We start from the raw sequence: 57671 nt of genomic DNA, 5'->3' as shown, positions 1-57671 counted from the left end.
TGATCTCGGCCAGCGAAGCGTCGCAGGCGTCAAAGGCCTGATACAGGTTCTGCACCAGCGTGCGCACCTGCAAGAGCGACTTGCCCGAAAATCCGATGTCGCGCGCAATGCCGTCTGCCTCCGCCGCCTTCACGCCGGTGGCCGGATCGATAAAGAGCTTGCGGATTTTTTCGGGCGTGCGCGCGGCAACGTCCTCGATGTCGATGCCGCCTTCGCTCGAGGCCATCAGGGCCACGCGCCGCGAATCGCGGTCGATCGACATGCCGAGGTAGAACTCTTTTTCGATCTCCACGCTTTCCTCGACCAGCAGCCGCTTCACCAGGCGGCCGTCGGGGCCGGTCTGGTGGGTTCGAAGGGTCATGCCCAACAGTTCGCCGGCATGGCGCCGCACTTCGGCCCCCGACCATGCGAGCCGCACACCGCTGCCCTTGCCGCGGCCGCCGGCGTGGATCTGCGCCTTGACCACCCATGCCCGGCCGCCGAGCCGCGCGGCGGCATCGGCCGCTTCGTCGGGCGAAAAGCACGCATATCCACGAGGCGTGGGCACGCCGTATTTGCGCAATACGTCCTTGCCCTGGTATTCGTGGATATTCATGGCAATTCAGGCGCCGAGTTCCGCGCCGCGGCTTTCGGCCCAATTGAAATAGCGCTTCTTCATGGTCCCGTTGCCCAATTCGCGTTTTTGGTGCTCTTCCTTCTTCTGCTCGATCACCTCGGCCAGGGATTTGGCGTCGTAGGCACGCAGAAGATGCGGCTGGTGGTTACTGAGGTAGTGGCAGACACGCTCGATACCGTCCTGGCTCTGGCGAAGCAGCTGGCAATAGATTTCACGGTCCCAGTGCCAGCGAAAGCCCAGTTCGTAGAACGCCGCGTTGTACGCATTGCGCTCGGTTTCGCTGCTCCAGTATTGAATCGGCAATTCATCGATCATGAAATTTCTCCTAGAAATTGAACGCCGTTCGGCAAATTGTTTGCGGGTCGGCATGATCAAAATGTAGATCCTATGATCGATAAATAATAGTTAAACTATTTTATTGAATGCATTCACGATAAGTTATACATAAATGGCCGTGAATTACCGCTGCGGATGCATTCACCACCCGCGGTTCCTTGAGCCCTCAATGGCGCTTCAGCTCAGATCACGCCTTCGGCGCGCAGCGATTCCACGTCGCCAGCGGTGTAGCCCAACTGCATCAGCACTTCTTCGGTGTGCTCGCCGAGCAGCGGCGAGCGCGTGACCTCGGTCGGGCTGTCGGACATCTTGATCGGGTTGCCCACCGTCAGGTATTTGCCCCGCGTCGGGTGGTCGACTTCGACGATGGTGCCGGTCTCTCGCAGCGACTCGTCGGCGGCGATTTCCTTCATCGAAAGAATCGGCCCGCACGGAATGTCGTACTGGTTGAGGATGTCCATGGCTTCGAACTTGGTCTTGGTCATGGTCCATTGCTCGATGCGCGCGAAGATCGGCTTCAGGTGCAAGAGGCGCGCCGCCGGCGTGGCGTAGGCCTCGTCGGTGATCCAGCCTTCTTCGCCGATGACCTTGCACACCGCCGGCCACACCGCCCCCTGCGTGATGAAGTAGATGTAGGCGTTGGGGTCGGTCTCCCAGCCCTTGCACTTGAGAATGGAGCCCGGCTGGCCGCCGCCCGAGGCATTGCCCGCGCGCGGCACCGCGTCGCCGAACTTGCCGTCGGGGTACTGCGGGTATTCGTGCATGGTGCCGGTGCGCTCGAGCCGCTGCTGATCGCGCATCTTCACGCGGCACAGGTTCAGCACCGCGTCCTGCATGGGCGCGAGCACCTGCTGGCCGCGGCCCGTGCTGTTGCGCTGGTAGAGCGCCGCCACGATGCCCAGCGCCAAGTGAAGGCCGGTGCCGCTGTCGCCGATCTGCGCGCCCGTGACGACCGGCGGGCCGTCCTCGAAGCCGGTGGTCGAGGCCGCGCCGCCCGCGCACTGCGCCACGTTCTCGTACACCTTGCAATGCTCGTACTTGCCGGGACCGAAGCCCTTGACCGACGCCACGATCATGCGCGGATTGAGCTCCTGGATATGGGCCCAGGTAATGCCCATGCGGTCGAGCGCGCCGGGCGCGAAGTTCTCGACCAGCACGTCGCAGGTCTTGATCAGCGTGTCGAGCACCTTCTTGCCCTTGGGCTTCTTGGTGTCGAGCGTGATCGAGCGCTTGTTGTGGTTCAGCATCGTGAAGTAGAGGCTGTCCACACCGGGAATGTCGCGCAGCTGGCCGCGCGTGGCGTCGCCCTCTCCGGCGCGCTCCACCTTGATCACGTCGGCGCCGAACCACGCCAGCAGCTGGGTGCAGGTGGGGCCGGACTGAACATGGGTGAAATCGAGAATGCGAACACCCGCTAGTGCCTTGCTCATCAGCTGTCTCCTTTGATCGTGGCCTCTGCTTCTTGCAGACGAGCGCGCAATTTACGCTCTTCGGCGAAACGGGCGGTTTCGTCTCGCACGATGGCGACGATGCCCGTGACTTCACGACTCTCGGAGAACAGCATCGACACCGTGAAGGCGATCGACAGCGTGTGTCCGTCCTTGTGCAGCGCCGGTACGCGCAGCAGATCGGCACCGTACTTGGTGATGCCGGTTTCCATGGTCTTTTGGTAGCCGTCCCAGTGGCGCTGGCGCTGCCGCTGGGGAATGATCATGTCGAGCGACTGGCCCAGCGCCTCGGCTTCGGTGAAGCCGAAGATGCGCTCGGCGGCGCGGTTCCAGAACGTGATCGCCCCTTTCGCGTCGCACACCATGATCGCGTCGCCGGCGCCTTCGACGAGCTGCTTGAAATCAACGTTCGCTTGCATGTTTACCTCTGGCGCTTCATGTCGATTTCCCGGCTTCGCCCGCCTTTTTCAAGCGGGCAAAGCCGGGGGAGCCGCTACACGGCTTTTGCTTCCTTGAGATTGTCGATCTCTTGCTTGCTGTAGCCCAGTTCCGCCAGCACCTCGTCGGTGTGCTCGCCCAGCAGCGGCGAAGCGGTGACCTCGGGCTTGAGGTCAGAGAACTTGATCGGGCTGCCGATGGTCCAGTAGCTGCCGCGCTCCTTGTGCGGGACTTCGACGATGGAGCCGCTCTTGCGCAGCGACTCGTCGTGCAGCAGTTCCTTCATCGACAGCACCGGGGCGCAGGGAATGTCATGCTTGCGGAAGATGTCCACGGCCTCGAACTTGGTCTTGTCCTTGATGAAGTCCTCGATGGTCGCGAAGATCTGGTCGATGTGCGGCTGGCGGGCCTTCGGGGTCATGTAGTCGGGATCGGTCTTCCACTCGGGCTTGCCGAGCGCGTCGCAGATCGGGTCCCAGGCATGGCCCTGCACGGTGAAGTAGATGTAGGCATTGGGGTCGGTCTGCCAGCCCTTGCACTTCAGGATCCAGCCCGGCTGGCCGCCGCCGCCGGCATTGCCGCCGCGCGGCACCACCTTGTCCTTGAAGGCGTCCATGTCGTGCGGATACTGCGGGTATTCCTCCAAGTAGCCGACGTTGTCCAGGCGCTGCTGGTCGCGCATCTTCACGCGGCACAGGTTGAGGACGGCGTCCTGCATCGAGCAGGCCACCTTCTGGCCCTTGCCGGTCTGCTGGCGGCCGATGATGGCCGTGAGAATGCCGATCGCCAGGTGCATGCCGGTGTTGGAGTCGCCCAGCGCGGCCGCCGAGATTGTCGGAACCGAGTTTTCACCCTTCCACCAGCCGGTGGTGGAAGCAGCGCCGCCGGCGCACTGCGCCACGTTCTCGTACACCTTCAGGTCTTCGTAGTGATGGCCGTCGCTGAAGCCCTTGACCGAGGCGACGATCATCTTGGGGTTCAGTTCCTGGATGCGTGCCCAGGTAAAGCCCATGCGGTCGAGTGCGCCGGGGCCGAAGTTTTCCACCAGCACGTCGGATTCGCGGATCAGCTTTTCCAGCACCGCCTTGCCCTCGGGCTTCTTGGTGTCCAGCGTGATCGAGCGCTTGTTGCTGTTGAGCATGGTGAAGTACAGCGCGTCGACGTTCGGAATGTCGCGCAGTTGGCTGCGCGTGACGTCGCCGGCACCCGGACGCTCGACCTTGATGACGTCGGCGCCGAACCAGGCCAGCATCTGCGTGCAGGCCGGACCGGCTTGCACGTGCGTGAAGTCGATGATCTTGATGCCGTTGAGGGGTTTGTTGTTGCTGCTCATGCTGCGTTCTCCTGATTGAATGGACAGATTTACTTCTTCTTCGCCGTGCTCGGATTGAGGCTGGTGATCCGGCCGCTTTCCGTTCCGGCGGTCTCGTCGATGACGGCATTGATGAGGGTCGGCCGGCGCGAAGCCACGGCTTCGGCCAGTGCCGCCTGCAATTCATCCGCGGTGGTCGCGTTGACGCCCACGCCGCCGAAGGCCTCCATCAGCTTGTCGTAGCGCGCGTTCTTCACGAACACGGTGGGCGCCACGTCGGGCGTGCCGCTCGCGTTCACGTCGGTGCCGCGGTAGACGCCGTTGTTGTTGAACACGATGATGCAGATCGGCAGGTTGTAGCGGCAGATGGTTTCCACCTCCATGCCGCTGAAGCCGAAGGCGCTGTCGCCCTCGATGGCGATCACCGGCTTGTCGGTGACCACCGCGGCCGCCACGGCAAAGCCCATGCCGATGCCCATGATTCCCCAGGTGCCCACGTCGAGGCGCTTGCGCGGCTCGTACATGTCGACGATGCTGCGCGCGAAGTCGAGCGTGTTGGCGCCTTCGTTCACCACGATGGCGTCGGGCCGTGCCTTCACCTGGTCGCGGATCACGCTCAGCGCGCTGTGAAAGTTCATCGGCGACGGGCGTGCGGCCAGCGTCACGGCCATCTTCGAGAGGTTCTTGTCCTTGCGCTCGGCAATGGCGCCGGTCCATTCGGCCGGCGGCTTGACCCACTTGGCATCGACGCCCGCGAGCAGCGCCGCCACGCAGGAGCCGATGTCGCCGATCACCGGCGCGGCAATGGCCACGTTGCTGTCGATCTCGGTCGGCGCGATGTCGATCTGGATGAACTGCTTGGCGCCCTTCTCCTGGCCCCAGGTCTTGCCCTTGCCGTGCGAGAGCAGCCAGTTCAGGCGCGCGCCGACCAGCATCACCACGTCGGCTTCCTGCAGCACGTACGAGCGCGCGGCCGCGGCCGATTGCGCATGCGTGTCGGGCAACAGGCCCTTCGCCATCGACATCGGCAGGTAGGGAATGCCGGTCTTCTCGATCAATGCGCGAATGTCGGCGTCGGCCTGCGCGTAGGCTGCGCCCTTGCCGAGCAGGATCAGCGGCTTCTTCGCGCCCTTAAGCAGGTCGAGTGCGCGATTGACTGCGTCAGGCGCCGGAATCTGGCGCGGTGCCGGATCGACCACCTTGATCAGCGACCGGCGGCCGGCTTCGGCGTCCATCGTCTGCGCGAACAGCTTGGCCGGCAGGTCGAGGTACACGCCGCCCGGGCGGCCCGACAGCGCCGAGCGAATGGCACGTGCAATGCCCACGCCGATGTCTTCGGCATGCAGCACGCGGAAGGCGGCCTTGCACAGCGGCTTGGCGATCGCGAGCTGGTCCATCTCTTCGTAGTCGCCCTGCTGCAGGTCGACGATCTCGCGCTCGCTCGAGCCGCTGATGAGAATCATCGGGAAGCAGTTGGTGGTGGCATTGGCCAGCGCGGTGAGGCCGTTCAGGAAGCCTGGCGCCGACACCGTGAGGCAGATGCCCGGCTTCTGCGTGAGAAAGCCGGCGGCGGCCGCGGCGTTGCCCGCATGCTGCTCGTGGCGGAACGAGATGACGCGCAGGCCCTCTGCCTGGGCCATGCGCGTCAGGTCGGTGATGGGGATGCCCGGCAGGCCGAAGATCGTGTCGATGTCGTTCAGCTTCAGCGCATCGATGACCAGGTGGAAACCGTCGATCGTCGCGTCCTGCGCCGATGCCGCCTCCTCCGTGGGTTGCTTGAGTGCGAGCACGACCGCGTCGCCGTCTGCAGCCCTGTTCTTGGGCTTGAGGGCGTCGTCCAGGGTGGTGGATGCCTCTTTGTCCGTTCTTACTGAAGACATGTCTCTCCTTCTTGCTTGGGTGAATGGCCGAGGCCCGAGCCGGGACTATGATTCGGGGGCATGCTTTCAGGCGTTGACCTCGGTCAACTTTCCGGAAAACGGCACCGGCCAGACGAACCAGATGTTGTTGTTGCGAATTCGAGCAAGACGGGACCCATGACGTTGTTGGAAAACCACCCGGAGAAAAACATCATTCGCGCGCAGCTCCGGCAGAACATCCTTCTCAAGGACCTGAGCGAGAGCGAACGCGCCGAACTGGAAACCCATCTCGTCATCGTGGACGGCAACAAGGGCGACTTTCTGCTGCACCAGGGCGTGCGCGAGATGGAGCAGTACTTCATCCTCGACGGCATCCTCAAGCGGGTGGTGAGCAACCCCGAGGGCAAGGAAATGATCCTTCGCTTCGCCGATGCGCACGACATGGAAACCAGCTACGCGGCGCTGCGGCTGGGCACGCCCACGCCCTACGGCATCGTGTGCGTCACCAAGGCCCGGGTGGCCAGCCTGCCGCTGAAGGAGTGGATCGCGTTCTTGAACCGCCACCCCGACACCAAGGAGCTGTTCGAGTACTGCGTGATGCGCGGCATGAGCGAAATCATGGCGCACACGATCACGCTGCACTTGCTCGACGCGCCGGGCCGCGTGCACCGGTTCATGCGCAAGCACCCCGAGCTGGAAGACCGCATCCCCAGCAAGGAGCTCGCGTCGTACCTCAATCTCTCCGCGGAAACCCTGAGCCGGCTCCGAAAACGCGGAAAGATCTAGGCAGGCGCCGTACTCAAGTTTGCTTCGACGAGGCGAAGCGGCGCGGTACGCTCATCAGGCGCAGCGCGTTGTCGACGCCGCTCACGCCGTCGACCCTGGAGGCTACGGCCTCCGTGAGAGCGCGCTCCTCCGCGTTCAGCACGATGCCGCGCAGCGTGACCTTGCCCTGGTCGGCCTCGACGGTCACGCGGATGTCGCCGGTTGCCTCGTTGTCCTTCAGCGCCGACTTCACCCGCGCCGCGAGCGCCATGTTGGCCAGGAGCGCGCGAGAGGCGGGTGTCTCCGCGAACTCCGGACGTTCCACCAGCGCGCGGATCTGCGCCACGCAGCTGTCCACCGAGAGGCGGTCGGTGTTGAGCACCAGGTCGTAGAGCACCGGGTCGCCCCAGGTCACGCCGAACTGCGCATGCATGCGCGCCGCGTGCGCGTCGTCGCTGCGCCGGATCTCGGCTTCGGCGAACTCGGCATCGTCGGTCTCCAGGTGCGTCATCAGCCATTCGACGCGCTTTTTCATCGAGCGCGTGATGCGCACGCACACCACGTGCGGCACCGGCCGCAGCAGGCAGGTCGCGCCCCAGCCGCGCAGCACCACGTTGCCGCGGTCGGCCAGCGCGAAGAGCTCCTCGGCCGTGTAGAGCGCAAGGCTGCGCTTGTCGGCCGTGAGCCGCTCGACGAAACCGGCCTTGCCGTCGCGCAGGCGGCCGATGAAACTGGTCGGCACCTGCATGCGGTCGGCCACGCGCTCGATCGTCTCGTGCCGCATGAGCTCGAGGCCGAGCTGCTCGGCGAGGCGCTGCGACACGTCCTTCGCAAGGGAACCCATCTCCTGGGTGAGTGCAATCACTGGCATGTTGTCGTTCTCCGCTCAGTCCACCGGCCGTTCGACGGCAAACTCGTCGTGCTTCTTCGGCTTGACGAGCGCCAGCGCCTTGGAAATCAGCGGCCAGAACAGCAGCACCAGCGCCAGCGTGGTGATGCCGCCGACCAGCGGGTTCGAGAACATGATCATCACGTCGCCCTGCGAGACCAGCATGGCCTGGCGGAACGAGTCTTCGGCCTTGTCCCCGAGCACCAGCGCCAGCACCAGCGGCGCGAGCGGAAAGTCGAGCTTCTTGAACAGGTAGCCCACCACGCCGAAGCCGAGCATGAACCAGATGTCGAGCATCGCGTTGTGCACCGTGTAGGCGCCGATGGCGCAGATCACGATGATCACCGGCGCGATGATCGAGAACGGGATGCGCAGGATCGAAGCGAACAGCGGCACCGTGCTCAGCACGACGATGAGGCCGACGATGTTGCCCAGGTACATGCTGGCGATCAGGCCCCAGACGAAGTCCTTCTGCTCGACGAACAGCAGCGGTCCGGGCTGCAGGCCCCAGATCAGCAGGCCGCCCAGCAGCACCGCGGCGGTGGGAGAACCCGGAATGCCGAGCGCCAGCATCGGCAGCAGCGCGCTGGTGCCGGCCGCGTGCGCCGCGGTTTCGGGCGCCACGACGCCTTCCATCTGGCCGGTGCCGAACTTGGAACCGCGCTTCGACATCTTCTTGGCGAGGCCGTAGGCCATGAACGAAGCCGGCGTGGCGCCGCCGGGCGTGATGCCCATCCAGATACCGATCAGCGAACTGCGCAGCGAGGTCACCCAGTACTGCGGCAGTTGCTTCCAGGTCTGCAGCACCACCTTGGGATCGATCTTCGCTGTCTTGCCCGAGAACTTCAGGCCCTCTTCCATCGACAGCAGGATTTCGCCGATGCCGAACAGGCCGATGACCGCGATCAGGAAGTCGAAGCCGCGCATCAGTTCGGACTGGCCGAACGTGAGCCGCAACTGGCCGGTGACCGTGTCCATGCCCACGCTGGCCAATGCGAAGCCGAGCGCCATCGAGGCCAGGATCTTGAACGGAGACCCCTTGCCCATGCCCACGAAGCTGCAGAAGGTCAGCAGGTACACCGCAAAGAATTCGGGAGAGCCGAATTTCAGCGCGAACTTGGCCACCAGCGGCGCAAGGAAGGTGATCATGATCACCGCCAGCAGCGCGCCGACGAACGACGAGGTGAAGGCCGTGGTCAGCGCGGCGCCCGCGTTGCCCTGCTGCGCCATCGGGTAGCCGTCGAAGGTGGTGGCCACCGACCAGGGCTCGCCCGGGATGTTGAACAGAATGGAGGTGATGGCCCCGCCGAACAGCGCCCCCCAGTAGATGCACGACAGCATGATGATCGCCGAGGTGGGCGACATCGTGAACGTGAGGGGCAGCAGAATGGCCACGCCATTGGCGCCGCCCAAACCGGGGAGCACGCCAATCAGTACCCCCAGGATGATGCCGACGAACATCAAACCGATGTTCATGGGCGTGAGGATCACCGAGAAGCCCTGCATCAGGGCACTGATTTCTTCCATTTCGCGTTTGCTCCGTGAGATTCAGTAGCCGAGAAAACGAAGGGGGTCGAGTGCGCCTTTGAACAGCGGCACCTTGAACCACACCTCGAACATGAAGAAGAAAACCGTGTTCACCGCCAGCGCCGCGATGACGCTCTTCACCCACGAGTACTTGCCCAGGAACACCATGAACAGCGCGATGTAGATCGCCGAAGCCACGTACAGGCCGAGCAAGGAAATTGCGAGCACATACACGCTGGCCGGCAGCAGAACCGACAGCACGCGTTTCAGCTGCACCGAGTCGACGAAGACCTCGGTCTTCTTGTCCTTGCCCAGCAAAGCCTGGTACAGGATGCCGGCACCTGAAATTGTGATGATCACGCCGATGTAGAAGGGGAAGTACCCCGCACCGGGGCCGTCGCTGGTCCAGCCGGAGCCCAGCCTCTGGCTCTCGTAGATCACCACCAGCCCTATCACCACCAGGACCAGCGCAACCACCGCTTCGACCAGGTTGGTCGCTACGCCCCTGCGCGGCGCGCCATCGGAAATCTCGTCGTGCTCCATGGAGTCCTCATCGTTCGTGTCTATGTGCCGTGAAAGAAAACGAGAGCGCAGCGCTCCGCCCGCCCGCCGCCCATCCGGGCCGCAGCCTGTTCAGGCATGAAGCAGCGCTGCAGGGCGCTCGATGGCTATTTGCTGCTCGCCAGGAAACCCGCTTCGCTCATCAGCGTGCGGTGCGTGGCTTCCGCTTCGGTAAGCCACTTGGTGAAGGGGTCGCCCGTCATGAACGTCGGGTTGAACGCGCCCTTCTCCATGTATTCCTTCCAGTCCGGCGTGGCCGCGATCTTGGTCAGCAGGTCGACGTAGAACGCACGCTGTTCGGGCGTGACGCCGGGGGGCATGAAGATGCCGCGCAGCATGGTGTACTTGGTCGGGACGCCGGCTTCCTTGCAGGTGGGAATGTCGTTCCACGACTGCGTCTCGGTGACCTTGGCCTTGAACGGCATGCGCTCGTCGTCGAACACGCACAGCGCGCGCAGCTTGCCCGCGCGCCACTGGGCCACGGCCTCGATCGGGTTGTTGACGGTGGAATTCACATGGCCGCCCACCAGCTGCACCGCCACCTCGCCGCCGCCCTTGAACGGTACGTAGATGAACTTGGTGCCGGTGGCTTTTTCGAGCGCCACCGTGATGATCTGATCTTCCTGCTTGGAGCCGGTGCCAGCCATCTTGAACTTGTTCGGGCCGGCTGCCTTGGCCGCTGCGACGTACTCCGAAGCGTTCTTGTACGGCTGCTCGGCGTTGGTCCACAGCACGAACTGGTCGAGCGCCAGCATCGCAACAGGCGTCATGTCTTTCCAGTTGAAAGGCACGCCCGTGGCCATCGGCGTGGTGAACAGGTTGGAGAGCGAGATGACGATCTTGTGCGGATCGCCCTTGGCTTCCTTGATCGCCAGGAAGCCCTCGGCGCCCGCGCCGCCCGACTTGTTGACCACGATCAGCGGCTCCTTCATCAGCTTGTACTTGATGACGATGCCCTGCAGCAGCCGGCCCATCTGGTCGGCGCCTCCGCCGGTCCCCGCGGGAATCACGAACTCCACCGGTTTGGTGGGCTCCCATGCGAAGGCTGGTGTCGCAACCGCGAGTGCCAACATGGCCGCGGTGAAGACTTTTGCCCGACAAGCGCGGGTGCGCGAAAAGAAGTTCTTCATCATGTTGTCTCCTGTGTAAGGTGCGCTCTTTTTTTAGTGGATCTGAGCCGAGATGCGAACAGGGCCGATGGTGCGCGCGGGAAGAACTTCGCTTGCTTGACCATGGTCAACTTTTCAAAGATTTTGTCTTGGGGTTAGCCCGCGCCGTGTGGTTGGACGAGCTGCGCGAGCAGGACGCGAGCGGCCCACTCCTGGTGCCTGCGGTGCCCATTTCTTGCGCTCCAGGGTGCATTCGGGTAAACCCTAGAATAGCGGGGTCATCCCACTCACCAGATCCAGGAGTTCCCTTATGTCCACCCTTGACCGGTCGTCCGGCGCGAGCACATTCGGCAGTGGCTTGGCTGGCGCGCTCAAGGCGCTTGCAGAAGAAGCAAGCGTGCTCGTTCAGGCGTTGCTGAGCCCAGGCAAGATCATCAGCGAGGTCGAAGAAATGCGTGCGCTGCAGACGCGCGCCAACCGCATCGAAGCGTCCGATCCGGCGCGTGCCGCGGTGCTGCGCTGGCACGCCTCGCGCATCGGCCTGCGCTGAGCACGGCCGCGCCACAGGGTCGTTAGAAGTGCGGTCGAACTGGTAAAGTGCGGGCCGTCCACCGTCTTCGTAGTTCAATGGATAGAACGGGGTCCTCCTAAGACTCAGATACAGGTTCGATTCCTGTCGAAGGCACCAAGGACCCGAATCACGGCGTCTCACCAAACATCAAAAACCCGCACGCTCCAAGGCGTAGCGGGTTTTTCTTTGCCTCGCGACGAGGCACCGCGTAGCATCCCATCGCACGGAAATACCGTTACTTTTGCCGGTATCCCGGAAATCCCCGTGACGAGATACCGTTAAGGAGTGGAGATGGCGCTGACAGACACGTTTGTTCGGCAGGTGAAGCCCACCGGGAAGGCCAACGGCGACAAATATGCCGACGGCGCCGGCATGTACCTTTTGGTGAAGACTGCCGGGAAATACTGGCGAATGGATTACACCTTCGCCGGCAAGCGGAAAACGCTAGCGCTGGGAACCTACCCAGAGGTCTCGCTGGCCAAAGCTCGGGATCGCCGCGCCGCCGCCCGCGAGCTGCTGGCAGACGGGACTGACCCGAGCGCGGCCAAGCGCGAAGAAAAGAGAGCTCGAGCCGACGCAGCGGCGAATACGTTCGAGGCGGTTGCGCGCGAGTGGCTAGGAAAGACTGCGGCCAAACGAGCCAGTGGAACGCAGCTCAAGGTCAAGACATGGCTCGAGAAGGACGTGTTCCCCTTCATTGGCAAGATGCCCATGTCCACCATCGGTCCGCGCGACATTCTGGAGCGAGTGGTCCGCAAGCTGGAAGCACGCGGCGCTATCGATACCGCCCACCGCGTCAAGCAGCTTTGCGGGCAGGTGTTTCGCTTCGCAGTGGTGTCAGGACTGGCAGAGAGGGACGTAACTGCCGATCTGAGCGAAGCCCTGGCCTCGAAAGCGACCAAGCACTTCGCCGCCATTACCGAACCCAAGCGAGTCGGAGACCTGATGCGCTCGATCCATGCCTATAGCGGCCACCCCACTACCGTTGCCGCGCTGAAGCTTTCCCCTCTGCTGTTTGTTCGGCCTGGCGAGTTGCGCACCGCGGAATGGGCTGAGATCGACCTGGACGCGGCCGAGTGGCGCATCGCCGGCCCGAAGATGAAAATGAAAGTCGATCACGTCGTGCCGCTGGCAACCCAAGCGGTGGAGATCCTGTGCAACCTCCACCCGATCACAGGGCATGGACGGTTTGTGTTTCCCAGCATACGGACAGGTGAACGCCCCATGAGCGAGAACACCATCAATGCCGCTCTGCGTGGGATGGGCTACAGCGCTGAAGTCCACACGGCCCACGGCTTTAGGGCAACCGCGCGGACGATCATGGATGAGGTGCTTGGCGAGCGCGTGGACTTCATCGAGCACCAGCTCGCCCACACAGTCAAGGATGCCAACGGTCGTGCGTACAACCGCACCGCACATCTCCCCGCGCGCCGAGAAATGATGCAGCGCTGGGCGGACTATCTGGACAAGCTGCGCATCGGTGCCGACGTGATTCCCTTGAAGCCGCGCCCGATGACATAACCCCAAGGCCGCGCGCTCCTGCCAAGCCAGCTAGATGAGTGCCACGACATCGCGCAGGTGCGCCGCAGTCTGGGGCAACCCGCGCTTTTCGAGCAGGGCGACCAACGCGATCGCGTCGTACCGCGGCCGGCCCAGCTCGCGCATTCGCTAAAGCCCGCGAGGCGCGCAGATTGTCTAGTGTTGGGCCACTTTGCGGGTAATCTCTCTACCACCAAGTAACTACACCGAGGTTCACCATCGACGTTCCATGGCCGGGCCCGCAATGCATTGTCTGCCTGGCGACCTCTGATCTCACGGTGGAGCACCTGATCCCCGAAGCCCTCGGCGGACGCCTGACTTCGCGCCTGCTGTGTCGCGCGTGCAATTCGCGGATCGGTCATCAGGCTGAGAGCCAAGCAGAGGCCGATCCGACGATTCGATCACTGGTTGCGAAACTGGCCCGTGCCATACCGAGGCTCGCTGGTCAGTTCGCCGAAGGGCAACGCTACGTGTCGACCGGGCCAGGCGGGGCATCGCCGGGGTATGTCAAAGGCGGTGAGTTCTTCGTCAGCTCAACAAAGCTCGATGACGGCTCATTGATCCAATCGACACCACAGGCCGTAAAGACCCTCCAGAAGTTGCTCGCCCGTGACAATCACGCTGCCGTCGACGTTGCGCAGGCATTGCGGCGGTTCGCGGACGCGCCAGAGAACACACGGCTCGAGATCACACCGGCGATCGAAGTCATCAAGTGGCGTATCGACGGGATTCAACCGGCGCTTGATGGACCGCTGCTCAACCTCCTCGTTCCCATCAAGTCAGCCTATGAGTTCCTGGCGCTGCACCTGAACACCGCAATTTGCGTGAACGCGCCGGGGCTGCGCGCGATCCGCGCCGCGCTCATGGGAGCGCCGATCGATCCTGTCCACGTCGTCGTTGACCGCCTGCAAGCGCCCGAGGCCAAGCCATTTCATGGCCTTCTCTTTGAAGGCAATCATCCCTACGCTACGGTCCAGGTACGCTACTTTGGGCAACTCGCGTTTAGAGTTCATTTCCGAACTCTGTCGGTTGACGGCCCGCAGTTCGTCTACACGCACGACTTGGCGACCAATTGCGAGGAAATTGCCACGTCGACTAACACGCTCGTGCCCACGTAGGGTTCGCGCCTCCAACTGTTTTTCCCGGCCTTGGAACCTCTGAAATGGCACTCTCGAAAGATGCGCGCGAGCGCCTCATCTTCGAACACTTCGCAAGGACTGCGGGCCTTCTGCCCGGAGGTACGTTCACCAGCCGGCCGGAACCGGAGCCGGACATCCTCTACTTGGCGGCGGACGGAACCAGTCAGGCATTCGAACTCGTCGAGATCATCGATCAGGACTACTCGGCTTCACTGGGCCAATCCTTCAACACGAAGGATGCCTGCAACGCGTATCTCGGCAGCCTGCAGGCGCCTGAAGCTGCCGCCTTGCGCTCGGCGTTCGGGGACGCCGACATCGCGCTGTCCTTTCGCGACAACATGAGCGGGCAACGCCGCAAGAATGCGCTTCCTGCCATCTTCAGACATCTGGCCGGCTTGCCAGATGGATTCACGGGTGATGTATTCCTAGGCGGCACCCTCCTGGAAACCGTCCTGAGCCACGTGCACGTTGGGCGTGGAGCCTTCGTCGGTCCGCTCTTCGATGCCACCTCCGTGACTTGGGTGGGCGACCCGTCTGTGGATGCCCTCAAAGGCAAGATGGGGAAGAGCTATATGCCGCAGGGACAGCCAAACCTTCTGGCCTACATCGACGGCAACCCAATGTTCCCCGACGATGTCTGGCTCGCCGATCTAGATGACTACCTTGCGACGCTTGATGATGGCTGTCAGTTTGCGAAGATCTTTGTCTACGACTGCGGAACGAGCATCGTCAAGCGAACCTGGCAGCGCTTACGATAACGCCCGAGCAAAACACGGCGCCATGAAAGAACAACGGACAATCGCAGTCACCGCTACGTAAGCCGTCAATAAACCACGCCCTTGCGCGTAGTGTCGGAACCGACGTGCGCGGGGTGGTCTACGGCGAGCCGATCTCGATGTTCCAGGGCAGCAGCGCCTCGTAGTCGTCGACCGTCTGTGCCAGTGGCAGCTTCTTGAACAAGGCGACGAGGTACCGATAGGGCTCGACCTTGTTGGCCTTGGCCGTTTCGATCAGCGAGTAGAGATTGGCGCTTGCATTGGCACCGCCGACGGTGTCGGCGAACAGCCAGCTGCGTCGCCCGACGACGAAGGGTCGGATCGCGTTCTCCACCGGATTGGAGTCCAGCGGCCAGGCTGCGTTGTCTAGGAACCGCACGAGCTTGGGCCACTGCCCATGCAGGTAGTGCAGCGCTTCGCCCAGCCAGCTCGACGGCGCAACGCTGTGCAGGTGCGTGAGCAGCAGTCGCTCGATCTCGCGCACAACCGCGGCGCTGTAGCGCGAGCGCATCCGCAGCCGGCGCGCGGGCGTCCAGTCCCTGGCCAAGGACTCGGCACGGTACAGCTTGCCAATCAGCCGCACGAACCGGGTCGCGAGCTGATCCGGCGAGCGAGCCGCCTTCGGGGTGGCTTCCTCGGCCTTGATGAACGGTCGGCGCGCGTGGACCCAGCACCCAAGGTGCGTGAGACCACCGGCCTTCGCGATGCCGTTGTAGACCTCGTAGCCATCAGTGATGAGCGTGGTGCCGGGGCGGATGCCGGCATACAGCTTCTCGGCGTGCACAGCGCCGCGTCCCGGCGCATAGGCGAACAATCGCACCGGTGGACCCGTGCCATTCATCTGCGCCCACATGAAGCTCTTCGTCTGTGCCTTGCGCCCAGGCTCCTTCAGTACCTGGACGTGGGTCTCGTCGCCGTAGATCAGGTCCGAGTCCAGCAAGTGGTCGCGCAGCAAGTTGATGACCGGCTGCACAGCCTGGCCGATGCGCACGATGCCCGACGCCAGCGTGTTGCTCGCGATGTCGCCACCGAAGCGGCGCAGCAAGACGGCCGTGCGGTACAGCGGCATGCCGAACTGGTACTTGCCGGTGATGACCCAGGCCTGGGCCTCTTCGGTGAGGAGGCCTCGCGGGATGATGCGCGCCGGCACCGGCGCGACCTTCAGGCTCTGATCGCAGCAGGGACAGGCGTACTTGATGCGGTGATGCTGCAGCACACGCACCTGCTCGGGGATGACGTCCATCTGCTCGCTGACCTCGGCGCCGATCTCGACCAATGCGTGGCCATCGTGAGCGCACACACGCTCGGACTCGGGCAGCTCGTGGCGCACGATGTCGCGCGGCAGCGCCGGATCCAGCGGCTTGCGTCCACGCTTCTTGCGCTGGTGACCGGCGACCGGCGTCGACTCCTCTTCGTCGATGTCTTCGACCTCGGCCTGCGGCGTCTGATCGGTGGGCGCGAGTGCTTCGGCCTCGTTGAGGAACAGGTCCTTCTGATCCGTGCCACGGGCTTCGCTCTTGGCGGCGAAGAGCTGGCGCTGCAGCGCCTTCAACCGCTCCAGTGCGAGGTCCCGCTCGGTGGTCGCTACCCGCAACGCGCCGGCCAGCGCGTCGCGCTCGGCGATGAGCGCGGCGAGTTCTTCAGCGGTGATGGTGGCAGGCGGCGGCACGCCAGCTTGGATCGACATGCCCCATCATTGTTCCGTCTAACCTCAAGCCACGCTGGAATAGCGCAGACGGGAGTGGCGTTGCACCACCGCGATGTCGATGCCCTCGAGCAACCAGTGCAGTTGCTCGGGGGTCAGCGTGGGAACCGCCTCGGCCGAGGGCCAGATGAACCTGTCCTTCTCCAGGCGCTTGAGCAACAGCCAGAAGCCGTTGCGTTCCCAGCCCAGGATCTTGACCCGGTCGCGCCGGCGGTTGCTGAACACGTAGGCGCACGAGGCGAACGGGTCCAGGCCCAGGGCCTGCTCCACCAGCACCGCCAAGCCGTTGATGCTCAGCCGGAAGTCCACCGGCTCGCGGTGCAGGTAGACCTTCAGCCTTTCGTCGAAGCGGAACACCGCAGCCTCCCGAGCGCCTCGATCACTTCGCCGACGTTGCGCAGCTCGACGCCGCGAATGTCGATCGCCACGCCATTGGGCAAGCGTGCCTGCACGTCCATCACGGCGACGATGTCGCCGCCGCTTCGGACCGCGATCGGCGACGCCGGCGGCACCGAGACCGCCACGAACGCCGCGGGCGCCGGCACCACGCTGGCAACGGCCTTGCGCGCACGAGCACCGTGGCCATGCTCGCGAAGCCAGCGTCCCACCTGGTTGGCATTGACGCCGCACTCGCGCGCCAGGCGCGACACCGAGGCGCCTGGCTGCAGGCACAGTGCCACCAGTTCGGACTTCGCCGCTTCGTCGTACACGCTGCGTCCATCGCTCTTGTGCCCCACCACCAGCCGGCGCTTGAGGTCTTCGAAATCGTCTGTCATCTACGTTCCCGCGTTCATCTACGTGGGAACGTAGGCTGTCAGGTCTCAGCCTGCTGCTCAAGGACGGGGTTCATTGACCGCATACGACAGATCGGCATGGCGGTAACTGGTGTGGGGTTCGAATTGCATGACAACTCCTTGAAGTTAGGTCGAGCCTTCAAGTAGCGGCTTGCGTACCGACGGTGAGTTTCTGACTTGAAGACCCCGGACAAAAGCAGAACCGGCACCGAAACCAGGGCAGCACTGCCATCCGGACTCACCCCGGCATAGCAGCCCAATCCAGCGGTCCTCCAAAAAGATCGTCCTCCGCGTGGATTTGCGCCGAGCGTGCAACGAAGCTCGACTTCGGACAACTGACAAATCTGCTAGACCCCGGGAAGTCGCACATCAACAACACCCCTCAGCGAATTGCGTACTTTCCAATTCAACTCATCGACCAAATCCTCTGCGCTATCGAGCTGTCGTTTGTCCGCGTGCGACCTTTCGGCTAATCTGAAACAAGTTGTACGGAATACGCTGCGCAGTGCGCACACCACCTGATTGGGTGATCGTCCGCTCAAGAAATGCTTGCCTCATGGCCCACGAAGAGATGGTCATCGAGGTTGAGATACACAAACGAGAAAGCATGAGGGAGAGTGCGATGAGGGAGGAGAAAAGGCTGCGATGTCCGATTCGGTCCGCTCTACTTTGGCCGCGGATTTCGGCGCATCAGGATCAGTGGCTGAGAGGTCCGACTGGCAGAAGGTCGGACAATTTTCTGGGTTGGCCGTTCTTCGATACTGAGCTCACAGCCCTCTTCCGTCTGGGTCTTGCGTTGCTGTTGTTGTGCCTAGCCCATGCAGCCGGTGCGACGATTTGGTCAACCCCCGTTAAGAAATGGGCAGGGACTTCACCCATAAGTCACTACGCGAGCGATGTGTTTCGGTACACCAGAGAGGAAGCCTGCGCGGACACTCTTGTGCTCTATCAACAGTTTTACAGCACATACCCCGCAACCGTTACCAGTTCCGGCCCTCCGGTTGATTCCAATTGCCCCTTCCATTACGTTTGGAAAGATGGCTCGACTTCGGACGCCCTTGCTGCCTTGCGTGTCGCCTATGACAAGGTGTGCCCGGCCGACAGTACGCTGACCGGTAGCGGCAATTGTCTGTGCAGCCGAAGTTTTCAGGAAGATTCGACACAGTCTTTTTGCCTTCGGCCCGAGCAACCACCCATGTGTCAGCGTCCGCCGGACGGTGTCCTCAATGGCGCTCCTATTCTTCCTGCTACCGCAGAGAAATACCGCACCGAAACTGATTGGTCCGACGCTGGTCCCGATGCTCTGTCCTTCACGCGCACCTACCGAAGCAGTTGGGCGAGTGATTTGACCCGGGCCAGTAACCCGCTCGGTCAGGTCTGGTGGCACAACTTCAGTGCCAAGCTGGTCGCCGTGCCCAGCACAGCCCCCTCAGTCGTAGCCATCACCACCGGCGAAGGCTATGTGCGGACCTTTGGCAAGTCTGTTGGTGCCACCTTCTGGAGTGCCAGCAATGGTGCCGACACCCTGGCGCAACTCTCCTCTGGCAGCTGGACCTACCACCGCGTCGATGACGACGCCACGCTCAGCTTCGACGCCTCCGGCAAACTGCAGACCGAAGTGGATCGCAACGGCTGGGTCACTGCGTACACCTACAACGGTGCTGGCCAACTGGCCTCCGTCACGAACGGTTTCGGACGCACCCTCGCGCTCACATACAACGGCGCAGGCCAGCTGACCGCCATCACGACCCCGGATGCGCGGGTCATCGCCTACGCCTACGATGGGTCCGGCCGCTTGGCCTCAGTCCTGTACCCCGACGGCAAGGGCCGCAATTTCGTCTACGAGAACACCTCGTTTCCTCAGGCACTGACCGGCATCTTCGATGAAGCCTCCGTTCGCTGGGGGACGTTCGCATACGACAGTACGGGCCGCGCGATCAGCACTCAGCTCGCGGGCTCCGTTGACAGCTATCAAGTCAGCTATCCGTCTTCAAACTCGGCTGCGGTGGTCGATCCCCTGGGCACGAGCCGTAGCTACAACTACGGCACCACGCTGGGCAAGCTCGCGGTTACCGGAGGCTCTCTGCCCTCGGGTGGAGGTAAGAGCGATGCCGCCAGTCGTGTACAGGATGCCAACGGCCTGATCACTTCGGAGACCGACTTCAAGGGCGTGGTCACCACAACGACCTGGGACGTTGCCCGCCGCCTGCCCACATCAGTCACACGCGCCTCCGGCACCCCCGAAGCCCAGACCGTGACCACCCAGTGGCACCCGACCTTCTCACTGCCATCGTTGGTGACTGAGACAGGCCGCACCACCGTCTACACCTACGGCGCCCTCGGCAATGTCCTGACCCGCACGGTCACCGACACGGCGACCAACCAAGCTCAGCTCTGGCAATGGACCTACAACGCCCAGCAGCTCGTGGCCACCGCCACCGAGCCCAACGGCGCGGTCACCAGCTACACCTACGACCCCCGCGGCAACGTCCTGACCTCGATCAACGCCCTGAGCCACGTCACCAGCTACACCTACGACAACGCCAACCGCGTCGCGAGCTCGACGGCCCCCAATGGCCTCGTCATCACCTACACCTACGACTCGCGCGACCGCCTCTTGACCCAGACCGTCGGCGGCCAGACCACCACGCTCACCTACAAGCCCTACAGCACGGTCGAGACGGTGTCCTTGCCCACGGGCCTGGTCCTCACCTACAGCTACGACGCCGCCCACCGCCTCATCGGCTGGAGCAACAACCGCGGCGAGAGCGGCAGCTACACCCTGGACGGCATGGGCAACCGCACCGCCGAGCAGATCAAGGACAGCGCCGGCAACGTCGCCTGGAACGCCGCGCGCACCATCAACGCCATCAACCGCCTCAGCGCCCAGACCGAAGGCCCCAACCAGGCCAGTTCCTTCGGCTACGACGCCAACGGCGAGCTGACCCGCAGCACCAACGGCCTGAACCAGAGCACCCAGTACGGCCTGGACGGCCTGCGCCGCGTCAAGGCCGTGATCGATGCGGCCAACGCCACCGCCACCCTCAAGTACAACGCCCTGGACGCCGTCACCGAAGCCAAGGACTTCAAGGGCGTGGCCACCACCTACGCGCGCGATGCCCAAGGCAACGCCACGGCCGAGAGCAGCGCCGACACCGGCGGCGCCAGCACCCAGTACGACGCCCTGGGCCTGCCCAACCAGATCACCGACGCCCTCGGCCAGGCCACCACCATCACCCGCGATGCCCTGGGCCGTCCCACCAACTTGGTCTTCGCCGACGGCAAGACCACCACCCTGCGCTACGACCTGAGCGCGAACAGCAAGGGCTACCTCTCCGAGATCGTCGATCGCAGCGGCACCACCGAGTACACGCGAGACGGCTTCGGCCGCGTGACCCTCAAGAAGCAGACCCTCGCGAACGGCAGCGTGCAGCAGGTCAGCTACAGCTACAACCCGAACGGCACCCTGGCGAGCATCGGCTACCCGAACAACGGCGGCCTGCTCACCCACAGCTACGACGCCACCGGCCGCCTCACGGCCCTGAGCCTGAACGGCAACCCGCTGGTCACCGGCATCGCCTGGAACCCGCTGGGCCAGCCCACCGCCTGGACCTGGGCCTTCGCGAGCCCGAGCCTGGCGGCCAGCCGCAGCTACGACACCGCGGGCCGGATGACCGCCACCGAGTTCAGCAGCTATGTCTACGACGCCGCAGGCCGCATCACCAGCCTGACGCAGACCCTCTACGCACCCGGCGACACCGACCCCACCCACAGCACCATCGGCGCCAGCGACATCACCTGGACCGTGGGCTACAACGCCGTGGGCCGCATCACCGGCTTCAACGCCACCGGCAGCACCGCCGGCTTCGGCTACGACGCCAACGGCAACCGAAGCAGTAGCACGCGGGTGCTCAACGGCCAGAGCACCAGCCGTACCTACACCGTGGGCGCTGCGAGCAACCGGCTCACGGGCTTCTCCCAGATCATGAGCGGCTCTAGCAGCACCAGCGTCACCTACGGCTACAACGCCAACGGCGACCTCGTGAGCGACGGCCTCAGGAGCTACACCTACGACGCCGAGGGCCGCCTGGTGGCTTCCACCACCGGCGCCACCGACGTGAGCCCGACCACGCGCTACGCGCACAACGCACTGGGCCAGCGCGTCTTCAAGACCGAGCCGCTGTACCCACCGGGCCCCGGCGATGAAGCCGACCCGGGCTTCATGCAGAGCCTGATCGCGTTCTTCACCAGATTGTGGAGCCCGGCAACCAACCAAGCCGAGCAGCTGGGCTATGCCTACGTCTACGACGAGAACGGCACGCTGATCTCGGAGGCCGGCAGCGGCGGGGCCAACAGTGCGGGCCAGGCCAGCTACATCTACCTGCCGACGGCGAACGGGCCGATGCCGATTGCAGCGGTGATCAATGGCGCGACCTATGCGGTGCACAGCGACCACCTGAACACGCCGCGCAAACTCAGCAACGTGGACGGCCAGCCCGTCTGGCAGTGGAGCTACAGCGCGTTCGGGGAGGACAAGCCGACCACCGCGAAGAACCGGTTCGCGAACCTCGACACGACACCCAACCCGGGCACCACCAGCGTCTCCGAGGTGAAGTTCAATCTGCGGTATCCAGGGCAGTACGCGGATGAGGAGAGTGGGCTGTTCTACAACTACTTCAGGAGCTACGACGCGAGGACCGGGCGCTACAGCCAGCCGGATCCCATCGGGCTTCGAGGAGGTTGGAACAGGTTTGCGTATGTCAGTGGCGACCCCCTTGGCTTTAGCGATCCGTCCGGTCTGGACCGCTGGGGCAGCTATGGCTATGGGCGATACCTTCCTGCAACAAACCCGGCACCCTCCTTCTGGGAAAGGCTCAATTTCCCCGAGACACCAGAGCAGCGGGCGCTCGGGGAAAAAATCGCAATGGGATTTTGTGGCAGTACGCTTGGTGCTGCAAAGGCCGGAAACTTGATCTATCGATCGGCATCCGGTACTCCCGCCAGCATGACTCCTCGCCCAGTGGACCTGAAGGGGCTGTCTGCGGCTAACAGTGTTGAGAATGCCCTCGCAGGAAAGAACCAGATCATTGACGCCTCCAAGCTGCAAAATCTTTGTGCAGTCTGTGACAACGCGGCCACGGGCCACGTTTCCATTGCTCCCAAGGACATGAGCCAGATGCCGGGTTGGGTCAATAGCCGAGGTGGAGCGGACATACATCCGTTAACCCAAGAGCTGATGGACGCCGTGACTGGCGTCTTCAAGAAATAAGGAATTGCATGAAGACGCTTATGGTTGAGACCTTGTGGCTCCGTGTACACGCCGCTCTGTCAGCGTTCTCGGGGAAGGTTGCGATGATCGACCCCTCGTTGATCTCTGATATTGGGCGCACCAAGAACGATGCGTTTGCGCTTAGAGCGTATTTGGCCCTTCGGCGAAGTGCCGGTAACGAAGAGGTCGCCATCACGGTGGACGTCCAAAGCGATAAAAAGCGGATGACGATTGAATCGGATGCTTGCAAAGATGACGGTACGGTGTTGGCCGTAGGGCCTTCCGCAGAGATTCAACTGTCCGGGGACGATCAAATTGCTCAGCATGCCCTTGACCGTTGGGCACGCGAATTCGATCAGTTCCTATCGGCTACCGAGACAGAGATCGTCACCGCCGCCGCTCGATTGGAAAATTGAGGTGCCGGCCTACCCAGGTCCACATGTCTTCGTCCTGCGCGTGCGTCGGATTGTGCAGAGCTTCAAGGAAGTCCATGCAGCCCGGCGGGCCGCTGACGTCCTCGGACGGACATGCGTTCTCGCCATCGATGCACATCGGCCACGTATTCTTTCCTTCGACGCCGACCAGACGCTGCTCGACCGCGATCGTGTGATCCCAGCCGCCTCCGAAGTCATAGCTGTAGCTGAACTGCTGCAGGGTCTGCCCGAGCACGTCGCCCACGGTGTAGCGGCGCTCGTTGAGCATGTCTGCCTCGGGCCATCGCGGGTCTGGCGTGCCGTAGCGTTTGGTCTTTGCGACCTTCAACGCCATCGTGCTCTACAACCCAGAAGCTGGCTCGGTCCGACGCGTGTCTACCGACGGCGCTAGCGTCGAGGTTATCGATACGCTCTGACACAGCAGCGACGGTTGCGTGTGGCTCGTGACGGCAGGAAACGGCTGCAGCGGTCGTTCGACTGCCGAAGCTGGCCAGCTGCAACCCGTCTAGCCCGGACGTAGCCACTGGATCTCCGACCGCCCGGTAGAAGTCAACCAGCCAAGACGTGGCCAGGTTCCAATACTTAAATCAGCTGGTTCGGGAAGCGTCCGAGTACCCCTCCGGATCATCGATCCAGTGCTGAAGTGCCCCACGCGGCCATCCACAGGCGCGTCCGCCTAAATGCACAGGAGGAGGAAACTTGCCTCCAGCAATCCTGCGATACAAGGTGGCGCGGCTCAGTGCGGTGATGCGTATCACGTCGGCCATGCGAAAAAACGCGGGGCCCGTCGCGGTCGGCAGATCAACATGGCGGTGATTGGCATGGGGTTCAAATTGCATGACAACTCCTTGAAGTTGGGTCGGGCCCTCAAGTAGCGGCTTGCGTACCGACGGTGAATTTCTGACTTGAAGACCCCCGACAAAAGCAGAACGGCACCGGAACCAGAGCAGCGCTGCCATCGGACTGGCCCCGGCAATTGCGGCCTAACCCAGCGCCCCCTAGACCCTTCTTTCGCATGGATTTTTTTGCGCCGAGCGTGCGACGACTCACAGCTTCTGACAACTGGCAGTTTTGACAGGAGGCAACGCCCTGGCCCGGGCACATTCACTACCAGGCTCAGACGACCACACCATCACGGTATCAATGCGGGCAACCCTGCAGAAGGTCACTGAAACGAGGACGATTCCACCATCATCGGACACGTGGCCCAGACGAGTTGGCATGGGCGCGCTCCGGCGCCCGACTTCTCTCTGTGTCCTTCCACCGATCCGCCATTCGCTGCGCATCTGTCTGCACAGCCGGCATGCGCGCGAGGAAGCGCTCCACCCGGTCGGCCAACTCGGCCTGGCCCTGACTTCGAAGCGCATCCGCAATTGCGTGCCAGCCCGCTACCACCTCCTGCCGCGTGCGCTGCATGGTCTCTTTGCCGGCATCCAGGGTGCCTCGCTTTGTCTGTAAGGCCTGGAGCACGCTCTCCAGCTTGGCTCGCATGAAGGTCGAGGTCTTCGGCGGCCGATGCCCGGTCCGGTCGCTCAGGGGCAGCTGGTCGAATGCCCGAAGCGCGCGCAGCCGATGATGGATCGCGTCCCTGTAGGGCTTGCGGGTCTGCCCTCGCACTTGGCGCGGTGTGGCATTGGCCGCCACGCCCTGCTCTCGCATCAGTGCGGCGAACTGCTCACGCCACTGCCGCAGCGTGTCCTTGCGGATGTAGAGGCGCTTGTCAGGCTCGAACTCGTGCTCGCACTTGACCACCAGATGCACATGCGGGTGCGGCTGATCGGTGTGCAGCACCATGGCGTAGCGATATTGCAGCGCGAAGTTCTCGCGTGCAAAGACGCGCGCAGCAGCCAGTACCTTTTCCGGTGGCGTGCTGGCGGGCATGGACAAGACGATGTTGTGGACCAACTTCGCACGCGTATCTTTCTGCCCCTGAGCGGGTCTCGGCTTGTACTGGCTTCTACAAAGCTCAAGCTGCCAGTCGGCCGTGATCTCCTTGGCTGCACCCCGGCCCTGCTGCGCCAACCCCTCGTCGGTTTCCAACTCCAGCTTGCCATGCCGGCCGATGTAGCGCAGATGGGCCTCCACGCCGCCGATGTCCCGTGCTCCGCCGGAGACCTTCACCATCACCTCGGGCGTGCGGCCCACCGTGCGCTGGATTTGCGCGATCTGGTCGGCGCCGAAGCGGAGCTGACCGCCCGGTCCTCGCCGGCCGTAGCTCACGATGTCCAGCGTCATGTCGCGCGGCGCATCGGTAAAGCCGCGGCTGCTTCGGCCCCAGCGCACCGTCTGTTCAGGCATGGCGGCTCCCTTTGCCGGTCTCCCAACTGATGAGGTTGCGGCGCACGATGGCGGCCGTGACTTCGCGTGCCTCCTCGACTTCACGCCGGACCAGCGCGACCGCTTCGCCGAGGTCCGGTGCCACCGGCTCCGGCAGAGTGTTCGGCATGCCGAACATTCGAAGCTGCCGTCCCAGCGCGGCCAATCGAGCTCCGGTCGCTTTGATCTGGTCCAGTTCGTTCGGCGGCAGCACGGCCGCGTCACGCACATGGTTGTGGATCAGCAGGGCCAGGTAGCTGCCTGTCTTCATTCCACGGGCACGGGCTCGTCCGGTCGCCAGCGCTCGATCGCCCTTGCGAAGCCGCAGCGTGATCCGATCCGCCTCGCGAATGCCGCTTTCCGTTTCGCGCAGGGAGCGCCGTCCATCCGAGCCCAGCGAGATCTCACCGTTGGTCCTGAGGACCTCGTCGACCATCTTCGCAAGCAGAGTCGACGCATTGAGATGATGCCGCGCCGCCAGCGCGGCGAAGTGCGCCTTCGTATCGGACGGCACCCGAGTAGCTATCACGCGGCTCGATCGAAAGGTCTTGGTCATTGCAACGCCGTTGCAGTAAACAATGTCTGACGTCAGTCTATCCTGCCCTCATAGCCACACAAGGACTTTGCCCTCGGAATTTCAGCGTCGAACCCCCTCCCCGTTTCGCCGCTCCCGAAGCGTTGCGGTCGATCGACTGCTCGACGGCCACCATCAATGTTCGGCATGCCGAACATTGCGGAGGTGGACGGAACGATCCCGCCCTCGTAGCCGCACAAAAACTTTGCCCCGAAGTTTCGATGTCGTCCTGCAATCGCCGCGCCCAAGCTACCGAAACCGAAAATTCATTCCGATCGCAGAGCAAGCCCACCCGGCCGCTGCATGAATTTCCTCACGGCTCCATCAAGCAGAAGACCTCCGCTGTTGCTGCCGTTCGAGACCTTCTCCGTGTTCGGCATGCCGAACACCGAGAGAAAGCTACGGACGGAGAGGTGAATTCGGCACGCAGCGAAATCGCGGGGGAACCATCGAATGGGCATCCGCATCGCCCGCGCTGCGCGGCAAGGCCCCCAAGAACGGCCTACTCTCGCAGCGTGAACACCACTGACAGGTAAGAGACCGGCTGGGTCTGGATGGCCTCAATCCCATGCAGTGCGATCGCATCGAACAGCAGCGAGTCCCCTGCCCTCACCTCCACAGTCCTGCCGCCATAGCGGTAGCTGACCTCCCCGGACAGGAAGTACAGGAACTTGAGGCCCGGATGCTGGAAGGTCACGTAGGGATCGGCGCCGGGCAGCAGCGTGACCAGATAGGGCTCGACGAACAGATTGCCCGACAGCAGGTGACCCAGCAGCTCGTAGCGGTAGTCCGCCACGGCGCCGATCCGATCGACCAAGACACCATGTCCTGCACGCACATGGCAAAAGTCAGTGCGCCGCGCCTGATCACTGAAGAAGCGTGAGGTCGGCACATGCAGGCCCTGCGCGAGTCGCTCCAAGGTCTCCACCGAAGGCGAGACCAACCCGCGCTCAATGCGAGAAAGCATCGAGGCAGAAATCCCCGAGATCTTGGCCAGTTCGCCGCCAGACACCTCGGCCGCCATGCGCAGCGCCCTCACCTGCGCGCCGATGCGAGCCGCAGACAGGCTGCGCACGACAGGTGCGGGCTGCCGCGGCTGGACACGCGTCACCGAAACCGGCAGCCGCAGAGGTCGAGCCGTTGGTAGAGGCGATGCGACGTGTCTGCGAGTCATACGGCCACGAAGCTGCGCTTGAGCTCGAAAACCCGTCTGGAGGCGGCGCAGTACATATGGAGAGAAGGCCTGTATGTGGAAGATCGTCCGTGGTGCGATCGTACACGAGGCGAGAACATTTTGTCTATGCCAATTGCCTCGCCCAAACACGCGCTCGACCCAGCGCTGTTGGCGCTGGGTACTGCCATCAAGGCATTACGCAAAGCGCACGGAATCTCGCAAGAAGAGCTCGCGCATCGCAGTCACATCGATCGCTCTTACATGAGCAGCATCGAAAGAGGGATGCAAAACCCTGGCGTGATGACCGTTGTTCAGATTGCCGCAGGCATTGGCGTTTCCGTGACCGAGTTAGCGACCAAGGCGCGGCTCTAGACACGAGGGCTGTTGGATTCCCTGGACTTCTGACCCTCGGCGGTGCGGATAAAACTTGGACCGGTTTTATTCGCGAGCCCGAGACTTTGTCGATAGCGTTTCGCGCCTTGCAGGGCGGACGAGCGTTCCATGGAGGCTCTACCGGCCAGCCCTAAGGTCGAGGCTGTCGATATCAGCGAGGACCCGCAGCACCGTTTCGACGTGCGAACGTCGAAGTCGTCGCGATCAGGCCCTTCGTGCGTGCGATCCAGTCGGCGAAGCTCAACGGACACGAGCCACACGCGTATCTCACTTCATGCGAGGGGAGGCCGACGAAGATACCCCCTTGCCTTCAACCAGACCCGCCACATAACGTAAAGGGCCATGACGGCTTCTCCTATTTGGACGCGGGCGAGTTTCCACTCGCTTGGCTCGGAGCTGAGGCATCGCTTGCGGGCACGTTGCCTGGCCCCTTCGATGGATCGCTGATGCCAAAGAAGAAAAGCACCCCAACAACAATGACCGCGATGACGACCAGCAAGGTCCACATCAGGCGGCGCCCGATGTCGCCTTGCTTATGCTCTTGCTTGGGTGCCATGGTGTTCCTCTCTCTTAGCCGACTGGGTCGACAGCTTCATCGTTGCCATTGGCGCGAGCGCCGATGCGTACGTCGGTTGCGTAGCTTTCGAGCGCTCGCACACCTGCGTACAGTGCGTCTAGCCACATGTCAAAAGACTCGTCGATCGACTCGAGCTCGTTCCATTGACTGGCGTCGTCTTCCTCCAACAGCACCCAGAAGAAATGCCCCGGGTCTGGGTCGTCCCATGCGCGGGCCGCGGACCGTGCTTCAAATCAGAAGACGCCGAATACCTTCAGCAGGATGATTACGCCAATCGGTACGCCACACAGCCAGAGAATGATGCTTTTCATGGAATTCTCCTGTTCATTGGAATGGCCACCTTAGCGAGCGCTATGCTGGCGCCGAGACGGAGAAGGACGAACGCCGGGGTAGGGCAAGGGCCCACCGGGCCGCGCAGCGGGGCTGGGATATATCGCCCAGATACCCGGCGGCACGCTGTGCGTCTGCCGGAGCTCGACAGGCCGGCACGAGAGCACCAGCCGAAAGCCTGATATGCGCAAACCCGACAAGGGCGGCGTGCGGGTCGCTGCCTCCATCGGGGACCGGCCCAGAACACTCGTAAAGCCCCTGTTGGGCAGGAGCGCCATTCCGCCTCACTTGCCCCGATGCCTTCATGTCGCACTTCGCCTTGCAGATGCCTGCGGTCATCGAGCGATTCACGGGAACCCTCGTCAAGTGGTGCTGGACACCATTCACCCGCTCGAAGACGCTCGAGGCGCCCTCGAGCGTCTCGCCAGCGGGCATGCACGCGGGATGCTGGTCCTGCGGGCCTAAATTGCAACGCAGCCGTGTATCGGACCTGAAGTCGCAGTCCGACGCTCAGAGAAGCGCCTTTCATCGAATGATCACCCCTTCTTTTTCCTGAACCCAAGCACCTTCATCGGCCCGCCCCTGCCGAGCGTCTGCCTGGCTTTCCAGTAGGTTTCCCACGGGTCACTGGTCTGAAATGACAGATGCTCGCGCGCAGTGGCGATCGTCCATTGCGCACCGCGTTTCAGCGCGGCAACGTCGTCCCAGCTGACAGGCGGAAACGCCGAGGCCCGGCCGGGCGCGCGCAGAGAACGGAGCCGCGGTGGTCGCGCCGTGCCCGTTGCGCAGGTAGTCCACAAACAGCTTGCCGAGCCGATTAGCCGGACCGCTCTTGGCGACGAACCGCGAAGGTATGGCCCGCGCGAGATGCTGAGCCGCAACTTCAGATGAGATCGAACGGCATCTGGAGACGATCCACCGTTGATAGCTGGAATCAGTTCGCATCTCGGCCGGATGAATGCATCAACGCGAAATTTTCACACCTAAGTGCATGCCGAAGGCAGTTTATGATTTGGAGGACCACCCGGCTTTTTTGTTAATGCAGCTTTCGCTTTGTCCGATTTTGTTGACCCAAAGCCAAATTCCCGTTCTGACACATACGCCGCCGAAGTCCCCTCAATCGGAATCGAGAATCCAAGCAACCCATGTGAATCTGAGAAAAAGAACTGAACCTCCCTGTCATTTTGAAGGCTAACTATTTTGCTTGCCTCCAGGCATACGCCAAGCGCTCTAATTGGCGAAGCATCTACGAGCCTATAAACAAATCCGCCGTAATTCCATTCAGCTTGATTTGCAGATCGATGCTTGGGAATTGAGAAATTAAACCAATCGCTTCTGACACAGTGAAATTGTTGTTCATTGCAGAATCTCGCCTCAACAGCACGGTCTCCAGAAGCGACAAGAGGCGGATCTGTTTGAATGGTGATGATAGGTCTTTGTGTTAAGAGGCTGCTGTATTCGAACGATTCAGCCCAAGCAGACTGAGCTAACAACCCAAGAATAAAAAAAACATATCTGCGAGTTTTCAACATTCACATTCCCCTCTCCAAAATTGTTCAGCCCACTTATCCGCATCGATCTCGGCCGGCACTGTGGACGATGGTCGAACTTCATCGCCCCGGCGAGATAGTCGGAAATTTTGACCCATCATGTGACGGAACTCATGTGCAAAGACATTGCCTTGAGAAGGATTGATGTCACGGCCGATGTTGAAGAAGCTCTTGTTGAATTGCGTTGATTGGGTGCCATGAGTTCCAAGGGCATACGTGCCCCTGGAGCGCCGCAGTGGATCCTCTATGTTGGGATCGATGTAGACGCGCCAGCGATCAAACTTTTCCAGTAAATTGGGGCAAGTCTTCGCGAGTTTTTCCCTCATTGCGTTATTCGCATCGATGAGGTCTTTGTACTTGCGGACTGATGCCATCTTCTCAGCGAACGTCTCTCCTGGCAGCGAAATCACTGCCAGACCGAACGGATCAAAGTTATTGAGGGCATTGCCTTCAACATACCCGAACCGATTCCACCCTCCACCGAGCCCGATCGGATCCGGCTGGCTGTACCGCCCCGTCCTCGCGTCATAGCTCCTGAAGTAGTTGTAGAACAGCCCACTCTCCTCGTCCGCATACTGCCCCGGATAGCGCAGGTTGAACTTCACCTCCGAGAGGCTCGTGGTGCCCGGGTTGGGTGTGATGTCGAGGTTGGCAAACCGGTTCTTCGCAATCGTCGGCTTGTCCTCTCCGAACGCGCTGTAGCTCCACTGCCAGACCGCCTGCCCGTCTGAGTTCGTGAGCTTGCGTGGCGTGTTCAGGTGATCGCTGTGCACCGCATAGGTGGCGCCGTTGATCACCGCCGCCACCGGCATCGGCCCGTTCGCCGTGGGCAGGTAGATGTAGCTGGCCTGGCCCGCGCTGTTCGCGCCCCCGCTGCCCGCCTCCGAGATCAGGGTGCCGTTCTCGTCGTAGACATAGGCATAGCCCAGCTGCTCGGCCTGGTTGGCTGTCGGGTTCCACAGCTTCGTGAAGAACGCGATCAGGCTCTGCATGAAGCCCGGGTCGGCTTCATCTCCTTGGCCCGGCGGGTACAGCGGCTCGGTCTTGAACACCCGCTGCCCCAGCGCGTTGTGCGCGTAGCGCGTGGTCGGGCTCACGTCGGTGGCGCCGGTGGTGGCCGCGGCCAGGCGCCCCTCGGCGTCGTAGGTGTAGCTCCTGAGGCCGTCGCTCACGAGGTCGCCGTTGGCGTTGTAGCCGTAGGTGACGCTGGTGCTGCTGGCGCCGTTGATGCTCTGGGTGAAGCCGGTGAGCTGGTTGCTGGTGGCGCCCACGGTGTAGCTGCGGCTGGTGCTTTGGGTTCCGAGCACCCGGGTGCTGCTCGATCGGTTGCCGTTGGCGTCGTAGCCGAAGCCGGCGGTGCTGCCGGTGGCGTTGAAGCCGGTGATGCGGCCCACGGCGTTGTAGCCCACGGTCCAGGTGATGTCGCTGGCGCCGATGGTGCTGTGGGTGGGGTCGGTGTCGCCGGGTGCGTAGAGGGTCTGCGTCAGGCTGGTGATGCGGCCTGCGGCGTCGTAGACATAGCTGCTGAACTCGGTGGCGGTCATCCGGCCCGCGGTGTCGTAGCTGCGGCTGGCCGCCAGGCTCGGGCTCGCGAAGGCCCAGGTCCAGGCGGTGGGCTGGCCCAGCGGGTTCCAGGCGATGCCGGTGACCAGCGGGTTGCCGTTCAGGCTCAGGGCCGTGAGGCGGCCGGTGGCGTCGTAGCTGTGGGTGAGCAGGCCGCCGTTGTTCGGGTAGCCGATGCTCGCCAGGGTGCCGTTCGGGTTGTAGCTGTAGCTGACCTGCTGCACGCTGCCGTTCGCGAGGGTCTGCTTCTTGAGGGTCACGCGGCCGAAGCCGTCTCGCGTGTACTCGGTGGTGCCGCTGCGATCGACGATCTCGGAGAGGTAGCCCTTGCTGTTCGCGCTCAGGTCGTAGCGCAGGGTGGTGGTCTTGCCGTCGGCGAAGACCAAGTTGGTGGGACGGCCCAGGGCATCGCGGGTGATGGTGGTGGCCTGGCCGAGGGCGTCGGTGATCTGGTTGGGCAGGCCCAGGGCGTCGTACTGGGTGCTGGCGCCGCCGGTGTCGGCGCTGCTCTCGGCCGTGGCGTTGCCTTGGGCATCGCGCGCGTAGGTGGTGGCCACGCCCTTGAAGTCCTTGGCTTCGGTGACGGCGTCCAGGGCGTTGTACTTGAGGGTGGCGAAGACGTTGGAGTTTGGATTGAGGACACTCACAAGCCGGCCCAGGCCGTCTCGACCATAGTTGGTGTCTTGGTTCAAACCATTTCGTCTACGCGTGAGGTTCCCGTTGGCGTCGTACATCAAATTGACGCTTTGATTCGCCCCCACCGTCTCAGTGTCGAGGCGGTTGATGCTGTTGATCGTGCGCACAACCTGCCATGCCACGGTGCTGCCCCCCCTGCTGATTTGTTCGCTTGTGCGATTGCCCATGCCGTCAAGGGTGTAACTGGCACTTTCGCCGCGATTGTTGTTCCAGCCAGTAAGCCGATGTGCCGCGTCGTAGGTGTAGGTCAGGGCAAAGCCATTGGGGAACGAGGCCGTTTCGAGGAGACCTGTCGGCTTGTAGGTCATGGTCGTGGTCTGGCCGCCCACGGTCTGCGTCAGGAGTCGGTCACGAGCGTCATAGGTGTAAGCCGTGACCACGCCGTTGGGCGCGGTGGCGCTCACCAAGCGGCTGGCACTGTCGTAGCCGTACTGAGTGACGTGGCCCAGCGCGTTGGTCGACTGAATGACGTTGCCAAGGGTGTCATAGCTATAGCTCGTGACAGCGCCATTGGGCTCGGTTTCGGAGGCGACCAAGCTCTGCGGCGTGTACGTCCATTGCCACGTTTTCACCGTATTGGGTGAGGCGCTGGTGTCGGTGACGACGCGTGAGAGGACGTTGCCCAAGGTGTCATAGGTGTAGGCCGTGGTGCGCCCGGCCTCCGACACGAGCATTGGCAATGCAAAAGTTGCGTGCCACTGCGTGGTGACCGTTTGGGCATTCGGCGTGTCCGCAATACGTGTGACAGAAGTTGGCAGGCGCCGGACCACGTCCCAAGTCGTGGTCGTGTTCACATAGTTGAAGTCGGTTTCTTTGGTGATCAGACCATTGGCATCCTGTGTGCGCGAGCGCGCATCGGAACCGCTTTCACCCGAAAGCGCTGAGCTGCTGATTACGGCCAGCCTGCCCTGCGTGGCGCTGTAGCCGTAGTTGCGGCTGATACCGAGGGGGTCGACAACTGTGGCGTAGCCCGGTGACGAATAACTCACCTGATACTGATCAGCCCCTCCCGCGAGTTGCGTATTGACGGCGCGTCCGCTGCTGTCATACGCGATGGTTGCATATCGCTGCCCGGCTTCATCCAAGATACCGGTCAGCGCCCAAGGGAAGGCGGCATCTTCATAGAGATACGTCCTGTTCCTACCATCCGGGTAGATGGCAGTGAACAAGCGTCCCAATCCGTCGTAGGTGTAAGCCACCGCGCGACCCTCAGAGGTGGTGACCGTCGCGAGTTTGCCCTCGCTATAAGCGAACGCCAGACTGCGACCGAACGTGTTGGAGACGGTGGCAACTTGACCGGATCCGTTGTAGGTATAGCTGATAGTCCGACCGTTACGCTGCACCAAGGTTTGTAGGGCGCCGGTACCGTCGAAGTTGTAAGTGCTGTCATCGTCAGCCCGATGCCAACTCCAGCCGCCGCCCGTTTGAGTCAAGGTGTCGGCACTGTTGCCCGGAGACCAGTTCGACGTTCCGCTGATCAAGGAGAAACTGCGGACGTACCCTTCTGGCAGGGCGATATCCACGCCGAGCGGACCGGTCGTCGGTGATGCCTTGAGTACAGTGTTGTAGTTGTGGGTCCAGGCCTGCCCCATGCTGCTGGAAACTCGTGAAGCGTCGCCGGCCCAGCTACTTCGATAAATACGAGTAAATGAAAGCGACGCGGGGCCGTTGATCGTCAAGTCGGCCTCAGTCAAGGATTCCTCACCGGTCGCGGGAAAGATGGGCTTGCCTGCCGCTACACCTGCCATGCACATGTTGGCAGGCGGTTGCGGGGTAGCTGCTTTGCAGGAGGTGTTGGTTCCGTCTTGCTGGAAGGGAAAGGTGCACTGGCAACTATCTCCGGCCGACGTGCTTGTGCTATTCCCGGGACAGTAGTTCGCGTGCCAAGCGACGTAGTCGGGGTATATGTTCAATCCTACAACATGCGTTCGGCATAGCACGGCCGTTTTGGCTTCGGGGTCAGCGCCGTAGAAAATGATTTGAAGTTCTACCGGTCCCCAGGATGCATAGGTTGACCGCGCCAACTCAAGGGCGCCATCGCAAGCTTCCTGATAGGTCGCCTCCATTTTGCGAGGCCGAACGTCCTCCGCGTACCAGCCTGAAAGCATCGGCACCGCTGCATACGATTGCGCAGCAACCGTCAGCAGTGCGCATGCGATCAGACGCAAAGCATGCCTCGCCGCGGTCTGACATCTCCGAGCAAGCGCACACACTGACCACTCAGCCATAGCTTCCCCCCACCGCGCGAAGGCGTGTTGATTTGGGAGTGAATCTACCTGTTACAACGGTGTTGGGTCAACACAAACCGGCCTGAGGCCGAATCGTTCGCATCCTCCTCCCGTGCAAGTCCAGCTCACCGGCAAATGAACGCTAATATTTTGATCGGTCTTGGCGTCGCTTAAAAAAACTACGTAATCGCTAAACGGTTCGGCTGCTTACGCATGCAGTCGACACATTCGCGATGTTGTATCGCGTTCCTGTACGTCGAAGTGATCCGAGTTGAACTTCTGGAACTCAGAGCATGGAGCTAACAGCGGCCTTCGAAACGGGGGGATCCACAGCCAGCCAAGACATGTCTGCATCGTCGCCAAGATGAGCCAAATCGCGCCGCGCTAGCTCTCTATTACCAACGTGGGCCGCGCAATACGCTCTCAAGAGATACGCGGAATCGAGGTACCAGTGCTCATGCGAAGACTCGCAAATCTCCACGCATCGGGTTAAGTGCTGGATTGCCTGCTGGTGAAGGCCTAGTTCCAGCATGTACTGGCCTGCAAAAAAATGCACGCTATCAATGCCATCATTATGGACAGCCGTGCGTCGCAACACCTGCGCCGCCTCATCGATTTGCCCCGCTTCATACAAGAGCCGGGCTTTTTCCACCTCGAAATGAGGCACGTATTCAGGGGCGGCCTGAGCAATCTCGTTTTCGATGATTGCAATGGCTTGCACTACATCGAGCTTTCGGACGCTACGCTCCAGCTGTTCCAGTGCTTTGTGTAGTCCTACGTCTTTAGTCATCCAAAACCTCCACATCGAGCGGGCATACAACTGCGCATACAGGTCCCGAAAGATCCACCGAAAACTGTCGGGAGATTCGGGTCAGTTCGTGCTCTCGTGCACATGGCTGTGCAGCCGGCACGCTCAGCAGTGCAGTCATTGAAGCAAAGCTGGTTTTCGTTAGAACCTGAGGGTTCAGGTGGGAACAGACGGTCGATGGCATCAGGCCGCGAACCGGGGACCGCATCGGTATGCGGCGCCGTACTGGGCCAAGGGATGCCGCCAGGCGCCGAACTACGGGATGCAGGAAGGGCTGCAAGTAAACCCTTCGAATCAACGTACGTCAAGGGATTCCCTGAGACATACCCAAACCGATTCCACCCGCCATCCAGCCCGATCGGATCCGGCTGGCTGTACCGCCCCGTCCTCGCGTCATAGCTCCTGAAGTAGTTGTAGAAGAGTCCCGACTCTTCATCCGCATACTGCCCCGGATACCTCAGGTTGAACTTCACCTCGGAGATGTTCGTTGTGCCCGGGTTCGGTGTGGTCTCCAGGTTCGCGAACCGGTTCTTCGCAATCGTCGGCTTGTCCTCCCCGAACGCGCTGTAGCTCCACTGCCAGACAGGCTGGCCGTCCGCATTGCTGAGCTTGCGCGGCGTGTTCAGGTGGTCGCTGTGCACCGCATAGATGTCGCCGTTGATCACCGCTGCGATCGGCATCGGCCCGGTCACCGTCGGCAGGTAGATGTAGCTGACCTGCCCCGCACTGTTGGCCCCGCCGCTGCCGGCCTCCGAGATCAGCGTGCCGTTCTCGTCGTAGACGTACGCATAGCCCAGCTGCTCGGCTTGGTTGGTTGCCGGGCTCCACAATCTGGTGAAGAACGCGATCAGGCTCTGCATGAAGCCCGGGTCGGCTTCATCGCCGGGGCCCGGTGGGTACAGCGGCTCGGTCTTGAAGACGCGCTGGCCCAGTGCGTTGTGCGCGTAGCGCGTGGTCGGGCTCACGTCGGTGGCGCCGGTGGTGGAAGCCACCAGGCGGCCCTCGGCGTCGTAGGTGTAGCTCCTGAGGCCGTCGCTCACGAGGTCGCCGTTGGCGTTGTAGCCGTAGGTGACGCTGGTGCTGCTAGAGCCGCTCATGATCTGGGAGAAGCCCGTGAGCCGGTTGCTCGCAGCGCCCACGGTGTAGGTACGGCTGGTGCTCTGGCCGTTGAGCACCCGCGTGCTACTGCTTCGGTTGCCGTTGGCGTCGTAGCCGAAGCCGGCGGTGCTGCCGGTGGCGTTGAAGCCGGTGATGCGGCCCACAGTGTTGTAGCCCACGATCCAGGTGATGGCAACGGCGCCGATGGTGCTGTGGGTGGGGTCCGTGTCGCCCGGCGCGTAGAGGGTCTGCGTCAGGCTGGTGATGCGGCCGGCGGCGTCGTAGACGTAGCTGCTGAACTCCGTGCTGGTCATGCGGCCCGCGGTGTCGTAGCTGCGGCTGGCTGCGAGACTGGGGGAAGCAAAGGCCCAGGTCCACACGGTGGGCTGTCCCAGCGGATTCCAGGCGATGCCGGTGACCAGCGGATTGCCGTTCAGGCTCAGGCCCGTGAGGCGGCCGGTGGCGTCGTAGCTGTGGGTGAGCAGCCCGCCATTGTTCGGGTAGCCGATGCTCGCCAGGGTGCCGTTCGGGTTGTAGCTGTAGCTGACCTGCTGCACGCTGCCGTTGGCCAGGGTCTGCTTCTTGAGGGTGACCCGGCCGAAGGTGTCTCGCGTGTACTCGGTGGTGCCGCTGCGATCGACGATCTCGGAGAGGTAGCCCTTGCTGTTCGCGCTCAGGTCGTAGCGCAGGGTGGTGGTCTTGCCGTCGGCGAAGACCAAGTTGGTGGGACGGCCCAGGGCATCGCGGGTGATGGTGGTGGCCTGGCCGAGGGCGTCGGTGATCTGGTTGGGCAGGCCCAGGGCGTCGTACTGGGTGCTGGCGCCGCCGGTGTCGGCGCTGCTCTCGGCCGTGGCGTTGCCTTGGGCGTCGCGCGCGTAGGTGGTGGCCACGCCCTTGAAGTCCTTGGCTTCGGTGACGGCATCGAGGGCGTTGTACTGAAGGGTGGCGGCAGCGCCCGCAGCGTTGGTGATGGATTTGATCCTGCGCAGGCCGTCCAACCCATACTGCGTGCTCTGGTTGAGACCGTTGGTCGCGCGTATGAGTTCGCCGTTGGTGTCGTAGCTGAAATAGCCGCTCTGGTTGGGGCCTTCGGTTCTGGCAGTTGGCCGGTTGATGTTGTTGATGGTGCGAACGGCGTTCCAGGCGACATTGCCGGCGCTGTCCTTGATCTGCTCGGCGGTGCGGTTGCCCATGCCGTCCAGGGTGTAGAGCCCGCTCTCGCCGCGGTTGTTGCTCCAGCCGGTGAGGCGGTGGGCGGCGTCGTAGCTGTAGGTGAGGACCAAGCCGGTGGGCAGCGTGATCGATTCAACGCTGCCGTAGGGCTTGTAGGTTAGGACCGTGGTCTGACCGCCGACGGTCTGGGTCAGCAGGCGGTCGCGTGGGTCGTAGGTGTAGCTGGTGGCCAGGCCGTTGGGGCCCGTTGAGCTCGCGACGCGGTTGGCCTCGTCGTAGGTGTAGCTGGTGACGTGCCCGAGGGCGTTGGTGGCCGTGAGGACGTTGCCTCGGGGGTCGTAGGTGTAGCTGGCGACGGCGCCGTTAGGCTCGGTGGCGGTGGCCACGAGCTGCTGGGCGTTGTAGGCCCATTGCCAGAGCTGGGCCGTATTGCTGGTGGTGTCGGTGACTGTCTTGGTCAACATGTTGCCCAAGGTGTCGTAAGTGTAGGCGGTCGTGCGGCCGGCCTCGGTCACCAGCGCGGGCAGCGAGAAGGTCGGGTGCCACTGGGTGGTCACCGTCTGGGCTTCGGGGGTGCCGGAGGCTCGGGTGACTGAGGTGGGCAAGCGGCGGGCCACGTCCCAAGAGGTCGTCGTGATGATGCCCTTGAAGTCCGTCTCTGACGTAATCAGGCCATTGGCGTCCTGAACTCGGGTCGCGGCGTCATGTCCACCGGTACCTGAAGGCAGGGAACCCGATGCGACCGAGAGTTGGCCCTTGACGGTGCTGTAGCTGTACGTGCGCGACGTCCCCAAGGGATCGACGACAGTCGTAACGCTCGCCTGGTAGTTGACCTGGTGGCTGTCCGCACCGCTGGCCAGCACCGAACTGGTGGCTCGCCCTTTGGCGTCATAGCCAAAAGTTCCCCAGCGAGCGCCAGTTTCATCGAGGATGCCTGTCAGGGCCTGGCCGTATGTGGCGTTCTCGTAGAGAAAGGTGCGGGCCTTGCCGTCGGAATAGGTGACTGAAGAGAGTCGACCCGCGCCGTCGTATGCGTAGCCTATCGTCCGGCCATCCGGCGTGCCGACGGAACTGAGGCGGCCAGCAACGTAGGTGAAGACAAGGGTACGGCCAAAAGCATTGGTGACGCTGGCGATCTGGCCAGATCCGTTGTACGTGTAGCTGTGCATCCACCCGTTGGAGGCGACTGTCGTTTGCAGTTGGCCGTTGGCGGCAAAGTTGTAGGTGGTGTCGCCGTCCGCGCGGCGCCAGACCCAGGCGCCGTCGGCGGCCTGCGTCAGGGTATCGGCACTGTCGCTGGCGCTCCACCCTGCACTGGTAGAAGGCCGCGAGAAGGTGCGTGCATGGCCTTCGGGCAAGGTGATGGCGACCGTCAGCGGCGCGGCGACGGGGATAGCGCTCAGACCAACGCTGTAGCTATGAGCCCAGACTTGGCCCAGACTGGAACTCAGCCGCGCGTCGTCGGTAACCCAGTTGCTACGGTACGTCCGCGTGAAGGACAAGGCATCGGGGCCTTGGTCGATCCAATCGGTCTCGCTACGGTATTTTTCAGCGGTCGCGGGCAAGATGGGATTGCCTGCCGATGCCCCCTTCATACACATGTTGGGAGGCTGCGATGCCGGCACCGGTTTGCAAGAAGTATGAGTTTCGTCCTCCACGAATCCTGGGAGATTGCATTGGCAACCCCAGCCGGACACAAAGGTACTGGTCAGAGCGGGGCACCACTCACGTGCCACCCGAAATCCGATGCCACCAACCCAGATCAATCCATCAGAGGTGCGCTGAGCGTCATAAGAGCAATTCAAGCCATTCGCCGACTCCCGATAGTTTCCCAGGATCGTCCAGTTGGCCGGATAGTCGGGATACGTCCCGCGCATTTGCTTGTCGGCGGCAGCAGGACCAAGTTCCAGGCATGCGGCCATCTTGGTCGGAAATTCCCCCGGTTGCTGCCATAGCGACCACGACTTCTGGGATGGGACATATGCGAAAGCACTGCCGCAGACAACCAGGAGCACCGAGGCTATGCCGATGCTCAGACAGGAAACAAGGCCACGCTTCAAGAATCTCGAAGACGCAGGCACACGGCGTTGATGGATGGCTTGATTTTCAGACCCTGGTTGATTGAACGCCTTTTGCCGGTCAGTCGAAGACCTAGCGAAATCGACCACGCGCCGCTGCGCCTTCACTATGTTCATTTCCCACTCCCTCATTCTGTTCGTTGTCAGGCGCTAGCTTGGCATCTATCCCCAGGTGGGGCGTTTCTAAGCACCACCAAGTTGTCCCCAAGATCGCCCAGGAGCTGCGCTGAAACAACAGCCATCGGTCCAGCGCTGTCGCTCAAGCAGTCTTCATGTATGCAGTGTTCTTCCAGAGAAGGGCCGACGAGTCGATGCCAAGGGCGGAACATATCTCCCTGAGGCGGGCCTCCCAGTCAATCAATTGAGAGGCAAAAAACACCTCCGTTTCGCTGGGCGGTCGGCTCTTGTATTTGCAGAGATAAAAGTGAAACCCATCTCTCAATTGAAGGTACGCTACGTCGTACTCCTCGAGGTCATCCACCTCCTGGCCAACACTGAAGTTCAGCCTCGACGCCAGTTCTAGCAAGCTTGTCTGGATCGTCGCGACATGAGCAACGTTGAAGCTGAACAAGGCAGGATCGGCTGGCGAAACTGAAGAGGTTGTCACGGACTGTCCTGGGAATGGTTGCACGCAGATCTTCCACCGTCCTAAGCTGTTTATTCAGCGATCTTTTCTTCCGAAGATTGCGAACTCAAGGACTAGCACCGCGATGAGGCCTCCGAGCCAATACGGAAAGCGAAAAAAAGCGAAAGCTGCGGTCTGGAAGATAAGACCCCTCGCATAGGCTTCATCAGTCTGCGGCGACGTGCCCTCGACCACGAACCAGGCAAGATGGCAGACAACCGCGACAACCCACAGGCTCAGCGTCCACCAATAAATTTCCTGCGGCTTTCGCCTCGCTCGGAAGTTTGGGTTCATGGCACATTCGGCGGATTGAATCGTCCAAGGGCCTCGCTCAATCCTGGAGGGATAGGGCCTCCCTTTGGAATGTAGTAATTTTGCGCGCCCGGTGCTCGCATCGCATCACGCGCCACGCCCCCAGGAAAGGGCGACATGTTTGTCGGCACTCCAGCTGCCCGCAAAGCCGAATCGGTACGTACGGCACAGTTGTCAAGTAATCCGACGCAGTTCCTGCAGCCATTGCGGGCCAAGTTGTCCAACGCACCTTGATCTTGGGCAGGCGTGCGAGGGATGAGTGTGACTTGTTGGTCGCGAAACTTGCTCTGCCCCTCGAGGTATTCCCGCGGTGAACCGCCGAGGGGGGTATTGTTGCCATAGCTATACATTCCCGCGCCGCTGACACCCAGAGCGGTGTGCCCGAATGGATTGGTACTCTCGCGGCGTCCGCCGGTCACCGCAAGTAAGTCAAGCCCAGTTGGATCAAGGTAGCTCAACGGATTGGAATCCACATACCCGAACCTGTTCCACCCACCATCCAGGCCGATCGGATCCGGCTGGCTGTAGCGCCCAGTCCGACTGTCGTAGCTGCGGAAGTAGTTGTAGAACAGTCCACTCTCCTCATCCGCATACTGCCCCGGATACCTCAGGTTGAACTTCACCTCGGAGATGCTCGTCGTGCCCGGGTTGGGTGTGGTGTCGAGGTTCGCGAACCGGTTCTTCGCAACCGTCGGCTTGTCCTCCCCGAACGCGCTATAGCTCCACTGCCAGACGGCTTGCCCGTTGTCGTTGCTGAGTTTGCGCGGCGTGTTCAGGTGGTCGCTGTGCACCGCATAGGTGGCACCATTGATCACGGCCGCCACCGGCATCGGCCCGTTCGCCGTCGGCAGGTAGATGTAGCTGGCCTGCCCCGCACTGTTGGCCCCGCCGCTGCCCGCCTCCGAGATCAAGCTGCCGTTCTCGTCGTAGACATAGGCATAGCCCAGCTGCTCGGCCTGGTTGGTGGCCGGGTTCCACAGCTTGGTGAAGAACGCGATCAGGCTTTGCATGAAGCCAGGATCGGCTTCATCGCCCTGGCCCGGCGGGTACACCGGCTCGGTCTTGAACACGCGCTGGCCCAGCGCGTTGTGCGCGTAGCGCGTGGTCGGGCTCACGTCGGTGGCGCCGGTGGTGGCTGCGGCCAGGCGGCCCTCGGCGTCGTAGGTGTAGCTCCTGAGGCCGTCGCTCACGAGGTCGCCGTTGGCGTTGTAGCCGTAGCTGACGCTGGTGCTGCTGGCGCCGTTGATGCTCTGGGTGAAGCCGGTGAGCTGGTTGCTTAACGGGCCTACCGTATAGCTGCGGCTGGTGTTCAGACCATTGAGGTCTCGCAAGCTGCTCATCCGGTTGCCGTTGGTGTCATAGCCGAAGGCGGCCGTGTCGCCAGCGGCATCGAACCCGATGATGCGCCCCAGCGCGTTGTAGCCCACGGTCCAGGTGCGGGGCGCCAGCGAGATGGTGCTCTGTGTCGGGTCGGCGTCACCCGGGCCGTAGAGCTGCTGCGTCAGGCTGGTGATGCGACCCGCGGCGTCGTAGACGTAGTTGCTGAACTCCGTGGCTGTCAGGCGGCCCGCCGTGTCATAGGCCCGGTGGGCTGGCATCGTGGGAGACGCGAAGGCCCAGGTCCACCGCATGGGCTGCCCCAGCGGGTTCCAGGCAATGTCTGTGATGAGCGGGGCGTCGTTCCAGTGCAAGGCCGAGAGGCGGCCGCCCATCTCGTAGATATAGGTCAGCGCCGAGCCACCGGGATAGACGGTCCTCTGCAACAGACCATTCGGGCTGTACTCGTAGTTGACCTGCTGCACGCTGCCGTTGGCCAGGGTCTGGCGCTTCTGGGTCACACGGCCGAAGCTGTCGCGGATGTACTCGGTGCTGCCGCTGCGGTCGATGATCTCCGACAGGTAGCCCTTGCTCGCGGGCGTCTGGTCGTAGCGCAGCGTGGTGGATTTGCCGTCGGCGAAGACCAGGATGGTCGGCCGGCCCAGGGGATCGCGGGTGATGATGGTGGCCTGGCCGAGCGCGTCGATGATATGAGTGGGCAAGCCGAGCGCGTCGTACTGGGTGCTGGCCGTGCCCATGTCGGCGCTGGTCTCGCTGGTGGCGTTGCCCTGCGCATCGCGGACGTAGCCGGTGATCACGCCCTTGAAGTCCTTGGCTTCGGTGACGACGTCGAGGGCGTTGTACTTGAGGGTGGCAGTGGCGCCGGCGGCATCGGTGATGGCCGCCACGCGGCGCAGGCTGTCGAGGCCGTATTCGGTGCTCTGGGTCAGGCCGTTGGTGACCCGCGTGAGCTCGCCATTGGCGTCGTAGCCGAAGGCATTGGCCTGGTTCGGGCCCTCCACGTTCATGGCCGGCCGGTTGATGTGGTTGATCACCCGCGCCGCGTTCCAGGCGACGTTGCCGGTGCTGTCCTTGATCTCTTCGGCGGTGCGGTTGCCCATGCCGTCCAGGGTGTAGCTGCCGCTCTCGCCGCGGTTGTTGCGCCAGCCGACGAGGCGCTGGGCGGCGTCGTAGGTGTAGCTCAGGATCAGGCCGCCGGGCAGCACGAGGGTCTCGACCTGGCCGTAGGGCTTGTAGCCGAGCATGGTGATCTGCTGGCCGCCGACGGTCTGGGTCAGCAAGCGGTCGCGGGCGTCGTAGGTGTAGGTGGTGACGAGGCCGTTGGGCGCCGTCATGCTCTCCACACGGTTGGCGTTATCGTAGGTGTAGCTGGTGACGTGGCCCAGGGTGTTGGTGGCAGTGAGGACATTGCCTCGGTAGTCGTAGGTGTAGCTGGTGACGGCGCCGTTGGGCTCGGTGGCGGTGGCCACCAATTGCTGGGCGTTGTAGGTCCACTGCCAGGTCTGGGTCCTGCCGGTGTAGGCCTCCGTCACGGTCTTGGACAGCGTATTGCCGAACGGATCGTAGGTGTAGGCGGTGCTGCGCGGAGGTTCGGTCACCAGCAGCGGCAGACTGAAGTCAGGGTGCCACTGGGTCGTGACGATCCTCGACTCGGGCGTGCCTGCGGCGTGTTCCACCACGATGGGCAACCGGCGGGCGGCGTCCCAGGTGGTGGTCGTGGTGACGCCCTTGAAGTCGGTCTCCGAGGTGATCAGGCCGTTGGCGTCTTGGATGCGCGATGACGCGTCGGCTTCGCCGGTGCCGGAAGGCAAGGAGCCGCCGGTGACCGCGAGCTTGCCCTTGGTGGTGCTGTAGCTGTAGGTGCGGCTCGTGCCCAGTGGGTCGGTGATGGACGCGTTGCTGGAGGACGGATAGCTGACCTGGTAGCGGTCGGCCGAACCTGCCAACTCCGAACTGACGGCGCGGCCTTGCGTGTCGTAGCTGAAGGTGGCGTAGCGCTCCCCCGATTCATCGATGATGCCGGTCAGCGCCTGAGGGAAGGCCGCGCTCTCGTAGACGAAGGTGCGGCTCTTGGTGTCGGGATAGCTCACGGCGGACAGGCGGCCCATCGGGTCGTAGGCGTAGCCGATGGCGCGCGAGTCTGGCGTGAGAACGCTGGCCAGTTGGCTGGCCGAGTTGTAGTTCAGGACCAGCATGCGGCCGAAGCCGTTGGCGATGGTGGCGAGCCGGCCGGCGCTGTCGTAGGTGTAGACCAGGGTCCAGCCGTTGCGCTGGGCCTGGGTCTGGAGCTTGCCTTCGGCGGTGAAGCTCAGGGTGGCGTCGTCGTCGGAGCGGCGGTAGGTCCAGCTGCCGTCGCCGGCTTGGGTGAGCGTGTCGGCGCTGTTGGTGGCCGTCCAGGTGGCGGAGCCACTGGCCTTGAAGAAAGTGCGCAGGTGCCCTTCGGCGCTGGTGATGGAGACTGCGTTGGGGTCGGCGGCGGGCGTCGCGGCGAGGGATGTGCTGTGGTTGTGCGTCCAGGCTTTGCCGAGCGGGCCGATCGGATGCGTTGCGTCGGCGCCCCAGGTGCTGCGGTAGGTGCGGACGAAGGACAGAGGGGCCGGGCTGCTGTCGGTGAAGTCGGTTTCGGAGCGGAATTTCTCGGCAGTGGCGGGGAGGATTGGATTGCCGGCCATCGCTCCCGCTGGCGCCTTGCAGCTGTTGCCACTTGCCTGCTCGAGAGCGGCGGTGATGCATGCGGTTTTAGCTGCGTTTTCTTGATGCTTGTTATCGCAAGTGCATGACGATCCGCTCTCCGTGCTGTTTGCCGGGCACATATTCAAATGAGTCATGGCCCACGAACCATACCGAACACCGTTGCCCAAATAGACGGTGCAACTCCAAAGGCCGTTGCCGCCGACAATCAGAGTACCTGTGCCGGTAAAGGGACCGAGCGCCTTGTCGGCATCCGACGCGTGCGAAAAAACGAACATCGCAGCTGCATCACACGCGTCTTTCGACGTGGGATAAGTGCCGTTGAAGCCTCCCAGGCCCACGCGCCATTCATACGGCTGCATCGGTACGTCCGCAATGGCATTTCCACCCAGCAATAAAAGTAAGAACGCCGCCAGATGTCGCAGCGTTTTCAGCATCCTCATCGCACTCTCCCTCATGCTTTTCGTTTACGTGCCTGAATAGCCGCGACTCAATCTTGATCGGTCGCGACTGTCACTATTTTTTTCCCGATCGACGTCCCCTTCACGCAGCTTGACGAGGTTGCATGCCTGAAGATTGCTGTCGATGCTGAGGTTTAAAAGCAAGTTCGCGAATGCGGCAGGAAAACTGCACGCGAGCGCGGATTGCCTCGATCTCTTTGAGCTTGAAAGGCCTTTTGCCCGATGGGTTGTCCTTGTTCCACAACGGTCGCTCTGTTGACTCGACGAAGCTCTTTTGGAACAGATCACCTCTTGATTTTCAACAAGGTGCTATCGCCAGACTTGATAACCAGATATGGCGCCTCGTGAGTGACCGTCGGATCTTCTTTTATGTCGCCAGATCTTCCAAGGTCGGTCATTGCGATCAAGCTGCATGAGGCCCCCTTCACACACGAATAGAACCAGCCATCGAGCCGGCCGATCCCGGAACCTCGGGGGCCATAGAACGCATAGATCTCGGCATCGATGCCTGGAACTTTGAGGGGATACCGCCGCATCTCATGCGAAGGGTAGAGCTTCGCAAACCATGCGGTCGCTGCTCGCGAGTTGTCGAACCACAGGGGCCCATCTTCAGCTGTTGCGTTGAATGCGAGGAACGCTGTGCACAGGGCGATTAATTTGGCGAACATATGGATCCACATTGCAATGGGTAGTTCGAAGGCGGCGCTGGTGTTGCGCCAAGCGGCTGAGCAGGATTTCGCCCTTGCTTACGCGACCACGTGCCGTCGAAATCCTGTCGATACCAGTGGTAGTCGCCTCCACCAGGGAAGCCTGGTCGGATGAACAGCTGCGCGCCGTGGTAGCCCGCAGGGCAAGATTGATCTGATCGTGGAGAGACGCCGCCATCTTGACGTACAGAGTCGAGGGTATCGCCACAGGAAGGGTTGAAACCGTAATCGTCGCAGGCGCACATGCCAGATCAATTACAAGGCCAGCGAGTACTCGTCGCGTTGTCGCTCGGCGAGTGCGATCAGTCCCAGCGAAAGATCCTTCAGCTGTTCGTAGGACACGGAGAACTCGCAATTCAATGAGGCCTTGTACGTGCTGATTCCCTCATCATTCGGAACTGCTAGGCTGACGCTCAGCCCGACATTTCCGATCGAATCGATGGGCACTGCGGATATATGGAGATGGGTCTGCGCCAGCGACTTCATGTCTGGAGCGAAGTACCCCCCTTCGAGTCGAACACTTCGATCTGCAGGGATCGGATAGAGCGCGAATTTTTGTGCGACTTCGCGAAGAGAGATCAGATCCACATAGCAACTGCTAGAGCCGGAGAACCCTTGGTAGTCGACTGTGAGAAAAAGCTCGCCGGTCCCGTCCTCTGCAGCTTCCACTCGAAAGTTCAGACTGTTCATATTGCTTCCTTATTTGAATTTGAGTTCCACGTTGTTCAGTCCATTGCTGAAGTAGTGGATGACCAGAAGTCGACCGTCTGAGCACCGGTGCTTGTGCTCCTTCTTCACCCAAGGACCCGGACCGTAGTGAGAGATCAAGCGTGGTTCATCGCCCATGTTTCCCATGATCGGCACGCCGGCGCCTGCTTTTGCTTCGGCCAGCGCCAGTTGCTCGCAGAAGTTCCCTGGTGCGACATCAGGAATCGCCGGTTTGCAGATTGCCGGAGGCGCCTCTGATTTTGACGTATCGCCTGGAGTGTTCAGAATTGCTGCGAGAGCAGCTGCAGTGCCGATGGCAGCGCCCGTTCCACACCCGATGGGCCCCGCCCATGCTCCCAGAGCGCATCCTGCTGCTGGATTCAAGCCGAAGGGATCCGTCAAGCCAAGCGGATTTCCATCCACATATCCAAACCGATTCCACCCTCCATCGAGCCCAATCGGATCTGACTGGCTGTAGCGCCCTGTCCGACTGTCGTAGCTCCTGAAGTAGTTGTAGAACAGCCCGCTCTCCTCATCCGCATACTGCCCCGGATACCTCAGGTTGAACTTCACCTCGGAGACGCTGGTGGTACCCGGGTTCGGCGTGATATCGATGTCGGCAAACCGGTTCTTCGCAATCGTCGGCTTGTCCTCCCCCAACGCGCTGTAGCTCCACTGCCAGACGGGCTGGCCGTCCACGTTGCTGAGTTTGCGCGGCGTGTTCAGGTGGTCGCTGTGCACCGCATAGGTCGCGCCATTGATCACCGCTGCAATCGGCATCGGCCCGTTCGCCGTCGGCAGGTAGATGTAGCTGGCCTGGCCCGCACTGTTGGCCCCGCCGCTGCCGGCCTCCGAGATCAGCGTGCCGTTCTCGTCGTAGACGTAGGCATAGCCCAGCTGCTCGGCTTGGTTGGTTGCCGGGCTCCACAATCTGGTGAAGAACGCGATCAGGCTCTGCATGAAGCCCGGGTCGGCTTCATCGCCGGGGCCCGGTGGGTACAGCGGCTCGGTCTTGAAGACGCGCTGGCCCAGTGCGTTGTGCGCGTAGCGCGTGGTCGGGCTCACGTCGGTGGCGCCGGTGGTGGAAGCCACCAGGCGGCCCTCGGCGTCGTAGGTGTAGCTCCTGAGGCCGTCGCTCACGAGGTCGCCGTTGGCGTTGTAGCCGTAGGTGACGCTGGTGCTGCTAGAGCCGCTCATGATCTGGGAGAAGCCCGTGAGCCGGTTGCTCGCAGCGCCCACGGTGTAGGTACGGCTGGTGCTCTGGCCGTTGAGCACCCGCGTGCTACTGCTTCGGTTGCCGTTGGCGTCGTAGCCGAAGCCGGCGGTGCTGCCGGTGGCGTTGAAGCCGGTGATGCGGCCCACGGCGTTGTAGCCCACGGTCCAGGTGATGTCGCTGGCGCCGATGGTGCTGTGGGTGGGGTCGGTGTCGCCGGGTGCGTAGAGGGTCTGCGTCAGGCTGGTGATGCGGCCTGCGGCGTCGTAGACATAGCTGCTGAACTCGGTGGCGGTCATCCGGCCCGCGGTGTCGTAGCTGCGGCTGGCCGCCAGGCTCGGGCTCGCGAAGGCCCAGGTCCAGGCGGTGGGCTGGCCCAGCGGGTTCCAGGCGATGCCGGTGACCAGCGGGTTGCCGTTCAGGCTCAGGGCCGTGAGGCGGCCGGTGGCGTCGTAGCTGTGGGTGAGCAGGCCGCCGTTGTTCGGGTAGCCGATGCTCGCCAGGGTGCCGTTCGGGTTGTAGCTGTAGCTGACCTGCTGCACGCTGCCGTTCGCGAGGGTCTGCTTCTTGAGGGTCACGCGGCCGAAGCCGTCTCGCGTGTACTCGGTGGTGCCGCTGCGATCGACGATCTCGGAGAGGTAGCCCTTGCTGTTCGCGCTCAGGTCGTAGCGCAGGGTGGTGGTCTTGCCGTCGGCGAAGACCAAGTTGGTGGGACGGCCCAGGGCATCGCGGGTGATGGTGGTGGCCTGGCCGAGGGCGTCGGTGATCTGGTTGGGCAGGCCCAGGGCGTCGTACTGGGTGCTGGCGCCGCCGGTGTCGGCGCTGCTCTCGGCCGTGGCGTTGCCTTGGGCATCGCGCGCGTAGGTGGTGGCCACGCCCTTGAAGTCCTTGGCTTCGGTGACGCCATCCAGGGCGTTGTACTTGAGGGTGGCGGTGGCGTTGGCCGCATCGATCACGGCCTTGACGCGGCGCAGGCCGTCCAGGCCGTACTGGGTGCTCTGGTTCAGGCCGTTGGTGCTGCGGGTCAGCTCGCCGTTGGCGTCGTAGCCGAAGGAACTGGCCTGGTTGGGGCCTTCGGTCTGGGCGCTGAGGCGGTTGATGGCGTTGATGGTGCGCGCGGCGTTCCAGGCGACGTTGCCGGCGCTGTCCTTGATCTGCTCGGCGGTGCGGTTGCCCATGCCGTCCAGGGTGTAGCTGCCGCTCTCGCCGCGGTTGTTGCTCCAGCCGATGAGGCGGTGGGCGGCGTCGTAGCTGTAGGTGAGGACCAGGCCCGTGGGCAGGGACACCGTCTCGACCGTGCCGTAGGGCTTGTAGGTGAGCGTGGTGGTCTGGCCGCCGACGGTCTGGGTCAGGAGGCGGTCGCGTGGGTCGTAGGTGTACGTGGTGGCAAGGCCGTTGGGGGCGGTCGAGCTCACGACGCGGTTGGCGCTGTCGTAGGTGTAGCCGGTGACGTGGCCCAGGGCGTTGGTCGAGGTCAGGACGTTGCCTCGAGGGTCGTAGGTGTAGCTGGTGACCGCGCCGTTGGGCTCGGTGGCGGTGGCCACCAGTTGCTGGGCGTTGTAGGTCCACTGCCAGAGCTGCGCCTGGTTGGTGGCGGTGTCGGTGACCGTGCGCCTCAGGACATTGCCGAGCGCGTCGTAGGTGTAGGCGGTGGTGCGACCGGACTCGGTTACCAGCACGGGCAGGCTGAAGGTGGCATGCCATTGAGTTGTCACCGTCTGCGCTTCGGGGATGCCTGAGGCGTGAACAACGGTGGTCGGCAGGCGGCGGGCGACGTCCCAGGTGGTGGTGGTGATCACGCCGTTGAAGTCGGTCTCTGAGGTGATTAGTCCGTTGGCATCTTGTACGCGGGATGATGCGTCGGCCTCAGCAAGGCCCGCGGGCAATGAGCCACCAATGACCGCGAGCTTGCCCTTGATGGTGCTGTAGTTGTAGCTGCGAGTGGTGCCCAGAGGGTCGAGGATCGAGGCGGCATTCGCACCCGGATAGGTGACTTGATAACGATCGACCGATCCGACCAGCGCCGAATCAATCGCGCGCCCCTGACTGTCATAGGCGAATGTGGCGAAGCGCGCACCTGTCTCGTCGAGGATGCCGGTCAAGACTTCGGGGAAGAAAGTGTTCTCGTAGAGGAAGCCGCGAGTTCTCCCGTCGGGGTAGGCCACGGCCGAGAGGCGACCTCTGCTGTCGTAGGCGTAGCCAATGGTGCGCGAGTCCGGCGTAAGAACACCAACCAACCGTCCCGCAGTGTTGTAGCTCAGGCTCAGGGCGCGACCGAAGCCATTGCTGACATTGGCCAGCTGGCCGGCATTGTTGTAGGTGTACGTCAGCGCCCAGCCGTTGCGCCGGGTCTCTGTCAGCAGCCTCCCGTCGGCAGTAAATCTCAGGACTGAATCGTCGCTCGCACGATGGTAGAACCAACTGCCGTCGGTGGCTTGCGTGAGCGTGTCGGCGCCGTTGGTGGGAGTCCAAGCCGTAGAACCGATGGCTCTCACAAAGGTACGCAGCGCTCCCTCACTGGTCGCGATGAATACAGCATCGAGGCTTGCTGCAGTTGAAGTCGAAAGAACGGCGGCGTGATTGTGCGCCCAAGCTCTGCCAAGTGGCCCGGTCGGATGGGAGTAATCGGCCCCCCAGGCACTGCGGTGGATACGCGTAAACGACAGCGGCGACGGACCGCTGTCAACGAAGTCGATCTCTGAGCGATATTTCTCAGCAGTAGCTGGAAGAATAGGATTGGGCGTGCACATCCCGGCGGCGGCTTCAGATGCCGGCTCGGGCAAGGCAGCAACACATGCGGTTTGCGAGACATTGTCTTGATAGCCGCGGTCGCACTGGCAGCTATTGGTCGACGTCACAGCAGTACTGTTTGCCGGACAACTGTCCCCCTGTACGTATAGCCACACTGAATCGGCGTCCCAACGCGCACCAGTTTCAGGATCAGATGGATGGGCGTAGTTTCGAAATACCGTGTATGGACTCTCGTACGAGCCCGGCTTAAGAGTTACCCAGCAGCCAGGCTTGGAGCAGTACACATTGTTGAAGTAATCGATGAGAGCATCGATTGCGGTGTGCACAGATGGCGGAGTGGCTGGCCCACATTTACTATTGGAATGTTCGCAGGCCGTGTAGGTCGTGCCCTTTGGAATCTCCGCATACAAGGGAGTCCAAGCCCAAAAAAGCACAAAGCATGCGGCCGACTGAAGCAACACCGAGATTGCCTGCCGTTGCCAAAGGCGAAGAAGTTTGAGAATCGGCTTCGGATTCCTCTTGGTCTGCTGCCACGTCAGTTCCATTGACGAAACTGGTTGCCAGAGCCACCGCAGCGTTTCTCCAAACCTCATTACACTCTCCCTCAGCTTTTCTCGTTTTTGTGTTTTCGGCGCCAGGTCTGGGTGGACCATGGCAATCAGCTTTTTTGAATGGCCGATCACTCCCCGCGTTGACGTGCAGCGCTGCGCAGTGCGCTCCGTACAAGTTGTTTCAAGATATCTGAAAGGCTGCGGCCAGACAACGATAGTTCGAAGTCCAACTCAGTCCGGATGCAAAAACGAATATGAAAGTTCGCGAACGCTGTTGTCGCGGCACGACTATCGCGTCAACAGCGCTTCTCGGACTGGCTGGCGGCTTGGCAACTTGCTGAGGGTGGATTCGAGCGGAGCAAGCATTGTTCGATCATTGCGAACGGTGCCTAGCAGAAGGCTCACTTCGGCGTCTCGCTGCTCAACAACGAACCGACCTCGCTCAAGTAGCTCTCGACCTCGCGCAGCCAGGTCTCCGAGGACCGCGGATCGATCTGCGATACGGCGGCAGGCAGCGGGGTCGCTTGCGGCTTGGTCCCGATCACGGGCGGCGAAGGCGGCGAATTGCTGGCGCACCCGCTCAGCATCGCCAGCAGCAGCGCGGCGGCGGCCATCGAGCACGGCCAGTTTCTTTTCGTAGGCATTGCCGTTCTCCTGTGGGCTTTTGCATGGGCGGCCTGCATCGCAAGCACGCGCTGCAGGTCTTCGAGCGCGGCAAGCGCGCGGCGGGTGTTCTCGGCCTGTCGGTCGAGCTTTTCGTCGGAGACGGCCTTCTGCGCCTTGGACACATCAGCCCTCGCTTTGAGAACCTACGTGCGCTCGATGCCCGCCACGGCGAGCGCCAGCGGTGCTTCGCCATGAAGCCGAATTTCACATCGGCTGTTGGATTCCGCCGATCTCTGACCCGGGTCGATTTTCGGTGGCAATCAACATTGGGTCGCTTGCCAACTCGGCAAGAGCTCCCAAGTACCCGTCCTTCGTCTTGTCAAGTACGTTCAGTCCGAAAAGGTGCTGCATATACCCCTCCCAATGATCTTTGTGGTGTCTTGGATGTCATGCGCCCTAAGAAGTTGGGCAGAACATCCATCGCATTACTTTTGCTTAACGCGCGAGTTCAATGAATCCAGATCATGTGCGGATGCCCTAGCTCCAATCCAAGGACCGGGCTGGGAAGATCAACATACCGATCGAATATTCCGAGCACATGGACGTATACAGGTCTCGTCCAGACCAGCGTGTTGGCATAGTCAAGCAACTGCTTTTGTAGTGCGGTTCCCGCTGCACCGAGCGCCAGGCACCGGAGTGGAATCCAGATGCAAAGTTCGGGGCCGCCGATCTGCCTTTCGTGGAAAATGACGTCAAACCCATCCGGATAGGCCTCCACCTCACAAGCGGTGCCGACGAAGATCTTCATTTTGCCGCGTAGGACATCGGGGTCGTAATCTAGAACCTGAAATGCGCTGAAAAATGTGCCCTGCAGATTCCACGGCGCCAGCAGCTGCTTCTTTTTGCGACCCGAAACATCCATTTCACGCCAGCTTCGCGCGAACTTCTCGACGGTCTGTGATTGAGACTCGGATGTCCCCGAGCCACTGGCATTGCGTTTTCTCGACCCTGCTCCGGATTGCCCGTCCGCTTTGGAGCCAGGCTTGCCCCCACCTATCCCGGATGGCGCAGCAACTACGCGCGGGTCGACCCATCGCGTGGGCCCCCCATCGCTGCTCGGATGCGCGGGAGCATTACCTTTTCCGCCGCTCTCGCCGGGATCTTCAGGGGGAGGAGGTTCGCGTTTGCAGGTGTGGGGATGATTGGGATCGCGCCTCCGGAAACTAGACGAAGGGGTGATCCTCCGGCCGACCTTGAAAGGTTCGATGATCACTGCGCTGACGGGCACGTCGCAATCCGCACAGACAAAAATAAGGGCGCTGTTGGCATCATGGGATGTCTTGAAATGCTTCTCGACCAAAAAGATTGAGACCAGTTCGTCAACACATTTGGCCGCAGCAGGAAACGGGGACTTCAGGCGTGCTTCTTCGTGCATGACTCGGGTGGCGGAATATTGAGGCTCCGATGCTAAGCAGCATTTCGATTTCATCTCCATTTTTTTCACTCGACGATCTTTCACGCATCAGTCGCAGGCCGAATGCCATTCTGCTGTCGGCAGTGCCGTGCAACTCTGCCGGCGCCTGCTCCCGCTGACCAGGAAGGAGGTCGCGCACGCACATGATCATCTTCAAACCCGCGCCCCATGATCATGGGAGAGCGCTCCAAAACCCTCGTAGAAAAAATCGCGCGCAGCACCACACTTCGGGCTCCATCAAACCGAGGAGACAACATGAAGAAGATTGCGGTACTAATCGCGGTGCTTTGTATGAGCTGCGGCGCACTCGCTCATTCAGGAGGCACTGACAGGAATGGCTGCCATCGGGATCACAAAACCGGCGGCTCTCATTGCCACTGATGCAAGGCATGAAATGAAATCAATCATCGTTCTCGCGGTCGTCCTTGCTCTCAGCTCAACCGTCTTTGCTAGGGGCGGAGGAGGACACAGCTCGGGCGGCCATAGCTCGCATTCGTCGAGCTACTCCGGATCGGGCGGTAGTCATTCGACCAGCGGCTATACCAAGAGCAATGGGACGTATGTCGCACCGGGCCATGCAACCAACCCGAACAGCTCGAAGACGGATAACTGGTCCACCAAGGGCAACGTCAACCCCTATACGGGCAAGGCGGGGACGAAGTCGCAAGACTGAAGATGCTCGGCGCCGAACCGCGCATGAGGATCATCCTCGAAGCGGCGTCGGGGCTTATGGACCAGGGTCACACTGGATCGAAAAGAGGAAAGCGTGCTCGGCGGCCGAACAAGAAAATGAGGAGTGAGGATGCGATTCCAGATAGGTTCTCGGGCACCGGCCGTCCTCGCCTGCCTCGTACTGTCCGGCTGCGTCAGTACAACACCGATCAACCTGTGGGCCGTGATCGCTTCATGGTCAGTTCAACCGTCCGCGGCGGCCTGAGTACCGCTGGCCAGATCAAAGCCCTTACTGGACCGTGCCCGAGCTTTCTGCGGCAAGAAGGAGATGGTGCTGGAGTCCTCGACGTCAGGGGGTACTCAAGGGTGGAAACCTCAAACTGCTGAGGTGCTTTTCAAATGCGAGTAGCCATTCTCTTCGCCTGCTTACTGGTGGCCGGATGCGGTGGTCAGACCGATCCAAACTCCGCCCCCACTTACGGAAAGACAGGGCTCCCCAGCAACTACCGGGCCTATGTGCAGGTCGTGATTGACGGATACCACAGCAAGCAATACACCGCTGACGAGTCCTTCAATGCGCTGGAAAGAAACTGCGGCGTCAATGGCTACTCCTTTGTGGAGGGAAGTGAAAATCGCCAGACGTTAAAAAACCCTCTGGAGAGGGCTTGTCAATTGAACCGGTGCGTGATGCCCGATTGCTTCATGATGTCGTTCGCAAAATTCCTGTCGTCGATCTTGCGGGGCACGATTTGGACATGCGCTCCCTTCCTCCACGCTTCATGCGATCCCTTCCCTCGGTCAGGAAGCTTTATGTAGCCGCTTATCTCTAGGTGGTGGATCACCTCTCGTCTGTAGCTCATTCCTCCTCGAACTGAGCATCCTGGAAACTGATTTCTGGATCGCCTTCGATGCCGTGGATCTCAAAGAGGGCCTCGGCGGCGTAGCGAGCCTCCTGCTCCACCTCTGCACGGCTTTTACCCGACGCGGCAAGGCCGTGCAAATCGGGGCTGTTCGCCCAATAGCTGGCCGATTTGGCACTGTGAAAGATGTTCACACGGATTGCGTGCTGGACCGCTGACATAGGCACTCCTAGAGTTGAGAGATCACTCTCTCCCTGAGATTCATTCTGTACCACCGAGGTTTCCCGGGTCCATAGGACTAACGCCCTAGATTGCTGTACTGCAGCATTCGTGCCACAACCAGTCCACGTCGTCGAAATTGCCAATTCGAGGCCGGGGCGCTCCCTCAGCCGGTGATCGACCGCAACCACTCCACGGCCGCCGCGTCCGGCAACATCGCTCGCAGCCGTTCGTCACGCCACAGATCGCGCGCGACATCCTCATCTCAAGCGGATCAACGGGGCACGCCACTGCCGCTCCCACCTTGCCCACTAGTCGAAAGGGGGCCACATCATTTTTCCTGTGCTGGTGACAATCTCAAAGCGCGATCCAGCGCATAGGAGCTATGCGTGCACCCGGAACGAATCGAGATTGAGGTCCGCGTTACGGACGATGGAATTCACCACGCAGTGGACCGATCCCTTTACGCTTGGGGTGGCGGCGTGAGACTGGTCGCGGGAAGTGCGGCTTCCTCGCCATTCTTGGCCCGCGCGGCTGCCACGAGACGCTACCGCGAGCTCAGGAGAGCAGGCCTAGCCGCGAGTTGGGTATGCAGACGGCCTTGAGCGCCTTTCTTCTGGCAGCGCGGCGGGTGATGTCGTTGCTTCAATGCGACGCATCAAAATCTATCGGTACTTATAGCGGTATTTTATCTACGGATCCTATAAGAGCCTAGCATCCATGCGGGTTATCGGACGATCTTCGATTCCTGTCGAAGCACCACGGCACCGCATTCCGGCGTCTCACCCAAGATCAGAAGCCCGCATGCCCCAAGGCGTAGCGGGTTTTTCTTTGTCTCGCAGCCACTGTCAGCCCGAACGGGCGAGCGGCACGGCGCGCGGCGCCCTTACTCCGGCGCAGCCGGTGTCCGCAAATCCGGCGACGACGCCTGCTGCTGGTTTTGCAAGGGGCCTATCAGCAGGGCCGGTCCTGCTTCGCCGAGTCCCTTGTGCCCGAGGCCTCTCACGAGACGGCGCGGGATGTGATGTGTTTTCAGGAACTGCGCCAGGGCCTCGCTGCGCGCGGGTTCGGATGCCGGTAGAAACATCTGCATGACGCTCATGGTGTCATCCCGTAAAAGCCAGAAAGGCAATATCGCTGGCTCGCTTCACGTGGACCCGGAGCCTTGGGTTCGCGCGGCCTCTGGCGTGGCCGCAGGCGGCATTATGGGCGCCGAATGCCGATACGGCTGTACAGCCACGCGCTCAGTAGTGTTGCTGCGGGCTCGCTGGTGAAAGCCGCCGTTCGCAGGTCAGCGGAACTCGCCATGTCAGCTTCCAAACCGCTCCAGCCGAGCGTCGCCCTCGCGCGCGAGGCGGCGGCGTGCCCGGCGCGTGGCCAGTTCCGCCGCCCTTTGCAGCGCACGCAACTGGCAGGTCACGTCGTGGATTTCACCGGCCAGGCCGAACGGTTTGAAAGGGATGTTGCGTTCGGTAAAGCTCCCGCGCGCGGCGTTCGAGGCGCCGCTCGGGGCGATGAAGTTCATCAGCTCGGCAATGCAATCCGCGACGTCCTGGGTCGCGGCTCTTAGCGCGGAGGTCGCGATATCGACGTCGGCATCGTGCTTGACCATCGCTTCTTCGACCGTGCAGGCAGGCGGTTTCGAGCGCCTTTCCGTGCTTCGCTCATGCATGTTGTGATCCACGGTGTTCGATTCCGAAAAGGGAGATCCTCGCGCGGGCCGGCGAGCGGCGTCGACGGATGATCCGCCGGCTTGAAGGTGCGCATGCTACTGCCATCCGCCGGCCCAGGTCACCAGTGCTGCACCATAAGCACTACCGCTCCCGCAACGGAAATGGCGCCACCCACGAATTTCCTGAGCTTTTTCATCTGCACTCCAAACACATAACCTGATGATGTGGCGCTTCGCACCTTGCATGGTTTGGCGATTTTCATCGGCGCCATAGCGAGCACCCCGGCGGGTTCGCAGCGAGGCCGGTCGCATGTATCTCCGCAGCCACTGCCAAGCCCTCGAGGCGCATTCGATCAAGCGCAACGACCCGTCCACGTGTTTAATGTATTGATCATGCAAGGGGCCGCAAACATGAGGCATTTGGACTGCATATGCAAGGTGGGCAAGGCGAATTCCGGCGCCGCGGGCACCGGCGCAACGTTCGCGCTCGCGCTTCCGATCAAGAAGAAGCAAGAGACTCTATGAGCCCACAACAAAATCGGCGCATTCTCCTGGCGGACGACACGCCCGCCATTCACGAAGACTTCCGGAAAATTCTCTTGCCCGAGGCCGCGGCGTCGGACCTGGACGACCTCGAGGCCGCATTGTTCGGCACCGAAGCCAAGCCGAGTTCGGAGAACTTCGTGCTGGACAGCGCCTACCAGGGCCAGGAGGCGCTCGCCAGAGTGCGCGAGGCCTTGGCGGCCGACGAGCCCTACGCCATGGCGTTCATCGACATGCGCATGCCTCCGGGGTGGGACGGCGTCGAGACGATCGAGCAACTGTGGCTGGTCGATCCGCGCCTGCAGATCGTGATCTGCACCGCCTATGCAGACCAGTCGTGGGTCGAGGTGTTCGAGCGGCTGGACGCGCGCGACCGCCTGCTGGTGCTCAAGAAGCCGTTCGATCCCATCGAAGTACGCCAGCTGGCGAGTGCACTGACGATGAAGTGGCAGATGACGGAGGACGCTGCCTTCAAGATGAACCAGCTCGAGCAGGCTGTGGAAGAGCGCACGCGCGAGTTGTCGGACGCCAACATCATCGTGCAGAACAGCCCGACCATCCTCTACCGCCTGCGCGGCGAGCCCTCGTTTCCGCTGATCTACATCTCGCACAACATCACCAAG

At 62.2% G+C, this 57671-nt stretch carries 45 protein-coding genes, 1 tRNA gene and 2 pseudogenes (2 of these 48 running past the window's edge); 12 read left to right on the top strand and 36 right to left on the bottom strand.

The annotated features are described in order from the left end of the window. The 6 genes from sucC to oxc all read right to left on the bottom strand — a co-directional run. Window positions 1–595, bottom strand: the 5' portion of a protein-coding gene (gene sucC / locus QFZ42_RS01010) for an ADP-forming succinate--CoA ligase subunit beta (protein ID WP_307699160.1). Its footprint begins 578 nt before the window's first position; only the first 595 of its 1173 coding nucleotides appear in the window; it begins with the start codon at window positions 593–595; the stop codon falls past the left edge of the window. A 6-nt stretch (window positions 596–601) separates the two neighbouring features. Next, window positions 602–985 (bottom strand): hypothetical protein, encoded by a 384-nt coding sequence (locus QFZ42_RS01005; protein ID WP_307699159.1) that lies wholly within the window; start codon window positions 983–985, stop codon window positions 602–604. Between the two features lie 149 nt (window positions 986–1134). Further along, window positions 1135–2382: a formyl-CoA transferase gene (gene frc / locus QFZ42_RS01000; RefSeq protein WP_307699158.1), complete on the bottom strand. Its 1248-nt coding sequence runs from the start codon at window positions 2380–2382 to the stop codon at window positions 1135–1137. Further along, a complete protein-coding gene (locus tag QFZ42_RS00995) occupies window positions 2382–2819 on the bottom strand; it encodes a PAS domain-containing protein (RefSeq protein WP_307699157.1) in 438 nt (145 codons plus the stop codon). Before QFZ42_RS00995 ends, frc (QFZ42_RS01000) begins: the two co-directional genes overlap by 1 nt. A gap of 74 nt (window positions 2820–2893) precedes the next feature. Next, window positions 2894–4171 (bottom strand): formyl-CoA transferase, encoded by a 1278-nt coding sequence (gene frc / locus QFZ42_RS00990; RefSeq protein WP_307699156.1) that lies wholly within the window; start codon window positions 4169–4171, stop codon window positions 2894–2896. Between the two features lie 29 nt (window positions 4172–4200). Further along, window positions 4201–6030, bottom strand: a complete 1830-nt coding sequence (gene oxc, locus QFZ42_RS00985; protein ID WP_307699155.1) for an oxalyl-CoA decarboxylase — start codon at window positions 6028–6030, stop codon at window positions 4201–4203. 156 nt (window positions 6031–6186) lie between these two features. Here oxc and QFZ42_RS00980 point away from each other — a divergent pair, with 156 nt between their 5' ends. After that, on the top strand, window positions 6187–6795 hold the full coding sequence (locus tag QFZ42_RS00980) for a Crp/Fnr family transcriptional regulator (protein WP_307699154.1): 609 nt from the start codon (window positions 6187–6189) through the stop codon (window positions 6793–6795). 13 nt (window positions 6796–6808) lie between these two features. On the opposite strand, the gene QFZ42_RS00975 is transcribed toward QFZ42_RS00980, so the two are convergent. The 4 genes from QFZ42_RS00975 to QFZ42_RS00960 all read right to left on the bottom strand — a co-directional run bounded on the left by QFZ42_RS00975 (window position 6809) and on the right by QFZ42_RS00960 (window position 10884). Further along, entirely contained in the window at window positions 6809–7645 is an 837-nt protein-coding gene (locus tag QFZ42_RS00975; protein ID WP_307699153.1) for a cytidylate kinase family protein, read from the bottom strand. A 15-nt stretch (window positions 7646–7660) separates the two neighbouring features. After that, window positions 7661–9190 carry a tripartite tricarboxylate transporter permease gene (locus QFZ42_RS00970; protein ID WP_307699152.1) on the bottom strand — a complete coding sequence of 510 codons (1530 nt, stop codon included), beginning with the start codon at window positions 9188–9190 and terminating at the stop codon, window positions 7661–7663. Window positions 9191–9211: 21 nt separating this feature from the next. Continuing rightward, window positions 9212–9733 (bottom strand): tripartite tricarboxylate transporter TctB family protein, encoded by a 522-nt coding sequence (locus tag QFZ42_RS00965; RefSeq protein WP_307699151.1) that lies wholly within the window; start codon window positions 9731–9733, stop codon window positions 9212–9214. A gap of 125 nt (window positions 9734–9858) precedes the next feature. Then, a complete protein-coding gene (locus tag QFZ42_RS00960) occupies window positions 9859–10884 on the bottom strand; it encodes a Bug family tripartite tricarboxylate transporter substrate binding protein (protein ID WP_307699150.1) in 1026 nt (341 codons plus the stop codon). A gap of 286 nt (window positions 10885–11170) precedes the next feature. Between QFZ42_RS00960 and QFZ42_RS00955 the strand changes: the two genes are divergently transcribed. The 5 genes from QFZ42_RS00955 (at window position 11171) to QFZ42_RS00935 (ending at window position 14867) form a co-directional block, all read left to right on the top strand. Further along, window positions 11171–11410, top strand: coding sequence for a hypothetical protein (locus tag QFZ42_RS00955; protein WP_307699149.1), 240 nt, complete (start codon window positions 11171–11173; stop codon window positions 11408–11410). Between the two features lie 63 nt (window positions 11411–11473). Continuing rightward, window positions 11474–11548 (top strand) — tRNA-Arg (locus tag QFZ42_RS00950). A gap of 174 nt (window positions 11549–11722) precedes the next feature. After that, complete coding sequence (locus tag QFZ42_RS00945) at window positions 11723–12952, top strand: tyrosine-type recombinase/integrase (protein ID WP_307699148.1); 1230 nt, start codon at window positions 11723–11725, stop codon at window positions 12950–12952. A 236-nt stretch (window positions 12953–13188) separates the two neighbouring features. Further along, window positions 13189–14088, top strand: coding sequence for an HNH endonuclease (locus QFZ42_RS00940; RefSeq protein WP_307704138.1), 900 nt, complete (start codon window positions 13189–13191; stop codon window positions 14086–14088). Between the two features lie 44 nt (window positions 14089–14132). Then, window positions 14133–14867 (top strand): hypothetical protein, encoded by a 735-nt coding sequence (locus tag QFZ42_RS00935; protein WP_307699147.1) that lies wholly within the window; start codon window positions 14133–14135, stop codon window positions 14865–14867. 118 nt (window positions 14868–14985) lie between these two features. On the opposite strand, the gene tnpC is transcribed toward QFZ42_RS00935, so the two are convergent. The 3 genes from tnpC to tnpA are packed head-to-tail and all read right to left on the bottom strand — an operon-like array spanning window position 14986 to window position 17366. Then, on the bottom strand, window positions 14986–16572 hold the full coding sequence (gene tnpC / locus QFZ42_RS00930; protein WP_307699146.1) for an IS66 family transposase: 1587 nt from the start codon (window positions 16570–16572) through the stop codon (window positions 14986–14988). Window positions 16573–16596: 24 nt separating this feature from the next. Beyond that, window positions 16597–16947 (bottom strand): IS66 family insertion sequence element accessory protein TnpB, encoded by a 351-nt coding sequence (gene tnpB, locus QFZ42_RS00925; protein WP_307699145.1) that lies wholly within the window; start codon window positions 16945–16947, stop codon window positions 16597–16599. Further along, window positions 16923–17366, bottom strand: a complete 444-nt coding sequence (tnpA, locus tag QFZ42_RS00920; protein ID WP_307699144.1) for an IS66-like element accessory protein TnpA — start codon at window positions 17364–17366, stop codon at window positions 16923–16925. The genes tnpB and tnpA overlap by 25 nt, the downstream gene beginning before the upstream one ends. Before the next feature lie 574 nt (window positions 17367–17940). On the opposite strand from tnpA, the gene QFZ42_RS00915 reads away from it, so the two are divergent. Next, complete coding sequence (locus QFZ42_RS00915; protein ID WP_373423295.1) at window positions 17941–22653, top strand: RHS repeat-associated core domain-containing protein; 4713 nt, start codon at window positions 17941–17943, stop codon at window positions 22651–22653. 8 nt (window positions 22654–22661) lie between these two features. Then, complete coding sequence (locus QFZ42_RS00910; protein ID WP_307699142.1) at window positions 22662–23069, top strand: hypothetical protein; 408 nt, start codon at window positions 22662–22664, stop codon at window positions 23067–23069. On the opposite strand, the gene QFZ42_RS00905 is transcribed toward QFZ42_RS00910, so the two are convergent. From QFZ42_RS00905 to QFZ42_RS00885, 5 genes are all read right to left on the bottom strand, one after another. Beyond that, window positions 23041–23421, bottom strand: a complete 381-nt coding sequence (locus QFZ42_RS00905; protein WP_307699141.1) for a plasmid pRiA4b ORF-3 family protein — start codon at window positions 23419–23421, stop codon at window positions 23041–23043. The genes QFZ42_RS00910 and QFZ42_RS00905 overlap by 29 nt on opposite strands. 253 nt (window positions 23422–23674) lie before the next feature. Beyond that, on the bottom strand, window positions 23675–23926 hold the full coding sequence (locus QFZ42_RS00900; RefSeq protein WP_307699140.1) for a helix-turn-helix transcriptional regulator: 252 nt from the start codon (window positions 23924–23926) through the stop codon (window positions 23675–23677). A gap of 352 nt (window positions 23927–24278) precedes the next feature. Beyond that, window positions 24279–25385, bottom strand: a complete 1107-nt coding sequence (locus tag QFZ42_RS00895) for a relaxase/mobilization nuclease domain-containing protein (protein WP_307699139.1) — start codon at window positions 25383–25385, stop codon at window positions 24279–24281. Then, window positions 25378–25959 (bottom strand): hypothetical protein, encoded by a 582-nt coding sequence (locus QFZ42_RS00890; RefSeq protein ID WP_307699138.1) that lies wholly within the window; start codon window positions 25957–25959, stop codon window positions 25378–25380. Before QFZ42_RS00890 ends, QFZ42_RS00895 begins: the two co-directional genes overlap by 8 nt. 520 nt (window positions 25960–26479) lie before the next feature. Then, on the bottom strand, window positions 26480–27052 hold the full coding sequence (locus QFZ42_RS00885) for a helix-turn-helix domain-containing protein (RefSeq protein ID WP_307699137.1): 573 nt from the start codon (window positions 27050–27052) through the stop codon (window positions 26480–26482). Window positions 27053–27169: 117 nt separating this feature from the next. On the opposite strand from QFZ42_RS00885, the gene QFZ42_RS00880 reads away from it, so the two are divergent. Beyond that, on the top strand, window positions 27170–27523 hold the full coding sequence (locus QFZ42_RS00880; RefSeq protein WP_307699136.1) for a helix-turn-helix domain-containing protein: 354 nt from the start codon (window positions 27170–27172) through the stop codon (window positions 27521–27523). Between the two features lie 376 nt (window positions 27524–27899). Here the strand turns inward: QFZ42_RS00880 and QFZ42_RS00875 are convergent, their stop codons facing one another. The 15 genes and pseudogenes from QFZ42_RS00875 to QFZ42_RS00810 form a co-directional block, all read right to left on the bottom strand. Then, the gene (locus tag QFZ42_RS00875) at window positions 27900–28100 is read right to left on the bottom strand and encodes a hypothetical protein (RefSeq protein WP_307699135.1); all 201 of its coding nucleotides are present in this window, start codon (window positions 28098–28100) and stop codon (window positions 27900–27902) included. An 887-nt stretch (window positions 28101–28987) separates the two neighbouring features. Further along, window positions 28988–29339: pseudogene (gene ligD / locus QFZ42_RS00870) on the bottom strand (non-homologous end-joining DNA ligase LigD); the annotation flags it as partial. Between the two features lie 95 nt (window positions 29340–29434). After that, complete coding sequence (locus QFZ42_RS00865; RefSeq protein ID WP_307699134.1) at window positions 29435–29983, bottom strand: hypothetical protein; 549 nt, start codon at window positions 29981–29983, stop codon at window positions 29435–29437. Continuing rightward, window positions 29977–34008: an RHS repeat-associated core domain-containing protein gene (locus tag QFZ42_RS00860; protein ID WP_307699133.1), complete on the bottom strand. Its 4032-nt coding sequence runs from the start codon at window positions 34006–34008 to the stop codon at window positions 29977–29979. The genes QFZ42_RS00865 and QFZ42_RS00860 overlap by 7 nt, the downstream gene beginning before the upstream one ends. A 766-nt stretch (window positions 34009–34774) precedes the next feature. Next, a complete protein-coding gene (locus tag QFZ42_RS00855) occupies window positions 34775–35278 on the bottom strand; it encodes a hypothetical protein (protein ID WP_307699132.1) in 504 nt (167 codons plus the stop codon). After that, window positions 35275–39162 (bottom strand): RHS repeat-associated core domain-containing protein, encoded by a 3888-nt coding sequence (locus tag QFZ42_RS00850; protein WP_307704137.1) that lies wholly within the window; start codon window positions 39160–39162, stop codon window positions 35275–35277. The genes QFZ42_RS00855 and QFZ42_RS00850 overlap by 4 nt, the downstream gene beginning before the upstream one ends. 742 nt (window positions 39163–39904) lie before the next feature. After that, window positions 39905–40252 carry a hypothetical protein gene (locus QFZ42_RS00845; protein ID WP_307699131.1) on the bottom strand — a complete coding sequence of 116 codons (348 nt, stop codon included), beginning with the start codon at window positions 40250–40252 and terminating at the stop codon, window positions 39905–39907. A gap of 54 nt (window positions 40253–40306) precedes the next feature. Continuing rightward, window positions 40307–40564, bottom strand: a complete 258-nt coding sequence (locus QFZ42_RS00840; protein ID WP_307699130.1) for a hypothetical protein — start codon at window positions 40562–40564, stop codon at window positions 40307–40309. Further along, window positions 40561–44592 (bottom strand): RHS repeat-associated core domain-containing protein, encoded by a 4032-nt coding sequence (locus tag QFZ42_RS00835; RefSeq protein ID WP_307699129.1) that lies wholly within the window; start codon window positions 44590–44592, stop codon window positions 40561–40563. The genes QFZ42_RS00840 and QFZ42_RS00835 overlap by 4 nt, the downstream gene beginning before the upstream one ends. Window positions 44593–45356: 764 nt before the next feature. After that, window positions 45357–45740, bottom strand: a complete 384-nt coding sequence (locus QFZ42_RS00830; RefSeq protein WP_307699128.1) for a hypothetical protein — start codon at window positions 45738–45740, stop codon at window positions 45357–45359. Between the two features lie 294 nt (window positions 45741–46034). Next, complete coding sequence (locus tag QFZ42_RS00825) at window positions 46035–46469, bottom strand: hypothetical protein (RefSeq protein WP_307699127.1); 435 nt, start codon at window positions 46467–46469, stop codon at window positions 46035–46037. A 9-nt stretch (window positions 46470–46478) separates the two neighbouring features. Continuing rightward, window positions 46479–50195, bottom strand: coding sequence for an RHS repeat-associated core domain-containing protein (locus QFZ42_RS00820; RefSeq protein WP_307699126.1), 3717 nt, complete (start codon window positions 50193–50195; stop codon window positions 46479–46481). A gap of 15 nt (window positions 50196–50210) precedes the next feature. Further along, a pseudogene (locus QFZ42_RS28285) lies at window positions 50211–50450 on the bottom strand (DUF6531 domain-containing protein); the annotation flags it as partial. 953 nt (window positions 50451–51403) lie between these two features. Then, window positions 51404–51790, bottom strand: coding sequence for a hypothetical protein (locus QFZ42_RS00815; protein WP_307699125.1), 387 nt, complete (start codon window positions 51788–51790; stop codon window positions 51404–51406). 326 nt (window positions 51791–52116) lie between these two features. Beyond that, entirely contained in the window at window positions 52117–53043 is a 927-nt protein-coding gene (locus QFZ42_RS00810) for a hypothetical protein (RefSeq protein ID WP_307699124.1), read from the bottom strand. 207 nt (window positions 53044–53250) lie between these two features. Between QFZ42_RS00810 and QFZ42_RS28280 the strand changes: the two genes are divergently transcribed. Continuing rightward, window positions 53251–53463: a YHYH domain-containing protein gene (locus QFZ42_RS28280; protein ID WP_373423294.1), complete on the top strand. Its 213-nt coding sequence runs from the start codon at window positions 53251–53253 to the stop codon at window positions 53461–53463. A 13-nt stretch (window positions 53464–53476) separates the two neighbouring features. Then, window positions 53477–53755, top strand: a complete 279-nt coding sequence (locus tag QFZ42_RS00805) for a hypothetical protein (RefSeq protein ID WP_307699123.1) — start codon at window positions 53477–53479, stop codon at window positions 53753–53755. A gap of 855 nt (window positions 53756–54610) precedes the next feature. Here QFZ42_RS00805 and QFZ42_RS00800 read toward each other — a convergent pair. The 3 genes from QFZ42_RS00800 to QFZ42_RS00790 form a co-directional block, all read right to left on the bottom strand. After that, complete coding sequence (locus tag QFZ42_RS00800) at window positions 54611–54835, bottom strand: type II toxin-antitoxin system HicB family antitoxin (RefSeq protein WP_307699122.1); 225 nt, start codon at window positions 54833–54835, stop codon at window positions 54611–54613. An 884-nt stretch (window positions 54836–55719) separates the two neighbouring features. Beyond that, window positions 55720–55935 (bottom strand): hypothetical protein, encoded by a 216-nt coding sequence (locus QFZ42_RS00795; RefSeq protein WP_307699121.1) that lies wholly within the window; start codon window positions 55933–55935, stop codon window positions 55720–55722. Window positions 55936–56142: 207 nt separating this feature from the next. Next, a complete protein-coding gene (locus QFZ42_RS00790; protein WP_307699120.1) occupies window positions 56143–56517 on the bottom strand; it encodes a hypothetical protein in 375 nt (124 codons plus the stop codon). A 509-nt stretch (window positions 56518–57026) separates the two neighbouring features. On the opposite strand from QFZ42_RS00790, the gene QFZ42_RS00785 reads away from it, so the two are divergent. Next, window positions 57027–57671: the start of a putative bifunctional diguanylate cyclase/phosphodiesterase gene (locus QFZ42_RS00785; RefSeq protein ID WP_307699119.1), read on the top strand. Its footprint extends 1623 nt past the window's final position; the window shows 645 of its 2268 coding nt (coding positions 1–645); its start codon is at window positions 57027–57029; its stop codon lies beyond the right edge, outside the window.

This window comes from Variovorax paradoxus (genome assembly GCF_030815855.1).
Lineage (GTDB): Bacteria > Pseudomonadota > Gammaproteobacteria > Burkholderiales > Burkholderiaceae_C > Variovorax > Variovorax paradoxus_M.
Note: the sequence above shows the minus strand (reverse complement) of the source record. Positions and strands in the feature narration are given on the sequence as shown.

What these genes read in the sequence shown, in the direction of transcription:
- QFZ42_RS00955 (WP_307699149.1), top strand. Translation starts at nt 11,171, where the DNA reads ATGTCCACCCTTGACCGGTCGTCCGGCGCGAGCACATTCGGCAGTGGC.
- QFZ42_RS00935 (WP_307699147.1), top strand. Translation starts at nt 14,133, where the DNA reads ATGGCACTCTCGAAAGATGCGCGCGAGCGCCTCATCTTCGAACACTTC.
- QFZ42_RS00945 (WP_307699148.1), top strand. Translation starts at nt 11,723, where the DNA reads ATGGCGCTGACAGACACGTTTGTTCGGCAGGTGAAGCCCACCGGGAAG.
- QFZ42_RS00810 (WP_307699124.1), bottom strand. Translation starts at nt 53,043, where the DNA reads ATGCACGAAGAAGCACGCCTGAAGTCCCCGTTTCCTGCTGCGGCCAAA.
- QFZ42_RS01005 (WP_307699159.1), bottom strand. Translation starts at nt 985, where the DNA reads ATGCCGACCCGCAAACAATTTGCCGAACGGCGTTCAATTTCTAGGAGA.
- QFZ42_RS00980 (WP_307699154.1), top strand. Translation starts at nt 6,187, where the DNA reads ATGACGTTGTTGGAAAACCACCCGGAGAAAAACATCATTCGCGCGCAG.
- QFZ42_RS00850 (WP_307704137.1), bottom strand. Translation starts at nt 39,162, where the DNA reads ATGAAGGGGGCATCGGCAGGCAATCCCATCTTGCCCGCGACCGCTGAA.
- QFZ42_RS00905 (WP_307699141.1), bottom strand. Translation starts at nt 23,421, where the DNA reads ATGGCGTTGAAGGTCGCAAAGACCAAACGCTACGGCACGCCAGACCCG.
- oxc (WP_307699155.1), bottom strand. Translation starts at nt 6,030, where the DNA reads ATGTCTTCAGTAAGAACGGACAAAGAGGCATCCACCACCCTGGACGAC.
- QFZ42_RS28280 (WP_373423294.1), top strand. Translation starts at nt 53,251, where the DNA reads ATGATCATGGGAGAGCGCTCCAAAACCCTCGTAGAAAAAATCGCGCGC.
- QFZ42_RS00975 (WP_307699153.1), bottom strand. Translation starts at nt 7,645, where the DNA reads ATGCCAGTGATTGCACTCACCCAGGAGATGGGTTCCCTTGCGAAGGAC.
- frc (WP_307699158.1), bottom strand. Translation starts at nt 2,382, where the DNA reads ATGAGCAAGGCACTAGCGGGTGTTCGCATTCTCGATTTCACCCATGTT.
- QFZ42_RS00860 (WP_307699133.1), bottom strand. Translation starts at nt 34,008, where the DNA reads ATGGCAGGTGTAGCGGCAGGCAAGCCCATCTTTCCCGCGACCGGTGAG.
- QFZ42_RS00835 (WP_307699129.1), bottom strand. Translation starts at nt 44,592, where the DNA reads ATGGCCGGCAATCCAATCCTCCCCGCCACTGCCGAGAAATTCCGCTCC.
- QFZ42_RS00800 (WP_307699122.1), bottom strand. Translation starts at nt 54,835, where the DNA reads ATGTCAGCGGTCCAGCACGCAATCCGTGTGAACATCTTTCACAGTGCC.
- tnpC (WP_307699146.1), bottom strand. Translation starts at nt 16,572, where the DNA reads ATGTCGATCCAAGCTGGCGTGCCGCCGCCTGCCACCATCACCGCTGAA.
- QFZ42_RS00995 (WP_307699157.1), bottom strand. Translation starts at nt 2,819, where the DNA reads ATGCAAGCGAACGTTGATTTCAAGCAGCTCGTCGAAGGCGCCGGCGAC.
- QFZ42_RS00805 (WP_307699123.1), top strand. Translation starts at nt 53,477, where the DNA reads ATGAAATCAATCATCGTTCTCGCGGTCGTCCTTGCTCTCAGCTCAACC.
- QFZ42_RS00830 (WP_307699128.1), bottom strand. Translation starts at nt 45,740, where the DNA reads ATGTTCGCCAAATTAATCGCCCTGTGCACAGCGTTCCTCGCATTCAAC.
- QFZ42_RS00840 (WP_307699130.1), bottom strand. Translation starts at nt 40,564, where the DNA reads ATGAACCCAAACTTCCGAGCGAGGCGAAAGCCGCAGGAAATTTATTGG.
- QFZ42_RS00890 (WP_307699138.1), bottom strand. Translation starts at nt 25,959, where the DNA reads ATGACCAAGACCTTTCGATCGAGCCGCGTGATAGCTACTCGGGTGCCG.
- QFZ42_RS00900 (WP_307699140.1), bottom strand. Translation starts at nt 23,926, where the DNA reads ATGCAATTTGAACCCCATGCCAATCACCGCCATGTTGATCTGCCGACC.
- QFZ42_RS00855 (WP_307699132.1), bottom strand. Translation starts at nt 35,278, where the DNA reads ATGACTAAAGACGTAGGACTACACAAAGCACTGGAACAGCTGGAGCGT.
- QFZ42_RS00915 (WP_373423295.1), top strand. Translation starts at nt 17,941, where the DNA reads ATGGCCCACGAAGAGATGGTCATCGAGGTTGAGATACACAAACGAGAA.
- QFZ42_RS00865 (WP_307699134.1), bottom strand. Translation starts at nt 29,983, where the DNA reads ATGTTGAAAACTCGCAGATATGTTTTTTTTATTCTTGGGTTGTTAGCT.
- frc (WP_307699156.1), bottom strand. Translation starts at nt 4,171, where the DNA reads ATGAGCAGCAACAACAAACCCCTCAACGGCATCAAGATCATCGACTTC.
- QFZ42_RS00895 (WP_307699139.1), bottom strand. Translation starts at nt 25,385, where the DNA reads ATGCCTGAACAGACGGTGCGCTGGGGCCGAAGCAGCCGCGGCTTTACC.
- QFZ42_RS00965 (WP_307699151.1), bottom strand. Translation starts at nt 9,733, where the DNA reads ATGGAGCACGACGAGATTTCCGATGGCGCGCCGCGCAGGGGCGTAGCG.
- QFZ42_RS00875 (WP_307699135.1), bottom strand. Translation starts at nt 28,100, where the DNA reads ATGGCACCCAAGCAAGAGCATAAGCAAGGCGACATCGGGCGCCGCCTG.
- tnpA (WP_307699144.1), bottom strand. Translation starts at nt 17,366, where the DNA reads ATGACAGACGATTTCGAAGACCTCAAGCGCCGGCTGGTGGTGGGGCAC.
- QFZ42_RS00970 (WP_307699152.1), bottom strand. Translation starts at nt 9,190, where the DNA reads ATGGAAGAAATCAGTGCCCTGATGCAGGGCTTCTCGGTGATCCTCACG.
- QFZ42_RS00910 (WP_307699142.1), top strand. Translation starts at nt 22,662, where the DNA reads ATGAAGACGCTTATGGTTGAGACCTTGTGGCTCCGTGTACACGCCGCT.
- QFZ42_RS00960 (WP_307699150.1), bottom strand. Translation starts at nt 10,884, where the DNA reads ATGATGAAGAACTTCTTTTCGCGCACCCGCGCTTGTCGGGCAAAAGTC.
- QFZ42_RS00825 (WP_307699127.1), bottom strand. Translation starts at nt 46,469, where the DNA reads ATGAACAGTCTGAACTTTCGAGTGGAAGCTGCAGAGGACGGGACCGGC.
- QFZ42_RS00795 (WP_307699121.1), bottom strand. Translation starts at nt 55,935, where the DNA reads ATGAGCGTCATGCAGATGTTTCTACCGGCATCCGAACCCGCGCGCAGC.